This window comes from Rickettsia endosymbiont of Orchestes rusci (assembly GCF_964030945.1).
In the GTDB taxonomy this organism is placed as follows: domain Bacteria; phylum Pseudomonadota; class Alphaproteobacteria; order Rickettsiales; family Rickettsiaceae; genus Rickettsia.
In genome coordinates this window covers 1-57,671 of the sequence record NZ_CAXIQG010000004.1, presented here as the reverse complement: position 1 = coordinate 57,671, position 57,671 = coordinate 1, and the positions used below count along the sequence as shown (strand labels likewise).

The window sequence follows — 57,671 nt, the reverse complement described above, 5'->3', positions numbered from 1 at the left end:
GTATTACTCAATGAGCTATTTTTCCCTAAAGCTGACCCTCATACTGCTGCTATTTATTCAGCTTTTGCTTTTTGCTCAATTTTTGTGGTAAGACCAATTGGTGCCTTAGTATTTGGTTGGATTGGAGATAATATAGGACGAAAATCAACTGTTATTATAACAACATTTATGATGGCTATTTCGTGTTTTGCGATGGCTGTTATTCCAACATATGCAGAAAAAGGACTTATTGCTACTATATTAGTTACATTATGCCGTGTTGCTCAAGGTATGTCTTCTATGGGAGAAATAGTAGGAGCAGAAATTTACCTTACTGAACTTATAAAACCACCTGCTCAATACCCTGCTGTAATGTTAATTGCAATTTTTTCTATTTTAGGAGGGACTGCGGCTTTAGGGATTGCATCTTTAGTAACTATGAATGGAGGAGATAATTGGCGTATTGCTTTTTTTATTGGAGCAGGAGTTGCAGGAATTGGAACAATTGCTAGAACAGCGTTGAAAGAAACAAAGGATTTTGCAGATGCAAAACGTAGATTAAAAAAGACTTTTGAAAAAGTAGACTTAAATGAAAAAATATTTGAGGATAGTCCACTTTGGCAAGAAAAAGTTAGTAAGAAAAAAATGTTGGCCTTATTATTAATACAATGCGGCTGGCCTGTGTGCTTTTATATTACTTATATATATTGTGGGAATTTATTAAAGCAACAATTCGGTTATACTCCTGAAGAGGTAATACATCAAAATTTCATTGTATCAATAATAAATCTATTAGGTTATATTATATTAACCTGTTTAAGTTATAAAATTCATCCTCTAAAAATACTAAAAATAAAAATATGGATATTTTTTCCTTTTGCATTACTTTGCCCTTATATATTTAATAATATTAGTAGTCCTTTACATTTATTTTTAATACAATCATTTTTTATGTTATTCGTGTTAAGTACTAATCCAGCAACTCCAGTTTTTTATACTCATATTTCTATTCTCAAACGTTTTATGGTCGGTAGTTTTATATATGCTATATCACGAGCAATGATACATGTTATTACTTCTTTTGGGCTTGTGTATTTAGTGGGATATTTTAATCAATGGGGATTATTATTTATAATATTACCTATGGTAATAGGTTATGCATTTGGAGTATTTTACTTTATAAAGCTAGAGAAGGGAGTAGGGAATTATCAATAACAATTCTCTTTCGGTTTTGTAGAGCGAAATTATGTTGATTTAGATGGTCAAGACATAGTTCACATAGTTTTTTTTCTAGTGCTGGTATTTCAAGGTATATGCTAAGCGTAACGAACGTACTGATAGTTTCCATTAATATTTTCCAAGCTTTTTCAGGAGATTTAGCTCCTAATGTTTGTATATTATGAATTCTATCAAAAACTTTAATAAGCCCTGTTTCATGTCTTTTTTGCTGAATTAATAAATTTAAACTTTCCTCGGCACTAATCTTTCCATAGGATTTAACTCGCGTTAAACCTTCCACGTGCCTTGCTATATTTCTGTCAAAAATTTTGGCGATATTATCTTCTGTAAGCGGCGTGTCCTCTATAGTATCATGTAATAAAGCAGCATTTATCATACTAGGAATGAAAAGTTTAGGTACGTCAATCGCCGTAAACTCCGCAACCATATAAGCAACTTCTATAGGATGAGAATAATAAGGATCGCCTGATTGCCGCATTTGTGTGCCGTGATATTTCCGCGCGTAGTAAATGCCCTTCTTAATTTCTCTGATGTCTATTGGATATTGTACTAACTTGTTTAAATAGGTGATTTTATCCAATAGCTTTGCGGCATATCCGCACATCTCAAACTTTTCTTCCCAGAAATGGATATCTTCCACAAAAATTAACCCAAATTTATTAGATTAATCTTTATAACATTTTCCATTGATAATTTAAAGTAATAAATTGCAATGAGCAGTATTTTTTTAATCTTACAATTTAATAACAATCTTTAAATAATATAAAATAAAAAACTTAAGCTACGTTAATATACTTTAAAATGAAGCTGCACATTATATGTTTTTCGCAACAAAAAATTTTGTAGTTTAATTTAAAATGTTATTTTAGCTTTTCTGCCGCTTCTTCTGCATCTAACTCGGCTTCTATTTGTTGGTCTTCTAATGCCATTTCTTTAGCATGTCTTTCTATTAAATAACTATTTAGTATCCGCATGAGAATCATCACAACGATTAAAGCCGGTATAATAATCTTAAACATATCTTTGGTGTCTTTCCAGACCCTGGCGTTTCTTTGCCTTTTTTCTTCCCTATATTCTTCCTCTGATTTTTCTTCTACAATAGAAATAGTTGGTTCTTCCTGATCAATCATTTTTTACCTTTTAATATATTACGGTGAAATAAATTTATTTAAGAGAGGCTAAATATCAATAAACTTTAATTATAAATGATAGTGAAATAAGTAAAATTGTCAAATTATTTAAGTTGCAAAAAAAAGGTAAAACATGATTAATAATCATGTTAAATATACTTATCTGTGATCTAGGTAAACAAAGTTTTTGCGTGTGACCTCTAACCATTTAGGGTTTGTTGCATTGCTACCGGAATCGTCATTGAGAGGAGGCATTTATGCCGACGCGGCAATCTAGTCCTTGTCATGCTGACCAAGTTTGCCGCATCTTTTTTTAGTAGATCCTGAAATAAATTCAGGAGGACTATGTTTTTCTGGATTGCCGCAGCCACTTCGTGGTTTCGCAATGACGGGTTTCTTATTAATTTTTGAGCCATGCAACAACGCCAACCATTTAAGGGGAATGATAAACTGTAGGTAATAATTTTCCTTAAATTAGCTGTATGTCGGCTACTTTGTGGTTAGTTATATTCATAGCCGATATTGCACAATTAAGGTTAAAAAATGATTTACTTTATTAATTTATAGTAGTATTTTAATTAAAAAATTAATTGAGGAATCATTATGAAAAACGACAATATAAACAGCTATGAAAAGGCTTGGCAAGCTAAACCGGATAGACGTAGTAGTGAAGAAATTTACGAGTCGATCGTTGACGATATCAGAAAAAGGTATAACGGTAAATTATCCGAACCGGAATTACACGAAGCGGCAAGAAGATTAATTGAGTTTGTAAAAATTCTTATGGAGGTACAAATGCGTGTAGAAAAAGAGAAAGAAAATAATAAAGGTTAATTGACTTTTTCGGGGAGTTAGGGCGTTGTTGCATGGCTCGATAAAAGCAGCAGTATGTCATTCCCGCGTAGGCGGGAATCCAGAAAAAACACTTAAAATAAATAAAATTATATAAAAATTTACTATATAATTCGCTTAAATACTTTCTGGATTCCCGCCTTTAGCCATAACTGTACGAAGTTGAAAAATAAATAGAGAAACTGTTTGAGTTTTTCACTCTATTATATATCAAAATAGTAGTATTTTTAGCATTAACGGCAAAAAAAGTACTATTTAATAATCTTAATTTTTTAACTTCGGACAGTTATGGCCTTTAGCTAGAATGACATCGAAAATTTGAGCCATGCAACAACGCCCGGTTAACCTGATTAAAGTATCGTGCCAATGTTAACGGATGATTTGTTAAGCCGATATTAGTAGTATCTTTCGTTATGGCTAGTGCATTGCTGTAGCGTTTGGTATCTTCGGCAACCCCAACGCCGAAAGAGCCAGTACCTGTTATTTCTTCTATGACCCTAACATATAACTTCCCCGGTTTTGGTGAATCAGGCGGCGAGGTTATATTGATCTCATGTGCTATCGGATTTACCAACACATCAAGCATATTTAAAGCTTCATTATGGGTAATTTCCTTCTGTGCCTGCCCGCTATGAATAAGCGGCAGTTTTAACCGGTTTGTATATGTCATGATTTTTTCCTTGAATAGGTTAATTAAAAGTACTATTATTAGCTTTAATAAGTAAAATTAGGTAATATAATATGAGTCATGTAATTTGTTGCGATATGGTAGCTAGTATTTCCGAGCTAAAATCTAATCCTATGGCTACGGTGGAAAGCGCTCATGGTAAACCACTTGCTATATTAAACCGTAATCACCCTGTATTTTATTGTGTTCCTGCTAATTTATATGAAGCTATGATAGAAATGTTGGATGATATAGAACTTAGCAAAATTGTTGAACAACGTGCTAATGAAAAAGAAATACCGGTAAATATTAATGATCTATGAATTAACCTTTTTAGAAACTGCTAAAAAGGAATGGGCTAAGCTAGCACCGGATATTCAAAAGCAATTTAAAACAAAATTGTTAGAACGGCTTATAAATCCTCGTATTCCTAAAGATAAACTTACTTCTATGCCAGATTGCTATAAAGTTAAATTAAGAACTGTTGGTTATAGATTAGTTTATAAAGTTATAGATTCCAGGTTAGTAGTGCAGGTCATAGCAGTAGGTCGCCGTGATCAAAACACTATTTATAAATTAGCTCATAAAAGACTTCTATAGTCACTTAGTTAAGGATTATAGTGGTGCCGTAACCTCTGCCGATTTGACTAGAAAGCTGATAAATAGTAGCGGTTAGGTTATCGGGGAATGTGGTAAAATCGCTTAATATTTGTTCTTTGGTATAAATGATTTTTGAGGTATTGCTTGGCTTTGTTGCATGGCTCGATAAAAGCAGCAGTATGTCATTCTAGCTAAAAGCGGGAATCCAGAAAAAACACCCAAAATAAACAAAATTATATAAAAATTTACTATATAATTCGCTTAAACATTTTCTAGATTCCCGCCTTTAGGTCATAACTGTCCGAAGTTAAAAAATTAAGATTATTAAATAGTACTTTTTTTGCCGTTAATGCTAAAAATACTACTATTTTGATATATAATAGAGTGAAAAACTCAAACAGTTTCTCTATTTATTTTTCAACTTCGGACAGTTATGGCCTTTAGGTAGGAATGACATCGAAAATTCGAGCCATGCAACAGCGCCGTATTGCTTGTTAAAGTTCTAATAGGGGTCTAGCGGAAGAACACCCATTTTTGCGGCTTTATTTTTTTATCCCTGTTTCCATAAGGTTTTGCGTAATTTTTCTTCCAACGTATCAATCATTTTTTCTAAGTCTATTTTACCGATATTCTTTTTAAAATTATAATGGCCGGTAAAGATAATATAACCCCATGCTATTGGTGAAATTCTAACGAATTGATCAATTACAGCCTGTGAAGCATTTTCTTCAATTATTTTTTGATATAATATATCTAACATAGTGCTGCTGTAAGCAATAATGCAATTGGCTACAAACTTTGCTGCCTGAGCACTTACACGGTTATCAATAATTTTTTTACCTTTAAAAACACCGTTATAAACTTTACGAATTATACCTTGTAGCTGATGATAATTTTCGGTACGGTTGCGTGCAGTTTTTATAGCTTTTCTAAGTTTTATGTCGTTTATCATATTAAGCACATGTATACTTTTGAATATTTTATTGTATTCAAATAGAGCAGAGTTTAATTGGGAGTACCGATCATGCGATGACAGCTTACGAATAATAGTAGTTTGTGTATTTTCCTGCAGGACAAGAGATAGAAGCACCCTAAGAATCCACTTTTCCTTAGATTTAATCAGTGCAACATCAATTTGACCTTTAGGCTTTACTGCTCCTTTACATGTAGAGTGGTACATGTGAGAGTAAAGTTTTTTTGCCTCATCTTTAATATTTTTAATGCTTGGCAAATATCCAATATCTACTGAATCAAGTACTACAAAGTTAACTGGATTAATGGAATGATTATCACCAGTAACATAATTAATTGCAATATTAGATTTATTTCCACAAACAATATCGTATAACCCATGCCCCTCATACTCATTCAGTCCTATACATCTAGCGTTAACTACAACGTGATTGGCTACCAAGGAGTAAATAGATATTCCCTTTCCTTTACCAAAGTACTTTTTAGAATATCTAGATTGAATAGTATTATTGCTTGTTGAGTGTTTCTTGCCATCAGCATCTGCAAGCAATTCTCTATCAAGAAGATTCCATTCCTTAAATATTGATAACCCATTAATATAGTTACTAGTAATATCATTAGCTTCTGACAGGCTTTCCACTCGAATAAAGTCTTGTCTTGTAGAACGTAGAATATTAAGATTAATATCGCATATCTCAGCCATTTGAGGGATATTAAACCCGAAGGCTTCTGACAATAGACAGGCACTTACTGCCGATACTACTGGTTTCTTACGTTTAATATATCTATGTTTGATATGAGTAAATCCATTCCATAAATGCATACGGTCACCAATAAATTTAAGTAAATCAGTGATCTCAATCTTTGGTAAGTTACTAAAAAATGAATCATCTAATTTTTCTTTAGCTTCATAAAGTAATTTCCAAGATATAGTACCTTCTTCATCCTTAGTTATTTCTAAACCTTCATTAGTACCATTATCAATATTTGCATTAGTTTCATTCCATGCTAAATCTAGGTTTTGTAATGTTTTATCAAGGTGCTTATTGCAATAAATAGGTATCTTATGATACCCAAATTTGGTAGCTATTTCTTCAACATTATCAACTAAATTCTCAGGTACGAGATCATAATCTAGATCACTATAGGACAAACTATCATTACAAACTAACCTTCCCTTAGTAATATAACAGTTCATTTTCCAATAGACATAAAATTCGAAGCGGTAAGGATCAAGGTACTCTGAATCATAATCACTCTTAAGGTAAGGAAGTATCCATTTAGCAATTACTAGCCCAATATTATCTGAAGTTTTTACTTTTAGAGCGGCTGGATATCTCCCCTTTGAATAATGAGTTTTCAGGAACTCAATAAGTTTTATCAAATAGCTATTCTGGTTCGCTAATTCAAACCCAACTGCTAGCATTATCGGACGTAAATAACGAGAAAATGACGCAGAAGATTTTGTATAAAATTCCCATTTAGCCAAGGTTTTATCAAAGGTTTTGCCCTCAATAAAAGCTGCAAGTAATTCAAATTGAGCTTTTGGCAAAATAGTATATGCCTCTTGGATCAATTCATCGTAACTGCACCCTGTATCATTTTTTTCTTTAGATGGAAACCATTTAAGAAATTTTGCTAGCTTTGGAAACTCCAATACAATTTCAGCACTATGGTGTATAGAAGCAACGTTAGCATGATTTTTTGCTGCTTCTATAATAGAAGCCATGTGGTGTTGAAATGTAATAATTAGGTTATCCATAAATTGCCGGTAACGGTTATAAAGAAAACATACTAAGTATAGCCATTGTTGTGTTTCTCCCATTTTTCTGAGTCTCGAAGCATAATAATTTTCTGCTAGCTCCCCATAATACTTGATACCATTTTTAGAAATACCTAATTGAGGAATAAAAGATTTACAAAATTGGTACAGTTCCTCAATCTTTTGTACTTTCTTAATTTCCAGTTTTACGGCGGTATACTGAAAATTCTTTTGATCGCATCGCATACTATTGAGCTGTCTAATACTTCCATCATTATTTACAACTTCTGTAAGTTGCTGTTTAATATTATCCGGAATAAAAGATATAATATTGTTTAATCGAGCTTCTTCAGTGCTGAATGCTTTAGAAAATATGTCTTGTAATGTTCGATATTTTGGTATAACAATACGTTCATTTTCAAAATATTTAAATAGCTCTCTTAAGCTGCTTTGGGCTTTGGGGTAATACCGTATTAATTCCAATAAATGGGTCATAATCACAACTGTAAGACTAGGTGTCCAATCAGTATAACGATGTAATTTTAAAATAGTATTTTGCTGAGCTTTAATTTTTTCTCGGTAAGGTTTATCAGTCAAAGTATTTTGAGATTGAGTAAAATATCTATTAATCAAATAGGTTACATCATCTAAAATCTCTTCAAAATTAAAATTATAGAATTGTTGAGTTGCTCTGAAGTAACCTAATTGCAATATAAAATATATTTTTAGCTTCAAAGTTCGATATTCAAGCAATAGTGTATGATCACTATTGGATAAAGCAAAAAAAGTCTCTCTATCCTTTTCGGTAAAGACTGGAAGGCTATATAATTCCTCAATTTCAGCATTTGAGAGTAAAATAATTCTAGTTTTTTTATTCATGGTTCATTTAAACGAGGATTATTATTAACCGGTTTTATATAATGAAAAAGATACAAAAATCAGAGCAAAAGAGTTAATTATTGCTGTCCACTTTATCAAGGTTCAAGTAAGCTATAAACAATAACATATATGTACTAAATTACTATGAAATATGGATATGCACGTGTCTCAACAAAAGATCAGGTTTTAGACTTGCAAATTGACGCACTAAAAAAAGCCGGTTGTGATAAAGTATTTCTAGAAGTAGCCAAGGGGATCAAAGCAGATCGCCCTGAGTGGATAAAACTTCTAAGTGCAATTAAATCAGGTGATACATTAGTAGTATGGAAATTAGACCGTATTGGAAGATCTCTTCAGCATTTAATTAAAACAGTTAATGAACTAATATCTAATAATATTGATATAATTAGCTTAAAAGATCCAATCAATATAATAACAGCTCAAGGTCGGTTAATGTTTAATATTTTTGCTTCACTTGCTGAATTTGAAAAAGATTTAATTCGTGAACGTACCATGGCAGGTCTTAAGTCTGCAAGAGATAGAGGGCGAATGGGAGGACGACCGAAGGGATTATCAGAAAAAGCTAAACGAAATGCAGGTATTGCTGAAGCATTATATAAACAGAATGAACTTACGTCCGATCAAATTGCTTCTCAACTAAATATTTCCAAAACAACATTATATAAATATTTACGAATAAGAAATGTAAGCATAGGTAGTTTTAATAGTGATTAAGGTAAAGAGTGACATTAATTAATCTTTTGAAATACGGGGATATTGTAGAGATAAAAAAATAAAACCGCAAAAATGGGTGTTCTTCCACTAGACCCGTAATAGTCTTATTGTTCTTCTTGATATCGAGTTCGTACTTTTCAATATCTTCGCCGATCGGTATGTCGACATAATCGCGCCAATCGTTATCTATTCTAGAGCGGCGTAGCCAACTGATTTTTATATTGCCGTCTGCGTCTTTTTCGACAGTAGCGTAAACAGAAGCAAAGGGCTTTAAAGCTCTGCCTGTATAGGTAAAAATAACGCTTTCAGTTTCGGCTAGAGTTTTGCCGATTGTTACCGCTTTGTAATTAATAGGCTTGCCGATTAGATTGTTTGGAATAGGAACGCTAATAATTTCATTATTTAACAGAATAAACTTATCACCGATTTTATGGCTAGCAATTGCACATTCCGTGCCTTGTCGACCGCATAATAATCTAGTTAACTTATATTTTTTATCACTAATTAGTTCGGCATTTTGGAACTGGATTAACTCCTCCCCGATAAGCGCCTTATTGGCACCGTTTAATAACGCTAAATCATTGACGTTTTGCAGTTTTCCGTAGAGTAATTGGATAATTATTTCCGTAGACTCGTCGAATAATAGAGGTGAAGCAGTGGGGGTTTTATTTAAGACAAAAACCGTTATAGCTTGCGCATTTATTGCCGATATCGTGAGGTGGTACCCTTTGTCTAGACAAATTTTTTAAATTTTAGAGGTGTAATTCTCCTTTATTAATGTATTGGTTTTTCAAAGTAAAGTTTGCATTTTCTATGTCATATAGCCTCTTGGTAATTTTCTAGTTTTTCTGCAAAATGTATCATTTTAGGTGTCTTATATTCAAGCGATTGATGAGGTCTTTGCTTATTATAAAATTCTATATAATCTCTGATAGCTATCTTTGCTTCACGTACCGTTTCAAGATCAAAACGATAAATCTTCTCTTGTTTCAAAGATCTCCAAAAACGTTCAATAAATACATTATCTAAGGCTCTGCCTTTGCCGTCCATACTAATAGCTATGCCTTGTTGCTCAAGTATTTGAGTAAAATCTTTTGATGTAAACTGTACTCCCTGATCCGTATTAAAAATGTCAGGCTTGCCATGTATAGATATTGCTTCATTTAGAGCTTCAATACAAAAATCATTTTCTAAACTAATCGACACCCGCCAACTCAAAATATAACGACTATACCAATCCATTATAGCAACCAAATATACAAAACCTTGCTTTAATCTTATGTAAGTAATATCTGCACAGTAAACTTGATTGGAGCAAACCACCTCTATATTATTTAATAGATATGGGTATACTTTATGAGCCTGATTCCTACGGCTTAAATTAATTTTTGGGTATACTGCTTCAATACCAAGTATTTTATAATATTTTCTTATCATCTTACGACTAACATTTAACCCTTCCGATTTTAGGACATGAGACATTCTTCTAGTACCATAATAGGGATGCTCTGTAAAAATCTCATCAATTCTGTTCAGTACTCTATACTCCTTATCATCTAAGGTATTCCTAGCTCGGTAATAGTAACTTGAGCGGTTTAAATCTAAAAGTTCGCATTGTCTTGCTATGGTTAATTTTGAAGCATAACTTATCATTTTTTTCCTAACCTCTAAATCCAAAGATACTAGATTTTTTTTTGAGCCAGTCTCTTTCAACTGTTAACTGGCCTATTTGCTCAAATAATGATTTAATTAAATCTTCTTGGCCGGTATCTTGTTGTTTAGATTTCGATTTAAATCCAGAAACCATAAAATCTAAAGCTTCTTTCTTCCATTTATAAATCTGATTAGCGTGAACACCATATTTGCTGGTAATTTGAGCTATAGTCATTTCTCCAGATATTGCTTCAATTGCTATTTTTGCTTTTTCTTCTGCGCTATATTTTTTAACTTGTTTTTTCATTTTTTGCTCCTTTTCCTAGGAGATATTATACCTACTTTTCTCTATTTTCTTGTCTAGTTTTTGGGTACCATTATATCGCTTTATAATCATAACCGTTATTAATGCTTTGATATTCCGTTTTTATACCGCTACTTATATCGTATCTACTAAGTGCTTCCTGCCAATTGATATTACCTTGTTCATGCCCGCTAAAAGTTGTGACGATGTCGGTTGAGAACTGAGGACCGCCCTTAGAGCCGTAAGATATTTCCGGCGGGAACTGCATCTCGACAAAGGAGTTCATAAAAAGCAGATGTTTTTATTTATTAAGAAGCTTAGTGGACAAGGATTTTAAGTTATCGTAAACCTCTTTACGGTTACCTATTTTAAGTACTAAAATTAATAGTACAGTGTCCTCTCGATCGCTTGATACAAGCAAATTTTCGACATTCGCCTGTACTCACGTACTCTAGTACGGTAGCTTAGCTCGTCTTTAAATTTATCTTGTCTGAAGCTTTCTGAATTTAGCTGTATTTTATGCTCGACTTGATAAATCACCCTATAATCTCCAATTCTTAGCCGGTATAAATTATCTATAGCTGACAATTTACGCCTAAAGGCAGGGGATAAGTTTTTAGAGAATCAAGTTTTTGGATTATAGTTTGTTGTAATTGTTTGGGTAATTTTTTTAACTGTCTTTGAGAGGCTGGAGAAAGCTCAATTTTGTATTCAAAAGACATAGCTTAAAATATTTCTTTTTTAAATTCATCTAAAGAAATAGTACCTTTTTGCTTTGTTTCCTTAATAGCTTCTTCTGCATCTTTTAAGTCTAGTTGATCTTCAATTATTTCTATTAACTTTAAATCTTCAAGCGGTACTACGGCAACAAGGTCTTTACCTCTGCGACTTAAAACTATTCTTTCTTTACCATAGCTAGTTCGGTTTATTATTTCTGAAAAATGTTCTCTAGCACTTGCTGTAGTAATACTACTCATATTAACCTATATTGTTCAATATTACTGTATTGTACAATTCGTACTAACCTTGTGTCAAGTTTAATAATATTATAAATTGCGCTTACTTCTGGATATCTGCCTTGCCATATCGACGGCTATTTGACTACGGCTTTGATTGAATGAGGCAATATCGGGCGTTTGAATATTCATATTAATCCATGTATATAACGTATTCTTATTGATTCCTAACTCTCTAGCTATTTGAGCCGGGGATACCTTAGATTCAATAGCTAATTTAACCGCTGATTCCTTAAATTCTGATGTATAGATTTTTTTGTTTGATACAGACATTTTTTTTCACTTCCTTTGAGTTAAGTTTATTTTAACCTAACTGTCCGGTTTAGTGTATCCACATCAGCCGTTAATAGCCCGATCATAGAGTACGGCTTCAGCTCTTTCGGATGCGTATCTAAGCGCAAGACTGACGCATTTAGTTAAATATTTGTCATCATGAATTAGTTTGTGTAAATGTATAGGAGATCCTACTATTACCTTCTTAGCAGCAAGACCGATATTGCCTATTTCGCATAGCTCTTGCAGAAAAATAACAATATTATCCCGGGAGCCGAATTTATCAATCGTGCTAGCCGATATTTTATTTAAATGTTTATCAAATAATTTGTAATTTTTTGAGCTATAATTTTTAATCACAAAAATACCTCCAATCCCTGTATTATAGAGGTTTTTACCATGGATTACAAATGGAAGAGCTAATTATATGCTAACTTATAGTTATTGCCTTAAATTATTCTATTTATTAAACTGCGTTTGTGTTATGATTCATCTGTAAATTGTAATAATGAATGAGAAATGCAAAAACCTTCTAAAGACGAAACAAAAAATATAGATGAATTAAAAAATACTGCAGCAGAAAATGATGAAGAGTATATAGAAGATGATGAATGGTGGATGAGTTATGATAGTGGAGTACCTGCTGAAGATATTACTGAGCAGCTTTTAAAAGCAAAAGAAGAACTAGCTGCAAGTAAAAGGGGTTACAGTAAACTTGGATAAATAATATACTTACTAAATTGAGTTACCACACTTCTAAAGAGGGGTATTTGTATGGCTAGGGACATTAGAACTCTTATAGATGATTATCATACATGGTTAAAAGATAAAACAGATTGGCAGCAATTAACAAATTGCATAGAGATCACTACTCCCTACCTTGATCGACATAATGATTATATCCAAATTTATCTAAAGCAGGAAAAAGACTATTATATCCTGACTGATGATAGTTATACTCTTGAAGATTTAGAGCAATCAGGATATGCATTGGACTATCCCGCTAGACAAAAATTTTTAGAAACGACACTTAACGGCTTTGGAATAGAGAGGAACGACAACGAATTATTTACCGAAATTAACCATCGGAATTTTGCCTTAAATAAACATAACCTTATCCAAGCAATTTTAGCTATCAATGAAATTCAATAAAAATTAATTTGGATAATCTAAAGTACTTGCTTTACAGACAAGCTTAGTTTTTGGGCAACAAGAGCGTTTAGACTTATTTTTGCTTTAGTCGCTTCAAGTGTAAGAGCTCGATGAATACGCTTATCAATCCGAATATTAAACTGTCCACTGTACCCTTTCCTAGCAGGAGCTAAAGGAATAGGATTATTATGGCTTAAATAACTTTCTTTCATAACTTTCCAGGCTTCTTGTAATTCTTGTAAAGCTTTTTCTGGCGAATATCCAAAAGCTGAAACATTTGGAAGTTCCTCAAAACGAGCTAGCCACTCGTCTTCTTCATCTTTAAAAAGCTCTATTGTAAAGCCATCAAATTCATCAGTTGTTTTCATTTTTACCTTCCTCTTTTACAATACTTAAAAATTGTTGAACCTGATACCCTTTAGCCATTCCATTACGCATCTGAATAGAAAGCCGCATACCTTTTGGAGAATACCAAATTTGATGGCTTCCCCTTTGTCTATCTTTGACCCAACCGCATTGTATCATTAAAGTATGAAGCTCAGAAAAATCTAATCCTGAAGGATTTCGTTCAGCTTTGCTAAAAAGTTTTTTGTGTTGGCTCATATTGTAACTATATATAGTTATACTTAGTGTGTCAATAATGTGTTAGTAGTGTTATATTAATAAATAAAATCATTCTTCAGGAAAAAAAACAAGAGTAAGAGGGTGGTAAGCCCTCTTACTCTCACCCTTTATATGAACTATGAGCATGGAAAATTATAGAAGATAACATTAAAGCATAAATAGTAAGAATTGACAAAGCGTACTTAGGCAAACTTGATAAATCAAAATAAAATTATAAAATTTTTGCTATTAACTGATTAATTCCCTCCGCAAAAATTTTTTTAAACTCCCCCCAACCCCTTTCCTAAAGCCAAACTACCCCCTACCGTAGATTTAAGTCTCAGATCCGGCAAAAAAATAAGAAAAAACGGCAAAAAGTGGCTAAAAAACAACAATATTTGCCTTAATTTGTTAAATTATCCTTAGCCCTCTGCTTTTCCATCAGAGGGCTAAACACCTAGAACCCTAATAACTATAAGGATTTGATTAGGCTTTTAGTTTCGTATGCTCCTTATATGTTCCGGACAACGAATAACGGGGAAAATAAATATTATAATTACTATAGTTTCTTCCTGCTCATACAATTAATCTATAAATATATAAATAACTACTTTCTTATTATTAACTATTTATATAAATAATATCTTTATTATATTTAATAATTAAATATTAAATATTTCTTAATAAAGCTCTTCTAATTTTCTTTCAAAAAATAAAAAATTATAAGTTAATAATAATTAGTATTAATATAGCTAGTAATTAATAATTGTTAGCGATGATTGTTTGCTAATAAAAAATAGCAAATTTATTATTTTATAGTTTTTATAATAAAATATCGTCCCAATATTTAAATTCCCTCACTTTGCCGCATTTTACGTAATTTTTTATCACCGTATTTAAAGTAAGCTGAATAAAACCGCCGTCACACAATTCAAGCAAGCACTGCCTAATACGACGCTGACAAACTCCGAGTAGTTGCTCAAAATAATAATAACTTTCCTGCAATTCATTTAATTCATCATTTGCCCCCTCTAGAATCTTATCATTTTGTAATCGTGAAACTATCAATGATAAAACTTGCCGAGCGGTTTTACTTAAAACTTTACCGTCGCTAGAAGTCAAATTACGCCATTCAGGCGGTATAAAATTACCGACTAAATTATAAAAAATAGTATTATTTACAGTTGTGGAAGTAGGAAAAGGTGTAACTATTTTTTGCATACGCCCTCCCTCTGAAACCCAGTTAAGAAGAGGCTTGGCGAGCTATTACACCGCTCGAAAATTAAGCCGAAAGGCGAATAAAAGGAACATACGGAGTTTTTAGAAAATTTAGAAAAGCCCCAGAAAGCCCTGAAAACCCCAGTAGGAACTGGCGGGAGTGACGGGGCTCGAACCCGCGACCTTCTGCGTGACAGGCAGACGCTCTAACCAACTGAGCTACACCCCCTTCTAATATGAATGGGTAACAGGCGTAATATATATCAATTAACTTCCCCCTGCAAGAGTAAATTTTATTATATCAAATAAAGTTTTGATCTCTTACAAAAATTACTTAGTCATCCCCTAAAGTCAAAGGCGTTGTTGTATGGCTCGAAATCCTTATAAAAAAACACCGTCATTGCGAAGCCACGAAGTGGCTGCGGCAATCCGGACTATCACGAATTACATTCGGGATTTAATTAGAATACTAAACAAGTTTATACTTGATTGCCGCGTCGGCATAAATGCCTCCTCACAATGACGATTCCGGTAGCCATGCAACAACGCCAAAGGTACAGCTAAATTCAGAAAGCTTCAGACAAGATGAATTTAAGGAAGATAAGCTACCGTACTTAAAGTACGTAAGTACAGGCGAATGCCGAAAAATTCGCTTGTATCAAGCGATCGAGATGACGCTGTAGCTACAGCCTAATATCTAAAATCTCAAATAGATTAATTATTTTAAAGTCTAGCTCAATTAAACTAATGCAAGATATGAATTTTTTTGGAGAATCATCTAAAACCACGAAAGCTTAATAGGACGTGACGGGACTCGAACCCTTGACCCTCTGCCAGTTACGCAGAAGGTCTAACCAACAAAGATAGTCACACTTTAATATCTAAGTCCTAGAATGGATCAATTATTTTACAGTCTAGCTATTAGTTGCACCTTAAAAAATTATTATACTTTTTAAAATTCATTAAAAAGGAGATTTTATATTTGTTATTTAAAAAAATTTTTCAAATTAATTTGAACTTGGTACTTCGTTGCTCGTCGTCTCGCTTATTACCTCTAGGCTCTACCCTCGCTGCCTATCACCAAATTCACCTGATTCACCCCTAATAAAATTTAATAATATAAGAGGCATGAAGTGACTAAACCAAATGTAATTAGATTGGCTACCCCATTTGAGCGCATAAAAATATATAATGTTTCACCGGAAATTGCGCTTCGCAGAGCGATTATTACACAAGCAATGATTGATGCAACTAATACTTCACCGAAACGAGAGGCAAAAAAAATAGAATATGAGGCAAAAGAATGGATTTTTGGAGGAAGTGAAGAGTTTCTTTCAACTTGTTCTGAAGCAGAAATTACCCCTTCTTTAGTAGTTAAAGTTACTAAAGAGTTAATTAAATTACATAAGAGTAAATTGAGATTTGGAGATAAAAGGGACGCATCTTTAAAATCAAAATCTACTAAAAATACAAATAAAAATACAAAAAAATTTACTTATTAATATAGCTTATTTCGGTATTTTTATGATAAACTTAAAAGTCAAAATTTTATTTAATAATAAGGACTTGAGTTTAATTTAATTATCTATTAATTATATAGAGGGTATTTAAGCTCTAGCTCCCTATATAATAATAATTATTGTATAATTAGGAAATAGATATTAAATTATATTTATCAACTTTTTTATTACTAAATCATAGAGGTATTTATGAGTATATCAGTTTCGGGGCAACATATTTCTATCGGTAGCGCCTTACAGGAACATTCAAAAGAACGTACTACCCAAATAGTAAAAAAATATTTTGCCGATATAATAAATACAAATATACATTTTTCAAAAGATAATTCCCATTTTACTTGCAATATCGTAGTAAAATACGGCACCGGAAAACATAATATAGTAAAAAGCGGTTTTAGCTGTGACGATATATATTCTGCATTTGATATGTCGCTTGTAAAGCTTGAAAAACAACTTAGAAAATATAAGTCAAAATTTAAAAATCATCATACTGACAAGGTAAAAATTTCTGAAATAGCCTCTGAAGGAACAAAATATATTATTAGTAGCAAGAAACATTCGGAAAATGAAGATGAAGAACTAAATTATAACGATAGCGATAATAATCCTATTATTATTGCTGAAAAATCTTTAGAAATATTAACATTATCGGTAAAAGAAGCAGTAATGAAAATGGATTTAGAAGATCTGCCGGCTGTATTATTTAAAAATAGCAAGAATGATCGTATTAATATAGTTTATTATCGCAAAGACGGTAATATTTCTTGGATAGACTATAATAATTAATTAAATGTCTTTTAATATTATTCCTTATCAAGGGGTTACTCCAGAAATTGATAAAGAAGCTTATATAGCACCTAGCTGCGCTTTAATAGGAGCGGTAAAAGTCGGTAGTAAATCCAGTATTTGGTTTAATACCGTTCTTAGAGGTGATGTTAATTCGATCAAAATCGGCAGTAACACTAACATACAGGACGGTACGGTAATTCATACCTCTCGGTTTAACGGTCCCGTAGAGATAGGAAATAACGTAACAGTCGGTCATCTTGCTCTTATACATGCCTGCACAATTCATAATAATGCATTTATCGGTATGCGATCTACTATAATGGATTATTCTATAATTGAAGAATATGCTTTTATTGCCGCAGGGAGTCTTATTCCTCCAAATAAAATAATTAAATCAAAAGAATTATGGATGGGATCGCCGGCAAAATTCGTTAGGCATTTAACCGATCAAGATTTAGAATATATGAAAGATAACGTAAAAAATTATGTCACTCTTGCCGATACTTACTTAAAATTACAGAAATAATTGCTATATTTTGAGTATTTTGGTGTTGTTGTATGGCTACCAGAATCGTCATTGCGAGCATTGTTGCATGGCTCGAATTTTCGATGTCATTCCCGCGCAGGCGGAAATCCAGAAAAATTACAGTCATCCTGAATTTATTTCAGGATATCTTTAATTGATGCTGAAACAAGTTCAGCATGACAAAGAAGAGTCTGGATTCCCGCCTTTAGCTAGGAATGACATACGGCACTTTTTTTGATCCATGCAACAACACCGGTCAAGCCCATAAGTGTTGAAAGTGAGAAGGGGTTATAATTTTAACTCCGAAAGATATAGTATAAAATATGATTTTCACTACAAAAAAACACTATTTTATAACTTTTTATACTATATTTTTCATCTAATTTAATTGACTACTTCTCACTTTCAACACTTATGCGGTCAAGCAACTAGATGACACCGGATTGCTTTGCAAAAATTCTAGCCATGTAACAACGCCGCAAATGATAGCGCTAAGCCACCTTAAGCTATCATTTTTCCTTATTTCTATCAGTATTAGGATAAGATTTTTTAAAAATCTTATCCTAATACTGGCGTTAATAAGCTCTAACTTTCATCAATAACGATGCCTTACCTAAGGCATGAGTTGAAACCGGGTTTAATAGAAAAACTAAAAAAGCTGCTAAAATTAATTTAAAACAACTGCCGATACTAGATTGCAGACAAGCAAGACCGATTAAACAAAGAGGTACGCCTGTACATTCTATAACACTTGCGGCATGAAGTTTTGTATAAAAATCCGGCAACCGAAAAAGTCCGACGATACCGGAAAATATGGCGAATCCTCCCCCCATTATTAATAATGTACCGATGTAATGTAATACCATTAATATTCTCCTAACGTTTGCGTTATGTAATTTATGACATTGTTGCCCAGATAGGTTAGCTTGTTCTATGTCATTCCCGCGCAGGCATTGGTTGCGTGGATGGTAAAAAGTGCCTAAAATTGTCACCCCGCGGCTTGCTAACTAGGTCCAGAAAAAATAAAAAAGCCTAACTGGATGCCGTGGTCAAGCTCACTACTGTACGAACGTTTAAATAAAGAGGTAAAAATTCTGTCATTCCGTGGCTACGACCACGGAATCCAGCTTATAATATCATAAAAAGATTCTAAAATAAGTCTAATATGGCTTTATTTTCCTGGATGCCGTGATCAAGTCACGGCATGACACAGCCTTTTTTCAACGTTCGTACAGTAGTGGGTCAAGCAACTAGATGACACCATACTTGTAATAACCATAATACAGTAAATTATGAGCCATGCAACAAGACCGCGACCGGAAGGACCGCGGCAATCCAGATATGCTAAACTTATGTCATTCCCGCGAAAGCGGGAATCTAGAAAAAACACTTAAAATAAACAAAATTATATAAAAATTTACTATATAATTCGCTTAAATATTTTCTGGATTCCCGCTTTCGCGGGAATGACATCAAAAATTTGATCCATGCCACACCGCTTACAGCGGCTCGCAATGACGATTCCGGTAACCATGTAATAATGCTCCGCCTGCGCGGGAATGACATAGAAAGTGCTATAACAATCCATATAGCAATGACGAACGGAACCCTATTCTCCTTGTGCAAGCGAAAACCCAGGCTTGCCGTCAAACTCAAATAAATTTTCAACTTTGATAAAGTCGATATTCGCGTTACTTAATGTTTCAAGTAACTTCGCTATAGCTAAATGCTCTAAGACTGCGCCGTCTTTTGCCGTAAAACGACAACACCAATGATCGGAAATAGTCTCAAACCTCACATCTCTAGGCCATAATTTCAAACCTTTAGAGGATATAGTTTTTAGCTCCAAATTACCTAATTCAAGCTTTTCGATTTTTTCCGCTATATCATGAGCAGATGAGACATTAATATTAACAAATATATCGGCACCGACCAGCTTTTTAGTTTCATCAATATTTATTGAATAAGTTATATTATTTTTCGTGCTTATTGCCGATAACGGATATTCAGCTTTAGTAAGCATGCTTGGATATTCTCCTAGCCTCTTCACTACTTCATCGGCAAATTCCTTAGTCCCTACTTTCTTACCGGAAGTTTGCTCGTTATAAATATCTGCCGTATGCACACCGTCCTCGATAGTTTTTTTCCAAGCATTTTCTATTAAATTAGCAACATCACCCTGCCCTATATGTACTAGCATCATTATTGCCGCATTTAAAAGACCCGATGGATTAGCGATATTTTTACCGGCGATATCGGGCGCACTGCCGTGTACCGCCTCAAACATTGCATAATCTTCGCCGATATTTGCTGAACCGGCTAGCCCGACCGAGCCGGAAATTTCAGCCGCAACGTCGGAAATAATATCGCCGTAAAGATTTGAAGTTACTATTACGTCAAATAATTCCGGCTTAGTTGCAAGTCGTGCCGTGCCTATATCGATAATATAATGTTCATGATTAATTTGTGGATATTGCTCTGCTATTTCATCAAAAACTTTGTGAAAAATTCCGTCGGAAAATTTCATGATGTTATCTTTGCTTAAAGCAGTCACTTTTTTACGATTATTTTTTACGGCATATTCAAACGCAAATCTAATAATTTTCTCGCACCCAATGCGGCTAATTAGTTTCAGCGACTCATACATATTATGTGTTTGGCGGTATTCAATACCGGCATATAAATCTTCTTCGTTCTCTCGGATGATTGTTAAATTCAAGTCAGGATGAAGGGTTGTAGTAAATGGATGATAGGAAACGGAAGGACGAATATTAGCATAAAGAGACAAAGCTTTCCTAATCGTAACGTTTAAGCTTTTATATCCTCCGCCTTGCGGGGTAGTAATTGGCGCTTTAAGTAATATATGAGTGCGCTGTAGAGCTTCCCAACTTTCTTCACTTATCCCGGAAGTATAATGTTTTTTATATAATTTTTCACCGACCTCTATCGTCTCTAAACGAATACGAGCCTCTGCCTTTTGTAAGATATAAAGCACTGCCTCCATTATTTCAGGACCTATACCGTCCCCATATGCAACCGTAATCGGTGTAAATTCTTTCATATTATGTACTCTTATGGTTTTAATGGTGTCATACCGTGGTTAAGCTCAGTGTCATGCCGTGGCTACGACCACGGCATCCAGAAAAAAACTTAGTAAAAAGACTGGACCTAGTTAGCAAGCCACGGGGTGACAATTACATGCGATAAAATGAAAGACCAATTTTTGAAAAACGAACGTATATTTAATAATTAACCGTAACATCCTTTAAACGCTCATTTAAAATAAAAGTTACTTCGGCAGTTATATTAAGATTATTCTTGGCATATAAAATTTGAGTACTCGGAATTACTAAGTTCAGATTATGTTTTTCCGCAAGCTCACTAATGATAGTAATAGTCATTTCGTGAATCATACCCATAGCTTCCGCGTGTGCCTGTTCAAGTCTTGTTTTTCTAACCTGAATTTCTTTTTTAGCTTCACTAACTTTTGCGTTAAATTCATTTACTCGTTTTTCAAAATCAGCTTCACTTAGCAATTGACGTTCTTTTATTAACTTCTCTTCCAAAGGTTTAAATTCCGCTTCTTTTGTTGCAATATCTTGTTGAATTTTTTGATTAAACTGCTCAACAATTTTTCGTAAATTTTGTATAGCAATAGAGCCTTCTAAAATAGATTGTATATCAACGACCGCCACTCTAACTTTAAAATTATCTTCTTTATTTTGAATGTTTTCCTGCTTAGCAAAAACAGGCAAACTTATTATTAAGAGGCAAATAAATAATATTCGTTTATAGTATTGCACAATATAATCCCGTAATTTATCAAATAAGAATAAGTAATATATAATAATTTGTCTACTACGAAAAAAATTAATGGTGGATATCTCCTAATGGCCTAGCGTCTTCCAGCCAAGGTGTATATTCCCCATCTGATAAATTATCTGATAAATTCCAATTTTTAAAATCAGCACTAATATCCATAGCCTCATCACTTGAATTATCACTACTTACTTTTTCAGTCGAAACATCATCAGGGTTAAGGAAGCTTCTTAATAATTTATAGGCATATTCTAAATATTCTTTTCCATATTGGTTAACTATAACTACTTTCATTTTCGCTTCTTGTGCAACCATAATATTATCATCATTATCATCAATTAAAACCATATTTTGAAATTTATCTATTTTAAAATGTTTCTTTACTTCTTCTATTTGCTTTTGTCTACTGCCACCGGAATCACCTAAAACCACAAATATTTTACTTTTATCTCCAGCGGATAGCTCTAGTTGCTCTACTAAATATTCAATTGCTACATGAAAAATATTATGAGTTACTAAAGCAATTTTATAACCTGCTTCAAATATTTTGCTCATTAGCTCTTCTGTCTCTTTTTTATTTTTCCAGCCCACTATAGGATTAGCAAGAAATTTCTGCATATATCCTCTAATTTCATTTTCTCGCCCTTTCTCTGCAACATTACCGTATTTCCGAAATAACTTATTTCCTACATCGTTGTGGGAATTCCCATTAACTAATGTACCATCAACATCAAAACAAAATACCACATCATCATCTCTAACTATATCTTGTTCAATAACCATTAATTCACTGGTTGCTCTTAATTCTGTTTTTCCTTTTCCCATAAATCTCCCTTAAAGTTGAATTGTAAAACTTGCTATAGTCTTATTTTTTAATTGAATTAATTAGTTTTTCAAGAACTTTATTCCAATTGGCAGCATTTTATGTTATCATGCGTGTAATTATAACTAATTTATGAGAATTTTAAAGATGCCCGCTATTCGTAATATTGCCATTATTGCTCACGTTGATCACGGAAAAACTATGCTTGTTGATAATATGCTTAAACAAAGCGGTACGTTTAGAGCGAATCAAGCAGTAGCCGAGCGAGCAATGGATTCCAATGATTTAGAACGTGAACGCGGTATTACCATCCTTGCCAAATGCACCTCGGTTATGTGGCAAGATATTTGCATCAATATTGTCGATACGCCCGGGCATGCCGATTTTGGCGGCGAAGTAGAGCGCATACTTAGCATGGTAGACGGCGTTGTGTTGCTTGTCGATTCGTCGGAAGGACCTATGCCGCAAACAAAATTTGTATTATCCAAAGCTTTAAAGCTGGGTCTAAAACCGATTGTGGTTATTAATAAGGTTGACCGCCCTGACCGAAGAGTTAAGGAAGTCGTCGATGAAATATTAGAATTATTTATGGCTCTTGAAGCCAATGACGAGCAACTTGATTTTCCGATCGTCTATGCATCGGGTCGTGCCGGTTGGGCATCTCTTAATTTAGAAGAGCAGCCAGATAACCTTTCGGCTCTTTTTGACCTTATCGTTAAACATGTACCGCAGCCGATTGCAGACACGGAAGCGCCGTTTTCTATGCTTATTACTACCAGAGAATATAATCCTTATTTCGGTAGGGTGTTAACGGGCAGAGTATATAGCGGCATCATCAAGGTAAATCAAAACGTTAAGGTATTAAATCGTGAAAATAACACCTTAGAAAACGGTCGTATAAGTAAAATACTCGCATTTCGCGGACTAGAGAGAGTTTCGATAGATTCCGCAGAAGCCGGCGATATCATAGCCATTGCCGGTATTGAAAATGCTACCGTTGCCGATACCGTTTGCGCTCCCGAAATATTAGCGGCTCTACCGTCAATCCCGATCGATCCACCGACTTTATCGATGACTTTCAGCATTAACGACTCCCCGCTAGCGGGCCGGGAAGGCTCAAAAGTTACGTCAAGGTTAATAGGTGATAGGTTAACGCGGGAACTTGAAAGTAACGTAGCACTTCGTGTTACCGAAACTGCTGAGAAAAACGCATTTCAAGTTGCCGGACGCGGAGAGTTACAGCTTGGCATATTAATTGAAACTATGCGCAGGGAAGGATTCGAGCTATCAATTAGTAGACCGGAAGTATTATTTCAAACCGATAAGGACGGTAAAAAACAAGAACCTATGGAAGAAATCCAGGTGGACGTTGATGATGATTTTGTCGGTGTAGTGGTTAAATCCTTAGCATCTAGAAAGGCGGAAATGATTGATATGCGCCCTTCCGGCGGCGGTAAAAGTAGAGTTACCTTCCTTGGTCCCTCTAGGGGCCTAATCGGCTATCATAGTCAGTTTTTAACCGAAACACGCGGCACCGGGATTATGAACCGTATTTTCCACGGTTATGCACCCTACAAAGGTCCTATAGAAGGAAGACGTAACGGCGTATTGATTTCTAACGGCGACGGTCAGTCGGTAGCATATGCTTTATGGAATCTTGAAGAACGCGGAAAAATGTTTATAAATCCCGGGGAATCGGTATATAGAGGGATGATTATCGGCGAACATAATCGCGATAACGATTTAGAAGTAAATCCTCTGAAAGCAAAACAATTAAGCAACGTCCGAGCTTCCGGCAAAGACGAAGCAATGAGATTAACGCCGCCGGTAATTTTAACTTTAGAGCAAGCAATCAGTTATATCGAAAATGATGAAAGGGTAGAAGTAACGCCAAAATCCATCCGCCTACGGAAAGCTTTCCTTGATCCGAATGACCGAAAAAGAGCCGGAAAGTAGGGGGAAGATAATTATCTATAAATATTACCGTTATCCTAAACCGGCGTACTAATATTCCGTTAGCAGGCTAAGAAGGTAATGCAAAGATACTACTTCAACTTGAGGAGTTAAGTAATATCTATCATTACCGGGATATATAATATAAGCTTTATTAGGCTTTATGTCTAGTAAAGCATTATACAACCCCTTGGACATGGAAGGAGTAAGAGATCTTTTAATCTCAATAGCTATCAGGTTATTTGCTGCTGATTCAAGTATTAAATCTACCTCGGCACCGGCAGCAGTTCTATAAAACCAACTACTCATTTTATTATTAACAATGGATAATATATTTTCTATTACAAACCCTTCAAAGCTTCCTCCAAGTACATAATGTCCTAGTAGCTCCTCATATGATTTGATGTTTAATAGCGCATGTGTTACGCCGCTATCTCTAATATATAATTTTGGAGCTTTGACTAATCGTTTTTTTACATTACTTGACCACGGACGAAGTAATCTTACAAGAAATAAATCTTCAAATAAATCTATATACCTTATTATAGTTGTTACTGATATCCCAAGTCCTGCAGATATTTTAGTTGCATTTAGCAAATCGCCTTGACTATGCGCAAATATAGTCAATGCTCTACGTAAAATCTCAGCAGATATATTATAGCCAAGTTGAGGTATTTCACGTTCTAAATAAGTCATAATAAAAGATTGTCGCCAGTTCATACTGACACTATCTGAAGGGCTAAGAAAACTATCAGGAAAGCTACCTCTAAGCCATAGTAAGTTGTCATTATCATAACCGGCTTTCCTAATTTCTTGAACAGTAAAACCACTTAACTGCGTATAAATTATACGTCCTGCTAATGATTCAGAAGAGTGTTTTAGCAGTTCTTTAGAGGCAGAACCAAGAAGCAAAAATTGCTTAACTTTTTGTCCTTTTTGGCGTCTTTCATCAATGATACTACGCAAAAGCTGAAAAAGCTTAGGCATTCTTTGGATTTCGTCAATAATAATCAATTGGTTAGAATGTGTCTGAAAATAAAGCTCCGGATCAGATAATTTAACAAGGTCAGAAGGTCTTTCTAAATCTAAGTATAAAGGCGGTGGCGATATATGCTGCGCTATTTCTCTTGCCATTGTAGTTTTTCCTACTTGTCTTGGTCCTAAAATAGCCACTGCAGGAAATTCATTTAAAAGGGATGCAACATTATTTGTTAAAGAACGTTCTATCATCTTTATCCTAGTAAATTTAATAGTAAATGTTAAATTTACTAGGATAAAGCTAAAATGTCAAGCCTGTTTAGTAGATAAATCTTACTGGATTAAAGAAGTTGGATTTGTATTTGGATAGCGTGCAGGGCGTTGTTGCATGGCTACCAGAATCGTCATGGCGAAGCCACGGCATGACACCGGTTTGCTTTGCAAAAATTCGAGCCATGCAACAATGCCCAATGCCTTCATAAGGACAATCAAAACATCATCACCCTCTATAACACATTTTTTTAACGGCATTTACTATATCGTCACTAGTGGGTAGTGCTAGTTTCTCCAAATTAACGGCGTAAGGAAGCGGTACGTCTTTACCGCTAACAATTTCTACCGGTGCGTCTAAATAATCAAATGCTTCTTGCATAACAATAGCGGCTATGCTTGCACCGATTCCGCCGAAAAACCAACCTTCTTCTACCACCACTAAACGATTAGTTTTTTTAACCGATTCTATTATCGCAATAGTATCTAATGGTTTAATAGTACGCAAATCAATAACCTCGCAATTAATACCGTCGGTTTGCAAAGCATTTGCTGCATCCATAGCCAGCTTCACCTGCAACGAAAATGTAACTATAGTTACGTCATTTCCTTCTAATAGAATTCTTGCTTTACCGAACGGGATTGGCTCGACTATTTCGGGCATCTCGAAATGATGGCCGTATAAAATTTCATTTTCTAAAAAGATAACGGGACTATCATCTCTAATTGCTGTTATTAAAAGACCTTTATGATCTTCGGCACTATAAGGAGCCACGACTTTTAAACCCGGGATATGCGCATAACAAGCGGCATAATTTTGACTATGTTGCGCCGCTACTCTACTTGCTGCACCGTTCGGTCCTCTAAATACTATAGGACATTTTACTTGCCCGCCGGACATATAATGCGTTTTAGCAGCCGAGTTAACTATATGATCCATCGCTTGCATAGCAAAATTAAAAGTCATGAATTCCACTATCGGACGAAGACCGGCAAATGCGGCACCTACCGCAATACCTGTAAAGCCGTATTCCGTTATCGGCGTATCGATAACCCTTTTGGCCCCAAATTGCTCAAGTAATCCTTGAGTTATCTTATATGCTCCTTGATATTCCGCTACTTCCTCACCCATAATAAAAACTTTCTCATCACGGAGCATCTCTTCCTTCATTGCATCGCGCAGTGCTTCACGTACCGTTATTTGCATTTTATTTTTATTCCTATTTATTTATCAGTTGTTACTATGCCAACGTTATTGTGTGGCTACCAGAACCGTCATTGCGAGGAGGCATTTATGCCGACGTGGCAATCCAGAAAATATATAGTCATCCTGAACTTGTTTCAGGATCTTTTACAAGAGATGCTGAAATAAATTCAGCATGACTTAAAAGTATTTTTCTAGATTCCGCCTTTAGCTAGGAATGACATAAAGGATAGTGTGCATAACAATTCACGAGCAGTATATATTAGTATAAAGCTCTTTTTCATCCGGCAACGGTGAGTTTTCGGCAAACTCTACTGTCTCCTTGATGATCTCCTTAACTTCTTGCTCTATTTGCTTTAAAACCTCTTCATTAGCATAAGCATTGCTTAATATTATTTTTTTTATCGATAATAAAGGATCGCGTTCTTTATATTGATCCACTTCCTCTTTACTTCGATATTTTGCCGGATCGGACATTGAATGCCCGCGATAACGATAAGTTTTTACCTCTAATATTAACGGACAACTATTTTTTCGTACAAATTCGGCAGCCTGTTTAGCACCGTTATATATATCTGCAAAATTCATCCCGTCAAGCTGAAAGCCTTTTATGCCGAATGATTCGCCTTTTTTGTACAGCTCTCGCATAAAGGTAGAACGCTCAACGGAAGTTCCCATAGAATATTCATTATTTTCAATAACATAGACTACCGGCAAACCCCACAAGGCTGCCATATTAAAAGCTTCATATACCTGCCCTTGATTAACGGCTCCGTCTCCCAAGAATGTAAAACAAATATTATCAGTATCAAGATATTTTTCGGCAAAGGCTAGCCCTGTACCGATCGGCACTTGTGCGCCGACGATTCCGTGACCGCCGTAAAATTTATTCGGTATGTCAAATAAATGCATTGAGCCGCCCTTACCTTTCGAGCAACCGGTCGCTCGTCCCATCAGCTCGGCAAGTACGTATTTCGGCTCAGTACCGGCTAAAATAATATGAGCATGATCGCGGTAGCTGGTAATAGTGCTGTCACCTTTTTGCTTAATCATATCTATGGCGGTAATTACGGCTTCCTGCCCGATATATAAATGACAAAAGCCGCCTATCTCTCCCATACCGTATAATTGACCGCTTTTTTCTTCAAAACGCCGTAGCAATAGCATTTTTTTGTAAGCTTCTAGATACTGCTCCTTACTCGGCTTATAAATACCAACTTTAATCATTCACTATCCTTATAGTTTTATTTAATTGTCACACAATACGGTACATGATCGGAAGGCTGCAACCAATCACGAGCATTAGCTAATAAATCGATAGAAGATAAATTATCTTCTAGATTTCTACTAACCCAAATATGGTCTAATCTCCGTCCCCTATTAGATTTTTTCCAGTCAATATTTCTATAACTCCACCATGTATAAAATTTTTCACTAAACGGCGTAAAATGTCTAGCACTATCAATAAAATCCAGAGAATTTTGTAGCTCTATTAATAATGAGCGTTCAATGTCGGTGTGACTAATAACGTTACGTAATTGAACGCTTGACCAAACATCATGTTCATGAGGCGCTATATTTAAATCTCCGGTAATGATAATTTTATCGCTTTGACTCCGATTACTGGTTAGCCACCTTTGCATTAATTTTATATATTCCAACTTATGCTTAAATTTTAAATTTATATCTATGTCAGCTATATCGCCGCCGGCGGGAACATAGAAATTATGTAGCTCTATGTCCTTGACTTTAACCGCAATATGTCTTTTATCATTATTATATAATTCTAACGATAAAGAGTCGGTAAAAGGCAATTTCGATAAAATAGCTACTCCATTATAAGATTTTTGTCCAGAATAAATTATATATTCATATCCCATATCTTTAATAAATTGAATAGGAAATAACGCATCCTCAACTTTTGTTTCTTGCAACGATATAATATCGGGCTGATGCTCATCAATCAGTTTTTTTAATAGGTTAATTCTGAACCTGATGGAATTGATATTCCAAGTAACTATTTTCATTGTATACTGTTTGTATATAAGGAATACATGTCATACCGTGGCTTGACCCACTACTGTACGAACGTTTAAATAAAGAGGTAAAAATTCTGTCATTCCGTGGCTACGACCACTTCAGTCCAGCTTATAATATCATAAAAAGATTCTAAAATAAGTCTAATATGGCTTTATTTTCCTGGATGCCGTGATCAAGTCACGGCATGACACAGCCTTTTTTCAACGTTCGTACAGTAGTGGGCTTGACAAACGTTACTCCTTAAGTTTATAACCCGCCACCGCAATACCGCCCCTACTCGTCTTCATCTTCAGCAATAGCGGCATTTATTATTGCATCCCTAAAATAAACTATATCCAATTGATTTGCCGGATTATCCATATTAATTTTATCTTTTTTCTCGTCAGGGATTTTTACTATTACATTACTTAATATAGCAAAATAAAAATTGTTGGGTACAACATACCCTACTTCACTTCTTATTCCTAAGGCATTTCCGGAATGATGAATCACTACATGTTTTTTATCGAGTTCAGTAATAAAGATTCCATAACCGGTATATGTGGTATGCCCATTATCATCTTCTGCTAAAAAATATTTAGTTGTCATAAGTTTATACGATTTTTTAGACAAAACTTTTCCTTGATTTATAGCTTTATACCATTTAATAAGGTCACAAGTACTGGAAACAATACCTATATCTGCATAAGGACGAGCAACAAAATCAAGATTTGCTAAAGAAAATATAGGCTTACCGTTACCGTTAGTAGGTTCAACAAAATATCTAAGAGGGTAATTTGCACTAACATTATTCTTTTGAAATTCAATAGCTTCATGAAATGAAGCAAGTTTTGTAGATTTCATATGTAGAGGATTAAAAAATTCATCTCGAAAGAAATCAGCTAAATTTTGACCGCTTACTTCTTCAATAATCATGCCTAGTAAAATAAAATTAGTATGACTATAATTATATTTTTTACCGATCTGTATTTCTAAAGGTTTTGTAGTAACATATTGTATTATTTTTTTATTAACCTCTTTCTGAGGCATATTAAAATCTAGCTTAACAAGCCCAAAATACTCGGCAAGACCGCTTGTATGAGTTAGTAAATTATGAATTGATATTTTATATGCCCAATCAGGTATAACGCCCTGCCAAATATCGGCATCAAGATATTGATAGATTTTATCGTTAACATTTAACAATCCTTTATCTTGCAGTCTTAAAATCCCTGCAGCCGTGATCGGTTTTATGCCGGAAGAAACAGGCATTACTTCATTAGTCTTTAATTGATCACCGTTTAAAGAAAAAATTCCCTTAGCTCCTGTTATTAAAATCTTTTCATCATCCTCAAACTTAAAAACTGCATTCAGAAATCTGTTGGCTAAGTAATTTTTTTCAGCAGCGATAATCCTTTCCTGCATATCTGCAAAACTATCTACGCTATTAATTAATAAAAAAATAAATAACAAAAAATATTTACGTGTCACGATCACTCCTTATAAAAAATATGCTTTCCTCGTTGCGTGGATACCCCAAACGTCATTCGAGCGACCAAAGCCAATCCAGATTAATAATATATACATATAAAGTAAAATCTTCTAAAAAATATGAAGTTAAAGAAATTATTTTATATTTATAAAATAATTCGGCAATTTTGCCTCTAAAGTAATTTCTTCACCGAATATTTTTTTATGCAAAACTATCTTGCTTGCATGAAGCAACATATGTTTAGAATATGAAGAAGATTGTGCAGAACCATATTTTGTATCGCCTACTATCGGACAATTTAATAATTTTGCATGAAATCTTAGCTGATGCATTCTACCGGTAATTGGTGTAAATTCTATTAACGATAAGTTATTATTAAGAGGTTTTAATAATTTATAATGAGTAATTGCGAGTTTGCCGTTTTCATTATCACTAGTTACAATTTCATACGCTCCATCTCTTTTTTTTCCTATTAGTCCGCGAATCTCTCCCAAGTTTTCAAGAGGTCTACCGAAAACCACGGCAATATAAGTTTTTGAAATGAGCTTTTCTTTAAAAGCATCAGTAAGCTTTACACTAGTTTCATAATTTTTAGCAATTAATAATAAACCGCTTGTTTCCCTATCTAACCTATGCACTAACTTATAATTTAAATATTTTAATGCATCATCAATAGAAAGATTGATTTTAGTTCCGCCTTGCGTTGCAAGTCCGGCAGGCTTGTTAATCGCTATAAAATGCTCATTTTCATAGGTTAAATAATCTTCGGTAATTTTGCTTGCCAATTTAATTACCGAATCAGAAAAGATTATTTTTGAAGTTTCTTCTTGCGGAAAATTTTTAGGTAAATTTAATTTGTCGTTTATAAAAATTTCCTCACTCTCTCCTACCCTTAAGCTTGCTTCGGCTTTATGACCGTTAACAATTATTTGCTTTTGTCGTAAAGCTCGCTCAATAATTCCTTGAGTAAGTTTTGGATATAGACGCCTTAGATATTTGTCTAACCTGCAGGGAATTGTAACATCTACTTTGATAATCATTTTAAATAAAACTCTCCAAGGTCATTCTTAACTTAGCATTGTCTGCGTAGATCAATAAACACATCCCCTTTATGTCATTCCCGCGCAGGCGGGAATCCAGAAAAATTAAAATAAAGATGTAATGATAACTTACAATTATATAGAAAAAGCCTTACAAGCTAAGGCTTTTTAGCCTGGATTCTTGCCTTCGCAGGAATGACATACTGCTCTTTTATCGAACCACGCAACAATGCCGTGCGGGAATGACAGCTCAAGTTTAAGTGTCTTTAACTAGGAAATAGCACCATACTATAGTAGATAACAGAATTATAGCAAAAATTTGATGTATAAGAGCAATTATAAGTGGAACAGCATATAAAATAGTTAGAATGCCGGTTAGCATTTGCATTAACAAAGCAATAATTAAGTAGTAAGCTACTTTATTTAATTTTGGATGCCGAATTTTTAATAAACTCACTATAAGGAACGATACAATAATAAATACGCTATAAGCCCCTAACCTATGTATAAATTGGACAAAAACCGGATCGTACCAATTATTTATATTAGAAAAATTATTTTTTATCTCTAGAGGAATAAAACTATCACCCATCAACGGAAAACTATTATATATAAGACCGCCGTTTAAACCGGCAACTAAGCCGCCCAAGAAAATTTGCCCGTAGACTATAGCAATAGCAACTAAACAAAAGAATAACGGTATTTTTAAATTTATTTGCGGAGAAATTAAGAGAATATCAAAGCTATTTTTTATTAATTGATAAAAAAGTAAATGATAAATAATAACGGCAATAATTAGATGACAAGCTAACCTAAAATGACTAACTGCCGGATGATTAACTAACCCGCTTTTAACCATATACCATCCCATAAAACCTTGCATGAAAAACAATATTAATACAGAGATATACGGTAAAATTGAGTATCTTTTAATTTCTCTTTTTAAATAAAAATATATTAAAGGTAGGAGATATATTAAACCCGTAGCTCTTCCGACTAAACGATGAATAAATTCCAGCCAATAAATAAATTTAAATTCGAGCAAGGTCATACCGTAACGAATATGATATTCAGGAAATGTTTGATATTTGGCAAATTCTATTTGCCATTGCCGAGCATTTAGAGGGGGGATAATACCGGTTATAGGTTGCCATTCAACAATTGATAATCCTGATCCTGTAAGCCTGGTTACCCCGCCGATAAAGATCATGAATATTACCGTAAGACAACATAGGGATAACCATTTTGTAACTAACGTTTTGGACATAATTATCGACTAAGTTATACGGAAGATGTAATTCCCGCCTGGAATAAGATTTGTTGCATGGCTCATAATTTACCGCATTATAGTTATTACAAGTATGGTGTCATACCGAAGCCCCTCCCACGGTATCCGGAAAAAGCCTTAATAAAAAGACTGGATGCCGTGGTCAAGCAACTAGATAACACCGAACGCTTTGCAAAAATATTGAGCCATGCAACAACACCCCTAGCTATTGTTGCGTGGATACCCTAAATTTCATTGCGAGCGACCAAAGGCGTTGTTGCATGGCTCGATAAAAGCAGCAGTATGTCATTCCCGCGAAGGCGGGAATCCAGACTTTTTCTTGTCATGCTGAACAAGTTTTGCGCATCTTTTTTAGTATATCCTGAAATAAATTCGGTATAACTTTTATACTTTTTTCTAGATTCCAGCCTTTAGCTAGAATGACATACGGCACTTTTTTAGAGCCGTGCAATAAAGCTCGTCCCTCCTCGCAATGACGGGGTAAGATCGAGTCATACAACAACGCCGCTAAGTGCTGACCTAAGAATGACATCAACAATATATTTAAGTTATCGGCGGTTGCTCACTATTTTCTTTAGAAGTATCTTTATTAAAATTACCGGCAGGTGAACGCTTATAATTTCTTCTATTGCGATATTTACGTTTCGGCATCGCTTTTGCCTCAACTCCCTCTATTGCTTTATCATCAGGTGCCGTATAATTTCCCTCTCCCTCTGAATCATTTACCGGCGGTACGTTTTCAATATCGTTTGTAACAGGTTCTTTTAGAATTTTTACCGCTTCCGCATCTTTATTTTTTAACTCTTCAGAAGCTACCGATTCATTATTATTAGTTTTCCATTTCTGTTTACCTTTGCGTAGCACCTCTTTCCTTTGTCCGGCTCCCTCATGATTGTTAGCTTCATGATAATTAGCACTATCATTTTGGATCATCGGTTTGCTTATTGCTTCATTGACATTATTTTTTTTAAGCAATTTTATTTTTTCAATAGAATAATTATCCGAGGTAGCATTAGGATCGGAATAAAAATTAAGTTTTATATTATATTTTTCTTCAATAAATTTAATTTCTCGGCGTTTGCTATTAAGCAGATAAATTATTGAAGAAATATTTGCAAAAATATTTACTATATCAACCTTTTCCTCACAAATTTCGTCTTCTACCGTCCGTAAAATTAACATGGCATTGGATTCATCGGCACGTACTATCCCCTTACCGTTACAATGAGAACAAATTGCCGAATTAGCTTCCAAGAAAGAGGAACGCAATCTTTGCCTAGAAAATTCAAGCAAACCGAATTGACTAATATGACCGGTTTGTATGCGAGCGCGATCACGACTTAAAAACTCTTTAAAAGATCGCTCGATGATTTTACGATTTCTAAGCTCACTCATATCGATAAAATCCACGACTAACAAGCCCGATAAATCTCTAAGCTTAACTTGCCTTGCTATTTCTTTTGCCGCTTCTAAATTAGTCTTTAATGCCGTTTCTTCTATATTTTTTTCAGAAGTTGATTTACCGGAATTTACGTCGATAGAAATAAGTGCTTCGGTTGGGTTAATTACGATATACCCACCGGAAGGTAAAGTAACAACCGGTTGATAAAGTTTGGATAATTGCTCTTCAACTTGAAATTTAGTAAAAATCGGTATTTTATTTTTATGCTCTTTAAGCTTTACAAGTTCCGAAGGTAAAATATCTTGCATAAATCGTGTGGCAGCCAGATAAGCATCTTTCCCTTGGATTATGACCTCTTTGACGCTGTGATCACACATATCCCTGATAGTTTTACGAATTATACTATCTTCTGCATGTATAAAACAGGGAGCCGGAAATTTGGTGGTAGTTTTGCGAATTTTATTCCACAATTGCACTAAATAATTATAATCTTTCTTTAAGTCAAGAGTAGTACACCCTTTACCTGCAGTGCGAACAATTACGCTAGAGATATTTTTAGCATTCTCGTTATTTATTATTTTACTAATAATATTCTTAAGTCTCTTCCTCTCGTCAGCATTAGATATTTTTCGTGATACACCGTTTTGAGCGGGTTTATTAGGCATTAAAACACAATATTTTCCGGCAAGCGATATATAAGTGGTAAAAGAGGCGCATTTATTACCTCTTTCTTCTTTGGTGACTTGGACTAATAATATTTGATTTTTTCTTATTACTTCCTGAATTTTATACTGTTTATGCGGCGTATTTTCTTCTTTAATATTAGTAATAATTTCGACATCGTCAGCTGCCTCTAAATTAAATTCCGACTGAAATTTATTGTCGACTAATTCTTCTATAACTTTTAAATCAATTTCTTCACTATCCATTAAAGGATCGTAAGAAGCCGTTAAAGGGATTTCATCGCCTTCTTCTAAAATAATATCGTGCGATATTATTTCCGGAAATTCATTAACGGGAAAATTTTTCTCCGTCTGAGGTAAATTATAATAATTAGGGTGGATTTCACTAAAAGGTAAAAATCCGCTTTTATCCATACCGTACTCTATAAAAGCAGCTTGCAAAGACGGCTCTACCCTTGTTATTTTTGCTAAATAAATATTACCTTTATTTTGTTGTTTTATTGACGTTTCATATTCAATATCTTCTATATTGTCGCTATGTCCTAATAATGCTACTCTTGTTTCATTAGGAAAATTAGCGTCAATTATAATTTTTTTACTCATTAATTTTGCTCACTATGACTTAAACACAAAATAGTAATAATCTATAAGTTTATTATTGTCCTATTTCGGTTTGAATTTTTATATAATTAAAGAACAGCTACCTGCTATATCCTCATATTATTATTTTTATTAGAATTTTTATATTTACCGTAAAATTAAATAACGCGAACTATGGATAAGTTTTAGCTTAAAAACTTATCCATAGTTGGGGTTAAATATATAGTTACATTACATGTATTTTTAAAATCTTTATGAGATTTAGATAAAGTTATATACAAATCAAATATAATACTTTAACATAATATACATGTAAGTATATGAATTTATTAAACAATCATAAAATATAGATAACAATAAAATATAGATTTAGGGGAAATAAATTATATTAAATTTAATTATGAGCTATATAATTTGAAGGCAAGAATAATCATATTCTTGACCATAATTTATATACCATGTATTTGTGTTTAGCAAACAATTATTTATGCCTTTAAAAGTCGATTATAAAACAATTTTTTTCTCTCTGCTGGGAATATTTTTCTTCTCTTGTATTAATAGTACTTACTTTTATATACTTAAACCTTTTTTACTAATTAAAGGTTTAAACGGGGAACAACTAGAACACCTTGCTCAAACGAGACTTCTCGGTTTTATAATAGCCGCCTTTTCTTTGACCCAATTAATTAATAAATTAAGCAATAAGAAAATCATAATTATTAGCTTATTTATAGTTATAATTAATATAATAAATCTTATTATATTCAATAATTATACTATAATTAAAATTAGTCTTGTCGTAATGAACTGTGCGGCATTTGCCTATTTTACCGCTGTAATAATGCATATTATTGAATCCACAAATGATAAAAAATATCTTTTTTTATCTCTTATCATTTTTTTTTGGGCGGGCGGACATATTGCCGTATCTTTTCTAAAACCCTTATTAAAACCTAATTCTTATACGATGGTAATTTGCGCCTTACTTTACTGCATCAATATTTTAACGGAATTATTGCATACTAATAAAACTCCTCACAACTTAGAATCAAATTCCAAATTTTCCTTATTAATAAAAAATATAGAATTACAATTATTAACGGGTTTTATAGTAGCTTATGTTGCTTTTGACATATTATGGTATTATGAAGCTTTTGCTCTTAAACAAGAATTAGTATTAATAAGCTCAAACATTATATTTGCTTACATATTCAAAGCTATATTTTTTTCTATAATACCAATGTCTTATATACTAAATAAAGTTAACAAATATTTTGCTAACCTACTGTTAATATTAATACTTTTAGGATGTTTTATTTTATTACCTCTATACGGGATGAATCAAAACCGGAATATATTACTTATAATACTAATCGGTATTTGCCTATGCTCGATTTTTATCTGCAATCTATTAATATTATTAGATAAGTTTAAAGCATATGATCTCCGAACCGCAATATTTTCATATTTTTCCATGTATGCAGTAGGAATATATGCCGGCGCCTTATCTGCCAGCACACCGTATGGATTAGTTGAAGGAGATGACTTTTTATTTTCTATTTTTGCCGTGGTAGGAACTTTTGTAGTTTATTATTTTTGGTACTTTATTAAACATAGATTATATAGACGCTAATAGTTGTTATGGTTTTTGCACGTGTTCTATGTCATTCCCGCTGCCTCTTATGTCATTCCTGCGAAGGCAGGAATCCAGGCTTTTCTATGCCATGCTGAACTTGATTCAGCATCTCTTTTAATAGATCCTGAAATAAATTCAGGATGACTATTATTTTCTAGATTCCCGTTTTTAGCTAGAATGACATTAGGACGTTAGTATGTAATATTTTGTAACATAATATAGCTTGTACATATCAGCGTTAAATATTAATATTCTATCATATTTTTAATATGATATAAATTAATGCAAGTATCACTACGGAAACCGGTTAGTTGTTATGGAATAGGAGTTCATTCGGGTAAGACTGCTCAATTAACTTTAAAACCCGCTAAAGAAGATACGGGTATTGTATTCGTTAGAACCGATATATCGGTAGAGGAAACCAATTATATCCAAAGTAGCTATTTAAACGTTTCCGACACTTTGCTATCTACAAGTATAAAAAATTCCTACGGCGTATATGTTTCAACGATTGAACATTTAATGGCGGCACTTTGGGGCTGCGGAATCGATAACGCTATAATAGAAATTGACGGTCCGGAAGTACCGATAATGGACGGTAGTAGTAAACCGTTTGTTTTTATGATTGAGTGCGCGGGTAAAAAATTACAAAAAGCTTCTAAGAAATATTTGAAAATTTTAAAAGAAATAAAAGTAAGTAATAAAGATTGTAAGTTATTTTGCTATCCCTCCCCTAATATGACTATAGATTTAACTATAGACTTTACTAGTAAAGTTATCGGCAGACAAAATTTATTTTTTTCCGGAAAAGAATCTTTTGAGAAAAATATTGCCGACGCTCGAACTTTCGGTTTTGTACAAGATGTTGATTATTTAAAAAGTAAAGGTCTTGCGCAAGGAGCTTCTCTTGATAACGCTATAGGTACTACTTTTTATAATAGAGCGGAATGTTGTGATGTTTAGCTCCGCCTTTTGTTGATGGGATCAAGTCACTGTAAAATCATTGTTCAATGCTCCACTCATTTTGATATGACGGATTGTTTTAATGATTGAGGGGGCGACACAGAATAATGTATGGGCGCGGTCAATTAAACAACGACCCTTCAAAATAAGGTAATATCCTCTTTCATCAAAAGACCAATATGGATGAGAAGTAGTTGGGTCAAAGCTCCACCTACTTTGATGAAGGAGGGCGTCACAGAATGTTGTGTGGGCGGGGTGAAACAATCTATTGTAAAGATGGTTTTGAAAATCCAGTTCCATTAAACATGAAACAACTCCATCCATCCCAATTAAGCCAAATGTAAAATACCTGTCGCCTGCAAATTTGCCCTCGAACCAAAAAAGGCTCAATTCCGTAACACGCTCCGAGTGCAATTAGCGTACAATTACACGTAATCAGATTACGTCGTGTGCAGCCAACCTGGAGCAGTCGCGCCAAAATGTCTCTATCGGAATATTTAAAAGAAAAAGAGCGTTTCCGAAACTGGAAAACAAAACAGCGGCTCTCGGAAGCTCATTTGCAATTATTCAAATTGCATTCAAGCTGGTGGAGAGTAATTTATGTCAGCGGATAGAGAATGTCGATGAGACGACACGATCCATTGTTTGCCTTGCAAATTATTCTGGATCGAGATTCAGGATTAAGAAAGAATATGCTATTTTCATTTCTGCTGATCTGTTCACATGTACAGATAACAAATACTTAAGTAGATGTCGCCCCACATTCCACAACAGCACGAACGTTCATATATCATCAAAACACTGCGTTTGACATTCACAAATAGCCCAACTAAAAATAAAGCCGTAAAAAAAACAATTAGCACTCATCAGCAAACAATTTCTGGCCGTAGACAATCGCAATTAAAAACACTTGCTCGGAATTAATCTTGCCGAAAATAACTGAACCCTGGTTTCTAATTGATTGAAAATCACTTCAATTTGATATTAATTAACATGCTACAAATTGGCGTTGTTTGTTAACTGAGACGTGAGAAGTTTCAAGAGTGGGAGACGAAGATTGAGTATTCAATATATTTGGCAGCTGGGTTTATTGACAAGGTTGTTAATGTTGCCAGAATTGACCCCCATTTTCCATGATGCAAAACGCTGATATATTATTGGGCATTCGGCCCGAATGAATATTCACTCCGTCTCCAACACTCGACACTGCTGAATAATTAAAAACTCCAAAGCTCCAAAGGGCACGTATTTTTATCGAAGAATTCGACAAGAGTCAAAATTATTCACGAATGCCTTAAAAGTTGTGTCATTCAAATTTCATCCGACGTGTAAACGATCGGGAGACGGTTTGAAAAATTCATCCCCATCCGTGTGGCGCATATCAATGGAGGGGCGGATAATTAAATGTATTTTTCCGATTTCCACCCCCCAAAACGTGTCCTTGCATTCTATAACATTCAAGGATCTGTATCGCTGAGGCTAATTTTAAATTCAATTAACCCACTTTGCCCCTCACTAATTTTCTGAGCATGAAATTCTCATGTACACGTGATGGTAATACTGATTTGAGGGGCTGGGAGTGTGGTGTAAGTTACGCTCACTTACAGTGTAAGTGAGCGTAATGAAAGGTATATTTTAACAAACCACACCTCCATTTGGACATTAACAAAAACAGTGGGAGGGACGGTGCTCTCATTGGCTTATCATGTGAGTGGGCGTTACTTTCTTTCTGGAGCCAAACGTTACGTTACTTCAAAAGAAGTGGGCGGGCTTGTTAGTTCAGAGTGGGCGTGGCTTTCGTTGAAATGAGCCTCAGAAGAATACAGTTTCATGCTTATTACAGAAGGAGTGGGAGGAGTCGAGGATGTGTCGTTTTACAAATTATTGTTTTGACTTATAGAGTGGGCGTGGTCTATTTATTGAAAAATATAAAGAAATGGAGGGTGTTGGAAAGAGTCGGACCAGGTGAAGGAATCTTCTTCATTAAATGAGTTGGTTTGTTCACTACATGGATTTTGATGATTTTACTCAAACTGTCCCTGTCCCTGAAACAAAAGGAAGTTTTCTCATTGATTAACCCGACAAGTGGGAGGAGTTGGAATGTAGCCAGGATTATTAGAAATGGGCGAGGCAAAATATTTTTCCTAAAAGAGGTGTGTTCTGGTATTGAAACAGTTTGATGGTTCAGAGTGGAACTTGATAATATATTCATTTCAAATATTAGTTCTAGTTTTTATGGGAGGAGTTATGGTTGTGCCTTCAAATAGGTGGTGTCAAATAACCCGTTTTTTGAATCAGATGATATGTTTCTCGTTCTCTTCATTTTTACACCCTTTAGGAATCATTTAGAGAGATCTCTCTTTGATTAACCCAAGAAGTGGGAGGAGTTGGGGTGTGGTCAATTGCCAGGATTTTTAGAAAAGGGTGTGTTTTGGTTTCGAAACAGGAATCAGAGAAGAACTAAGGAGGCGGGTCCAAATATTCCTAGCAAATATGAGTTTTATTTTTTATGTGAGGAGTTAAGGGAGTGCCTTCAAAAAGGTGGAGTCAAATAATTCGTTTCTTTGGATCAGGCATTGTTTTCGTATTCTCAATTTTTACACTCTTTAATGGTTTTACTGATTAGCTAGACAAGTGAGAGGAGTTGCGATGTGGTCAATTTCTAGAAATTTCAGAAGGGAGCAGGACAAAATATTTTTCCTAAACACACCCGTTTTGGTTTTGAAGTTTTGAAACAGCTCAAAGGTTTAAAATGGAACTAAGGAGGCGGAGCTGAAAATATCCGTTACAAACATGGATTTTACTTTTTGTAGAAGTTGGCGGCATGCCTTCAAATGGGTGGTGTCAAATAATCCGTTTCTTTGGATCAGATAATATTGCCTTCGTTCTATTCTCTACATTTTTACACCCTTCAGAAAACATACAAAGGGATCTCTCATGAATTAACCCAACAAGAACAAATGGGTTTGGGGTGTGGTCAATTGCCAGGGCATACAATGAGGAGGAGTCAAGGTGTGGCCAATTTCCAGGATTTTGAGTACGGGACGGAGCAAAATATTTTTTTCCGAAGGGGGTGTGTTTTGATACAGTTTATTGGTTCATAGTAGGTACAACGAGTAGGCTAAATATATCCCTTACAAAAAAAAAGTTCCACTTTTCATGGGAGGAGTTGAGAGTTTGCCTTCAAATGGATGGAGTCAAATATTCCGTTTCTTTTGATGAGATCTGTTTACGTTTTCTACATTTTTACACCCCTTAGAAAACATTTGAGGAAATCTCTTATATTGATTTACCCGAGAAGTGGGAGGAATTAGGGTGTGGTCAGTTTCCAGGATCTTCAGAAAGGGGCGGGGCAGAATATTTCTCCTATAAGGGGTGTGTTTTTGTTCTGAAATAAATTGATGGTATTTTTAGCGCAACTAAGGATGTGCAGCCAAATTTATCCGTTACAAACGTGTTTGACTTTATATAAAAGAAGTTGAGGGCGTGTCTTCAAATGGGTGATGTCAAATAGTCCGTTTCTATGGATCAGATGATTATTGTTTCCGTTCCATATATTTTTACACTCTTTAGGAAACATTTGAAGGAATATCTTATTAATGAGCCTGATAAGTGGGAAGAGTTGGGGTGTGCTCAATTGCCAGGATTTTGATAAAAGATGGGGGCAAAATATATTTTTTAAGGGTGTGTTTGGATAAAGTTTAATAGTTCAAAGTGCTACTGAGAAGGCGGAGCTAAATATATTCCTCACGAGTATATGAGTTCTATATTTTATGGGATGAGATCGTGGGTGTGCCTCGAAGCGGAGCCAAATATATCCCGTACAAATATAAGTTCTATTTTTTATGGAAGGAGTTGAGGGTGTGCTCTCTAATAGATATATTCAAATAATCCGTTTCTTTGGATCAGATATTGTTTTCGTTTTCTACATTTTCAGACCCTTTAGGAAACATTTTAAAGAATCTCTTTTTGACTAGCCCGAAAAGTGAGCGTAGTTGGGGTGGGGTCAATTGTCAGGATTTTGATAAAAGGGCGGGGCTAAATATTTTTTCTAAAGGGGTGTGTTTTGATACAGTTCAATGGTTCAGAGAGCAACTGAGGAGGCGGAGCTAAATACATATATCCCTTACAAATATGAGTTCTACTTTTTTATGGGACGAGTTGTGGGTGTGTCTTCAAATGGGTGGAGTCAAATAATTCGTTTCATATTGTTTCCATTCTTTACATTTTTACACCCTTTAGAAAAAATTCTATGGAATCTGAATTTTCAATATTTTAAAGCAGGTTTTTTCAAGTTTTATATTAATTAGAGGGGCGTTCTTGTCACTAGAACACGCCTCTCTAATAAAAAAAAGGCCTAATCCACTCTAGAGTGGTCAAGAAAGCATCACGAACTTTTGGAAAAGCAACTGGAAAGTTAATCGTAACTCTTGAAATAATTAGTCTCAAAACTTGAAAATTAGTTCAGTACTTCTCGACTCAATCCGCAGCAGGGGCGTGAGCAAAAGTTTAATTAAAAAATTGTCTCCATGTCAGAGATTTTCAATAAAATCTAATTCCGCTTTCGGTTGAATAAATGCCGAAAAAATGTTTGCCAGGAACATGAATGAATGCATTCGGTGTAAATAACAAACAATTAGAAAAGACGCGCGCCTTTATCCGAAACGGGTCTTTTTGTGCATTCTTGCACCTCGGAGATTTCTGATTAAAAGTCGCCTTTTAATGAATTTTCCGCCGAATATGGCACTAGAGGTTTTTAATTAATTATGTGTGTCCCTTCATCTCGTGTAATCAAAAGCACTGAAAATGATATACGAATAGCGCGCGGTGGCGATGCTCAAAAGAGGGACAAATCTTTTGATGATTTTATTTTGTTGTCTGGAATGAATTCAATAATAATATACAACCCAACTAATTTACTCAGCTATCAAATGAAACCGAATCTATTTGAATAATTTATTACATATAATATATAATATATAATATAATCATGACACGAATACCTATATTATGTCATATTTCTTAGCGATGGTCACGATGCAGCGATGTGTTGCGATCTAGTCAATAATTCAGCGATAAAGAACAAATAATGATAATGACAGCGTGATTATTTAATTGTGCAACTAAGTGATCTAGTGATAAAACGATCCGTTTTAGTGATCGAATTGATCAGTGATTTCATTTCGATTGAGAAAATCGCTGATATGGATATTACGTTGATAAAGTAATAAAATTCTGTGATAAAAGTTAATCAATGGACATTCATTTGTCGATAATAAGAAACAAATCAAAAAAAAGTTCAATGATCAACTAAACAAAGATTGTCTGAATCATCAAATCTGTGATTGATTTAGTGATAGTGATAAAATTCAGTGATTCATAATCAGATCAGATTATATGGGTCCTTATTCTTCTTCTCTAACATTAATACCCTGATTAAGATCATCGCTGATCAAACGGTATGGTCATTTATTGTTTCGGTTGTTCAATCATTAAATCTGGAATTCAAAAAATCGCTGATTAAACGATTCAGAATTCACTTATAAATTGATTCGGTGATGAGTGATAAAACTCAATGATCAAGTTAATCAATGATTGGCCAATTGAATCAGTGATAAATGAAAAATTGATAAAACTTATTCTGCGAATAAAAACAATGTTGAACGCTTGAACGTAATAAATTCAGTGATGATTTTTGAGGTGTTAAAATCCAGAGACCTATCAGTGGCTGCGATATAAAAACAAATGATTGGGAAATTGTGATTTAATGATAAGTTCGTCCTAAACAGTTGTTATCTGAGTCGTTTAGTGTGGGATTGAGTGATCTAGTCGATTGAGTGTATACATTGATTAAGTGATAATCTAAGTGACTTGTTTTGTGATTAAGAACATCGCTGATTGAACGATTCAGAAGTTCAATCATGAATCGATGTCTAAACAAAATGATGAAGTTAATCAGTGGTGGAGCGATTAAGCGATTCATTTATAAATTTATTCAGTGATAAATAGTTGCTTTTTATTTGCATATTGGATCAGTTCACTTTTAAATGAACTGACCTAGAAATGAATAATTCAAGGTTAATCAATTTGATCTACTGGATTGATGAATAATTCAGTTATGGCATCTAAAATATCTCGTGGTTCAATAACCAACCCCAAAAAAGGCTATAATTTGATCAATTAAAATCCACCCCACATTCATTAAAACCCTTATGATAATTTCCAACAATATCCGGAAAAACTTCGAAGGGTTTAAACTTTTAACGGGGCAATTTGGAGAGTTTTATCGGTTGTTTTTCGGTTCACTTTTCACCGGCTATCTTCAAAAAACATCCCTCACATTAAAAATGCCGACAATGAAGGGTTGAATGTCGATTGAGAAATTTATCAAGCAAACAACAGAACATGCAAAGCAATAATTATGTTTTTAGGTTCCAATTTTGGCTCAACTCAAATATGTCAATGCGGTGAAGTTGGAGGCTCAAAACGGCTTAAATGGAGTTGCAAGATATATCGTAGGCCTGCGAGAGTACATAAATTATTTGAGATACCGGATATAGATAGTTGGGGAAGAGATATCGAGACACTTAAGCGGAGCGACAATCTGTTATTTGTCTTGTTTGGTGTGCTTTCTTAATTGAGATTGTTTTGAGGGGTAAATGGGGATGGAGTTTCCACCGAAGCGCCTCCTTATTGTGGAATTTATTGAGTATAAAAGGGAACTTTTTGATGTTCCTCATTTTTTTTTAAAGTGATATAACTTTTGAACGGATTTATCGAGTTTAATGAGTTTTTTGTCATTTTGAATAATATTTGTTATACTTTCTTCATAGAGTTTTGTGTTTTTCTTCATCTTCACGGGAACAGGAGTATTATAAGTGAATGAACAAATGCTTGGAGTGAGCGATGGAGTGAATAAGTGAAGAAATGGATCAACCCTCACTTTCTATGAAAAAGTTAATTTTTGAGTGAGTGACGGAATAAGTAAGTTGGTTAATAATTAGTGAGTGATTTAATAGTGTGAATAAATTACTCATTCAGTGAACGAGTGAGTCCATTGAACTGTTACTAAGTGAGTGATTGGGTTGATGAATGTGCAAAGCAACTGGTAAGTTAGTGCGTGAATCAATTATTAATAATAAGTAATCAAGTAGATATACAATATTAATGGAGTGAGTGAGTTAATGAGTAAGTTGATGAATCATTATTAATTGAGAGAGTTAATGAGTAAGTGAACTGTTGCATGAGATTGAGAAGACATTTGATGTAATGATAGAGTGACGGAATAAGTGAGCTGGTTGACTAGAAGGTGAGTGATATGATAGATCAACGTATAGATTACTCATTTAGTGAACGTGTGAGTGAATTAAACGAATCATTAAGTGAGTGATTATTTTAATTAATGGTGCGAACCAACTAGTAAGAGTAAGTAGGTTAATTGATTATAAGTAAGCAAGTAGATATAATGTTGCATGAAAGTGAGAAAAGATTTGTTAATGAGTGAGTGAATTGAACGAATAATTAGGTGAGTGATTAAGTTCATGAAAGTGCGAACCAACTCAATAGTATAAGTTAATTTATTATGAGTTAGCAAGTAGATACGTATAACAATAATCGACTGAGTGAGTTGAGTAAGTTTATTTACCAATAAATAAGAGAGCGAATGAGTAAATAAATAAAGGTGTATTCTATTGAGTGAACATTTGCATGAGCAATGAATAAGCTGGTTAACTAGTTGGTTAGTGAGTGATTTGATAAATCAACGTATCGGTTACTCATTTAGTGAAAGAGTGAGTGAATTAAGCGGTTATTAGTGAGTGATTTTGTTAATGAATCTGTGAACCAACTAGTAGTGAGTGCATGCATTAATTAATTATATGTGAGCAAGAAGATATACAATATTAATTGAGTGAGTGAGTTATTGACTAGGTTAATGAATCAATAAATAAGATCAAATAAGATAAAGGTGTGATTTGGTGAGTGAACAGTTGCGTAAGGATGAGAAAACATTTTCAAGTTGATGAGTGAGTGAGTGACGGAATAAGTACAGTTAATTAGTTAGTAAGCGAGTGATAGTAGGTGTTCTCGAGTGAGTGAGTAACTAAGTAAGTGTGTGATTTGATGAGTGAATGAGTTATTTATTGAATGAATATGATAAAAATATGGTATGAGTAGAAAATTTAGTGAGTGTTTAAAGTTTAGATAAATCATCAAGTACTTAGATGTGACTTAGAAATTTCAAGGAGTGAATGAGTAAGTAATAAGTAAGTAAGTGAGTGAGTCTGAGTGGATTATTTAGTGAACAAGTATTCAAGTGAATAAGTGAATAATTCAATGAATAAAAGTTAATAGATGAGTTCAAGTAAATAGACAAGTTCGTCAAAGTAAAAATGATTGAATAATTCAATGAATAAGTGGGTGAATCCAAATCAAGGTTATTTCTTTAATCTACCAAACCCTCGCCCATTGCCTATAAAATTTCACAACCAACATGTGTTGATGTTTTTGGCCGAAATATAAGGTGTATCCCCCATTAAACAGGATGGAATCTGACATGGGAGCACACCAAAGGGGCCTCTATTGGAAAATGGAAATTTTGATGAAATCCCTGGAAAAGTTCGCCATTGCAGTTGAAAAGTGTCCATAAATGGAAATTAGCCAAATGGTTGTCGTTGCAGATCATTTGTTACGTAACGCAAAAGAAAGATAGCGGCAATTTCGAAATTAACTACATTTCGTTATGTACAATATGCGGCTCTATGGTTATGCCATGCAAATTCGTTGAGTTTTCTTTTGCCAGAGGCGGAGCTGATATTCATCCATTTTTCCTTTTTAATCAATTTTCAAACATCAATTAGTGCAGTTAGCTGTGAAATTACTTACATTTTCATTTAATCAATTTAAGAGAAAAGTCTTTTCTTAAAAAAAACAGAGCATAGTTATAGTCAATATTTGAGAGTCATCAGCACATTTTTTTTTCAAATACCCAGAAATATACGAAATAAACATAAAAAAAAGCAGACTTCACTAAATACTCGATAAAGAGGTGTGGTGTAACTACTATACCTATGACGTCATCATCTTAAGATTCAAGTCGAAACGCTTTATTCTTTTTTCCGCTTGTTGATAGTGTGATTATTGTGAATGTAGACGTGTGAAGTTTGGGGGATGACTATTCAAGAGTGGAACCGAGTATTCATTTTATTTGAATTATTTTGGCTTTATTACGCCATAATCTTAATATTTTCCCCAATTCCAAAAAATATTGCAAATTGGCCATTCAATTATTTTTGCATTTTTCTCATCCTCAACTTACCCCCGTCCCTGTTCAAGTTGTTTCGTGTCCAATTTCTATAAAGACGGAAAGTTGCCGTAACGAGCTCGAATTTTAAGCATTGTTTTTGCTGAATTTACTGCACACAATCTGCAGTTACATTACTAATATTGAATAACGACTATATAAACGGGTGCAGCAGCAAACGCTAGTCCATTGGATTTTCTGCTTTATCACAGGAGTCCAATTCTGTAGAAAAACATGGTTTGATTCTTAGCGGACATTAGGTATCAACGTAGAAGAAAAATGGAATGAATAACTTTTTTGTAGAAAAAACACTAACCCACCCAAGTGAGAAGAACAAATTTCAAAATTTTTATTTACAATCGATTGCGGTTATTTTTGGTTAGTTCTGATTGGCTTGACTTTGATTTGGGTTAGTTTTGGTTGGATTGGGTTAGTTTGATCTAGTTTTGGTTGAATTGGGTTATTTTTTGGGATAGTTTGGCTTGATTTTGATAAGTTTTGGTTAGTTCTGATTGGTTTGAGTCGGATTTGGGTGAGTTCCATCCTGTTAAGTAGTTTGATCAATTTTAGTTTGATCTGTGTTAGTTTTGGTTATGTCAATTTTGAGTTTGATTTGGGTTGGTTTTGGTTGGATTGAGTTGGATGAGGTTATTTTTGGTTAGTTTGTGTCAATTTTGATCAGTTCGGGTCAATTTTGGTTCGTTTTGGTTTGATATGTGTTGGTTTGTGTAAGTTTTTGTAAGTTCTTATTCGTTTGAGTTTGATTTGGGTGTTTTATTCTGTTAGTTTGGGTTAGTATTGATTGATTTGTGTTAGTTGTAGTAAGATTTAGTGTGATTTGAGTTGGTTCAGGTAATTTTGAGTTAGTTTTGGTTGGATTAGGTGAGATTATGTCAATTTTGATTAGTTCGGGTTGATTTTGGGTAGTTTTGGTTGAATCTGGGTTGGTTTGGGTGAGTTTTGGTTAGATTGGGTTTGTTTGGCTCAAGTTTGGTTAGTTTTGGATAATTCCGATTAGTTTGAGTTTGATTTGGGTTTGTTTTATTTGGTTTGTTTGGATTAGTCTTGATTAATTTGAGTTGGTTTAGGTTAGTTTGAGTTTGTTTTGTTTGGATTAGGTGAAATTAAACTATTTTGGTTAGTTTGTGTCGATTTTGATTAGTTCGGGTGAGTTTAGGTTTGATTTGTGTTAGTTTTGTTTAGATTGGGTTAGTTTGTCTAAGTTTTGTTAAGTTTGGGTTATTCCTGATTAGCTTCAGTTTGATGCGATTGATTCAGTGGTAAAGTCATTTAATTCAGTGATTTTAATCAAAAACATAACCGATTGAGGAAAGCATCATGGTCATATTATGTTCATGTTCCTAATCTCAATCATTCATTATGTGATTAGGATTATCGCTGATCAAACGATTCAGTCATAAATTGATTCAGTGATTTTTAGATTTTTAATCCATCTTCCGATAAATTGTCCGATGATTGTCTAAATGATCAATTATGCGATTGATTCAGTGACGAAGTGATAAATTCAGTGATTGTGATCAAAAACATCACTGATTGATAGAATAAGACTGATTATGATCAAATTATGACAATATTATATTAATCTCAATAATCTATTTTGTAATCAAGATTATCGCTGATCAAACGATCCTGCGGTTTAGTGATTAATAGATTCAGTGATATAAACTCCATGCAATGATAAAATGATACGATTCAGTGATCGAATCAATCAGTGATTTTGGTTAGTTTTGGTTGGTTTGAGTAAGCTTAGGTCCGAATGGGTTAGTTTGTGTCAATTTTGATCAGTTCGGGTTGATTTTGGGTAGTTTTTGATCTGTGTTAGTTTTGGTAAGTTTTGGTTAGTTTTCGTTAGATTGGGTTAGTTTGGATTAGTTTTGAATAGACTGGGTCGGATTTAGCCAAAATTACAATGCAATTTTTGAAACTGCGATCCAGAAATTTTCTATCACGAAGTTATATCTTATTGTGTTTTAATTTTTTGTTATAGATTGTCAAATTATGAACACAGAAATCATTGCAGTCATGGTTCTCGAGAAGTTTGGATAAGTTTGGCAACGTTGCATTTTAGTTTCATATTATTGTGACAATGTGACAAAGCTGTCATCTAAGGGAGTTTCTTCACTGAATTCTGACAAAAATTTATTTGGTTCATTTTCATGTTTAAATTGAAAATTAAATTAAATTGTTCTTTAACCCCGAAACACTGCTTTATAATTGAAAAAATGCAATGTGTGGATATCTAATCTTCCATAAAATTTTCCCCTGCATGGTTCTCGAGATGAGAATTGATAAGTGATTGAAATAATGAGTCGGTTATGGAGTGGATTATTGTTGACTGTATGAATATTAATTAAAACACGCTAAAATCCATCAAAAACATGAAAAATGAACCAAATCACTGGACTCCACCAAAATTCCATTATTCAACCACATTAATCAAACCTGTCAGTTTATTTAACTAAAACAAGTAATAACCGTGTCCAGTCCCCGTCATCCCTGGATTAGACAGTCAGCTAACAATAAAATTGCATTAGAGCCTCCGTCATCTATTCCTTGAACACTCGAAACACTATATCTATGCTAAAACAGCTCAAAAATTCTAATTATCCATCCAAAACTCCCCCAGGGCCGGAATCCTGGATGAGCCTGTCCAGATTTGGCGTGGATAATAATTTGATGCATACAGGTGCGGCGTTACGGCGACTTTGATTGAATTTTTGAGGGCCACACATAAACATTAATCAAGTTAAGTGGTGTTTTTGAGTTGGCTGTTTATCCCCGTCTGTCCTGAGGGACACAAGGGAAGAGGCCAGTTGAGATTTTATGGCGAGATTTTGTGTTATGCTAATTTTCTGGCAGAAATGCTGGGTAGAGGGGTTTGAAAGTATTTGGGTGGATGGAGATGAATATGGATGAGCTAGATGTGAAGATTTTCTGAACCATCACATTTATGATGAAATTATAGAGCTTGTCAAGAGCTGTCTTTTACATAATATATGATATGAGTATTTTTCATAAAATTGGTCGTTTTCAAAAAAAAAACACTTATTGTGTTTTGATATATAGGGTGATTTGAGATAGAACACTCTGACTGTAAATGCGTCGTTTCCTGAATACAGGGTGTTTTGTTTTTCGGGAAGAAAAAATCACACGCCAATGTTTTTTGAACATATATATTTTTTTAAATACTTATTCAATTTCCAATGAAAAAGGTCTCATGAGTTTTTTTCTTCCCCGAAAAGTCGAACAGTAGGATTTCTTTTCCATAACTGAGAATTTCCGGTCATCAAGGGAAGAATACTAATATGGTTTTTATTTTTTTTGATAGAAAACGATTTGTCAGGAAGAAAAAAGTGGAGAGAGCTTTTTTGTTGGAAATTGAACGAAACATTATTTTTCGGAAAAACTATGCTATACCATTTTTTTTCTAATACTGCATACATGTTCTCCAACTTTGGCCCTGGACGGGTACTACCACCTAGTTATTAGTATTAGATCATGAACATTTTATCAAAATCGGTTGAATGATTTTCAAAATAAAATCAGAAATTCTTTTTATAACTTTAACATCCTGTGTTGGTAATAAGGCAGTTCCTTCTATGGCTCCTCTGCTGTGTAAGTATTGATCAAATGATCTGGTGGTAATGAGTATAGAATCTCTTAAAGTACGACTCTGTGTTTGCCCGTACGTATTGTGTGTTGCCTATCTACAGCAGAATGTCCCTTGAACGCCTTTATCTGAAGCATTAGCCTAGTTTACACCGATAACTCGTTTAGTTCGGTCCGATAGGACCAAGTGGGTGGGGATAGTACGGTGGGACCCATGCTTGCTTCTCACCCGTTTACACCGACTGGCAACGCGTGAACTAAATGAGTACCCACAAATGTCAAAAACAAGTCGAAATTATTCATCAACACAATTCGTAACCAAAAAAAACATGAGTAAGTACGCTCAGATTGCCTTAGAAACTCAGAACCAACACAATTCACAATAATAACAATCGACATAACCTCATAATTTTGATCCAGATCGAACCAAATTTAGTTCGGTACACTTGCTGGCGAGTACCGAACCAAGAGCGGAACAGCTTAGTCCGCAACTGTTTACACCATTCGAACCAAATATTCGGTTCGGATATAGTCCGAATTTGGTACTTGGTCCGCGGACCAAGCTGTCGGTATAAACTAGGCTATTGAGATGCATCCTATCCAGTGGCGGCTCGTGATGTGTAAGTATGGGTGTGCGCTACCAGTAGGAACGCTCAGGAAAAATACGGCGCATTCAACACTTTTGAATAATGGATACTTGGTTTCAGCTCTGTACCTCAACTAAAATGAGATCCCAACAAGATCGAAATAAACCAATTTAGAAAAAACAAAAGAATAATTGATCAATTAAGAAAACGAAATGTGCAATAAACGATGCTGTAAGTTTATTAATAGGAGCAGGTATTTTATGTTGTTGGGTTTAAAAGAACCTGCAGAAAGAAAGTGCAGAGAAGAGTTGGAGATTCAGGTATTGAATACATTCATGAAGAGCACCGTTATAAATAAATAAAATAGATATTATGAATTGTGCCTGCCATGGATTGAGGGTTATCTGGCTATAACAACAAACTATAAACTAGCGGAAAACCGATTATTTTCGAGTACAAGAAGGTTGATCAGATTAAATAAATTTTTGGATTATAAGCAAATATTTGATGATTGGGAACAAATGGGAATCATCGATGAAACGAATCAAGATGAGGCCGATGGAAACGGCCTTTATTTGGCGCATCCCGCTGTGATCAAGGAGTCAAGTTATACCACAAAAATCAGGCCGGTGTTTGATGTCTCAGAGAATGATAAAAATAGTAATTTCTCTAATGATTCACCAGGAAAAGATCCCAATATGATTGAGTTGATCATTCCTCATTCCTCTAATTTTGAAATTCGAAAGATGATTTAAATGGATTACAAAAGCTCAACATTTTTGAAGATCCAAACGGAGTTCTAAGAATAAAGACAAGACTTCAATTTGGTGAGTTTTCTGGAGATTTTGAATACCCTGTAATCCTTCCTAGCAAAAACGATTTAATTAAAAAATTATTAAGAAAAGAACATGAAAAAAGCTGTCACTCAGGCCCAAAAATAATTTTGGGGGTTATTTGCGAAAAATTTCGTTTACCAAAAGCAAGAAAGACATTGAACTCTATTATTTATTCTTGCGAGGTATGTAAAAAGCAGATCAGCAAACCAATTAAAATGCCTTTTGAGCCTTTACCAAAAAATATGTAGAATAAACTACGCGGAAGTTTTTGAAATAACCGGTGTAGATCTAGCAGGACCCTTATTTTTAAAAGAAGGATGTGAAGCTTGGTCTACAGAGCGTTTCATCTTGAGCTTGTAAAAACTCTTGCCACTGATGCATTTTTATATGCTTTTCGACGTTTTATTAGTAGAAGGGGAAGGCCTAGATTAATAATTTATTCAGACAATGAAACAAATTTCCATGGCAGTAAAAATTATTTCAGCCAATTGAATTGGGAGGAGATAGAAAATTTTTCTGGAGTTAAAAGGATTTAATGGATATTTAATCCACAATCCACCTGTTGCTTTGTGGTGGGGTGGATGGTGGGAGAGGTTAGTAAGGATTATAGAAGAATTGTTGCGTCGTACTTTGGGAAAAGCATTGTTATACTATGTCGAACTTTATACAGTTTTGTGTGATATTGAGGCAGTAGTTAATGAAGGACTAATAACATAATGTTTCCGATGGCGATAAATGGGAGATGCTATGTCCTGCAAAATTCTTAAAGTCATTGCACTGAGCTTCAACACTAGGTAATTGATTTTGATCTAGTTGATTCACGATGCTTAAGGAGTAGGATTGAACATATCCAAAAGACGAAGACTTTAACCAGGGATTAATTCAAAAAGGGATATCTTGCGGAACTGGTCAATAAAGGTAAAAATCAAAGGCAAATAGGATGTGTGCAGGTTGGTGATGACAACAAAAAGAGGATAAATTGACCTATGGGAAAAGTCTGCGAAGTAATCACAGAAAAAGATGAGTTGATTAGAGTTGTGAAGTTGAGAACGAAAGGGGAACCGGTTAGACCGGTGCAAAGTGTTTATTCATCGGAACTACGCACACAACTGCAAATGATCAGATGCAGCTTTCTCAAAGTTTACTAATATACAATAAGTTAAGTCACTTGTCGTCGGCTCATTCGAAAAACCCGTAACACAAGCGGCCGCGCGTCAACGCATGCCGTTCAAAGAAGCCTGCCCAGCGAAAATTGTTCAAAGCGGCCGACAAACGTTCCGAACTAATGGGTCCTGGGCTACCGAGAGAAACGAAATGGAAGAGTGGAGCCGGTTTCGCGCGTTTTCGAAAGTGGTCCAATTGTTTATTATTAGTTAACTTTGGTATAGTTCAATAGAGATGCGAATAACGAATTGCGAACATCATTCCTCTTGGCCGCTATCAAAAAAAGTGACATTCTTGATAGTCAACTGATTAATAAGAATGGCGGAATTCACAATAAACACATCTATATGAACTAAGCTTGGGAAGGAGGGGGAGTTCTGAAACGAGTTATTATTGAATTGGAAGGACAGCGTATCGCCAGCGACACAACGACGCTCTGTAGACACGACCTAAGTCACTGTTGCCAGAACAATAAAAGACTAATGCTTGCAAGTGTTTATTTCGTGTGTAGAATGACAAACACTACTCCTCCATCAAGCTTACCACACTGAGCAGCCCAACTATTTTATTGGTAAACTGCAAAGCAACAAACAAATAAAAAACCTCAAAACAGGAAAACCTACCCAAACAAACATTTCAAAGTTCAAAGCTATAATACCAGCGCCGACTATCTTGTACGACCGCTTCAAATTCAACAGAAAAATCAACAGAGTCTTGCGATTTGGCTTGTCGAAGTGGCGCCAATCGCAAGCTATTGCTGCGTTTGTCAGAATGTCCGTCTGCAAAGTCAAAAATAAACGTTTTATCTGAATCTCAATTCAGCTTATCACTTGTTCCTGGAACAGCTGACCGTAAGCTGTGTAGAGAAAAGCGGCAAAGTATCCTCCGACTAGGTTGGTTCCCACAGAGTATGGATTACCCGAAGCATCGTGCTGGAATAATCGACATTTTTTGCCTAATATCACACATTTACTTACAAAAATAAAAATGTAAATCATACCAGTGAACAGACCAATTCCACTAACGATTTGCCATAGAATCGTGTAGAAAAAGTGATTGATGATGAGAACAGCAAATCTGCAAATTTGAACATGCGCAAAAGCTTGTTTATAAGAAATGTAAACTGTACGATTTAATAAAAACATGATGCTCAACGCATTTTTTCAAGCGCCTTTTGATCATCAGTTGACTGTCTTTATTGTCAATAATATCATCATCATCATCTTCTGGTAAGTTCTTTGTGCAGTTTATCAATTCCCACTTGACCATTATTATCTAAAAGAAATAAATACGAGCCGTTTTGGCAAAAGCGTTTTATAGGGTAGCCATTTTGGAGGATATCGACGTTTACGTGTATTGCTTCTAGGCGCTGTACAGATGATTGCATTTGAGAGACGTTTTAACGAAAACCTCGTTAGTTTCACAAATAGATGTCTAAATAAACTTCATTGAACCCATTCAGATTTTTTCTACAAGAATAATCTACAAGGCACTTGACAAAAATATAGAAGCGGCACCGTTGCACTTGTTACGACAGCAGCAGAAGCGAAGACATTTTGGAGAATATCGACCCTTATGTGTAGTGCTACTACGCGCAGCTCCTGATTAGGAAGGTTTCATAAATAAATCAAGGTTGTCAATTTTTTTTTTCGTTACAATAAAAGTCCTGGAAAAAACTTCATCAAAGCAAGTTTTATTGTCACTATTTGTTGACATTATTTTTCGTGAATTTGATTAACCCCCTTTTCTTACAGAATCGGACACATTCTGAAGCATTTGAGAATTGTCAAGTGAGCAAAAATACAGCGACAACACCACTTGTTAAGTTCTGAAAAAACTAATTTTGCTTTATAAAAGGCACAGAAACTCAAATACACAAAACTTTTCAAAAAGTCGACAAAAATACAAAAGTAGGGTTAGAAAGTGGATTCTATGGCTTTCATGAAATAATGTTTGCGATGTAAGCCACGACATACGTTTTTTGAAACAATTGCAATCCATAAGTGAGCTGACAGTTTTTTTTTATTAAGCACTCGTTATTACGTTTTTACAAATCACTACACCTAAAAGAGGCGATGTTGCAGTCGTGATTGTGAGAGATTTTTTATCGAAAACAAAAACATAAAAGCGGCAACGTTGAACGCGGTTACAACAGCCACAACGTAGCCATTTTTGAGAATATCGACGTTCATGTGCAGCGCCCCCACGCTTTATTGCAAATGAGTGTATTCAACTTAAGGCGCTGTTGCCAAACTCATACTTACCTGATATCGATAATGATTAATAAAATAGCACAAAGAAAACAAATACGTCAACATCATATAACCTTGTGGAACCAGTCTGAAATAATTAATAAAAGCTATCACATAGTTCACAGCATCGGGCCAATTAAACTTTTGGATAGTATGAACCGCCAAAAACAGCGTATTATTATCATGGTGTATCCCACTATATGGCAAATAAGCTATGGGTGTACAAAGCACCATGACCAGGGATATCACCATAATGTACTTGACCAATAACATATCTTGTCGTATTTCTTCTTGGGCCTCAACCTGGGCCTTTTCCAAAGGCCAACATTTTTCTTTGATCAATTTTGAGGTCTTTTTAACGCTGGAGTATTTGAGATAGCTTTGAGTTATGATCACCAAGGCCTAAAACAAGTATTTTTGAAAAAGTTTAAAAATACTATTGGGACACTTACATGAACATCGTTGAAGGTGAGCACTCCAAACCTCATTATAAAGTCAATATCGTAGTGATAGTAGACGTTGTAAAAAAAGAATAGAGCTTCCAGGGCACAAAATAGGCTGATTAAGGAGTTAAAGAGGAGTTTGGACTTGTTTTCCACCGAGGAGAGGAGAAGGTTTTCGGACATTTGCAGTATGTTGCCTGAAAGTTTCCTTTAACGGTCACTGACTATAATATATTTCATACCTTCAAATGGCTCATCAAAGACAAACCTGCATAACAGATCAAATATCATTCTGCTGTTTAATGGTCAAGCATTGAATGAGCAAGAATTGTTTTTCCTGAGTTAATTTAAATGGAGCATTATTTTAACGGTCTCTAATCAGGAATTGTAGACTTTAATTTCGAATGATATAAGAATGAAAAACAAGGTAATGATGTCCACTTGACCTCTTGTTAATGCCTAATGGGATGAGCATATTATACAGGGTGTGGCATATTCGATGTTCATTATTGGTCAATGGAAATGAATCCATCGGAAGTGACCTTCTAGTGAAGACATAGGTCTACCATGAAAAAAAAATATAACGTCTGTTCTTTTTTCGTAAGGTGGAGATCAATATACAGGGACTCAATGATAAAAGAATGGGAGAGTTGAGAAAACTAGCAAAGGAAAAAAATCCCCAAATTATCTGCCTCAATGAAACTCATATTATGTAACGGAGCTATACGGAGATAATGAACTGTATATTTCTCGATACAAACATTTCGTTTGTCACTCAAGCAATCGTCATAAAGGGGCGTCATATTGTACTTAAAAAATAATATTTCGGCAAAAATTGTGAAAAATGTTTCTCTACAATATGAATATTGGTCAATATTTGCTAAAATCACAATAGTTTCTGAAGCAGTTATTATTGGTTCGCAGTATAGGTTACCAAATGGAAATGAAGATTCAGTCATGACTTTCCTGGAGGATTTATTTGATTGAAGATTTCCTGTGTCACAATAAGATAGTGATCATGGGTGATTTCGATATCAGATTGGTCTGTGAAGACTTAAATGAAGATAAGCTATGGAAAATTGCATGCCAGTGACTCGAGTTTAACTCAGATAGTTCGCGAGTGAACAATTTGTCCGCGTCCTTAATCGACTTGATATGTACGAATGATTATAAAATGTTTGAAGCTCCGCGCGACTTTCTCCAGATTTCTGACCACATGATTCTTGGATGCTCACCAAAACTAAACAATTTCAAAGATGAGGTATCAAGTATGATTGTTCAAATAAAGATTCTTTTTTGTAGCCTGTGGCCAGGAATGAGTGAGATTTTTGACGTATTGCTTGAAGGAAATATAGCTTATTGTATACCTAGGTGGTAATGTAGCATTTTTCCAGGCTGAAAGAAGAATTGTATGGGCGA

Annotated in this window: 55 protein-coding genes, 1 tRNA gene and 2 pseudogenes (1 of these 58 running past the window's edge); 21 read left to right on the top strand and 37 right to left on the bottom strand. The window is 34.5% G+C overall.

All coding sequences use genetic code 11. The features are described 5' to 3' along the window. Positions 1-1,194, top strand: the 3' portion of a protein-coding gene (locus tag AAHM91_RS03840; protein WP_253307658.1) for an MFS transporter. It extends 120 nt beyond the left edge of the window; the window shows 1,194 of its 1,314 coding nt (coding positions 121-1,314); its start codon lies off the left edge, out of view; its stop codon occupies positions 1,192-1,194. Here the strand turns inward: AAHM91_RS03840 and AAHM91_RS03835 are convergent. The 3 genes from AAHM91_RS03835 to AAHM91_RS03825 all read right to left on the bottom strand — a co-directional run bounded on the left by AAHM91_RS03835 (position 1,157) and on the right by AAHM91_RS03825 (position 2,764). Next, the gene (locus tag AAHM91_RS03835; protein ID WP_342269937.1) at positions 1,157-1,858 is read right to left on the bottom strand and encodes an HD domain-containing protein; all 702 of its coding nucleotides are present in this window, start codon (positions 1,856-1,858) and stop codon (positions 1,157-1,159) included. The genes AAHM91_RS03840 and AAHM91_RS03835 overlap by 38 nt on opposite strands. Before the next feature lie 220 nt (positions 1,859-2,078). After that, positions 2,079-2,348 carry a hypothetical protein gene (locus tag AAHM91_RS03830; RefSeq protein WP_342269936.1) on the bottom strand — a complete coding sequence of 90 codons (270 nt, stop codon included), beginning with the start codon at positions 2,346-2,348 and terminating at the stop codon, positions 2,079-2,081. Positions 2,349-2,548: 200 nt separating this feature from the next. After that, positions 2,549-2,764 (bottom strand): hypothetical protein, encoded by a 216-nt coding sequence (locus tag AAHM91_RS03825; RefSeq protein WP_342269935.1) that lies wholly within the window; start codon positions 2,762-2,764, stop codon positions 2,549-2,551. A gap of 187 nt (positions 2,765-2,951) precedes the next feature. Between AAHM91_RS03825 and AAHM91_RS03820 the strand changes: the two genes are divergently transcribed. Further along, entirely contained in the window at positions 2,952-3,182 is a 231-nt protein-coding gene (locus AAHM91_RS03820) for a hypothetical protein (RefSeq protein WP_342269934.1), read from the top strand. A 313-nt stretch (positions 3,183-3,495) separates the two neighbouring features. Here the strand turns inward: AAHM91_RS03820 and AAHM91_RS03815 are convergent, their stop codons facing one another. Then, positions 3,496-3,870, bottom strand: coding sequence for a DUF2793 domain-containing protein (locus AAHM91_RS03815; protein ID WP_342269933.1), 375 nt, complete (start codon positions 3,868-3,870; stop codon positions 3,496-3,498). 71 nt (positions 3,871-3,941) lie between these two features. Here AAHM91_RS03815 and AAHM91_RS03810 point away from each other — a divergent pair, with 71 nt between their 5' ends. Next, positions 3,942-4,190, top strand: a complete 249-nt coding sequence (locus AAHM91_RS03810) for a type II toxin-antitoxin system Phd/YefM family antitoxin (protein ID WP_342269932.1) — start codon at positions 3,942-3,944, stop codon at positions 4,188-4,190. Further along, positions 4,180-4,467, top strand: a complete 288-nt coding sequence (locus AAHM91_RS03805) for a type II toxin-antitoxin system RelE family toxin (RefSeq protein WP_342269931.1) — start codon at positions 4,180-4,182, stop codon at positions 4,465-4,467. Before AAHM91_RS03810 ends, AAHM91_RS03805 begins: the two co-directional genes overlap by 11 nt. 102 nt (positions 4,468-4,569) lie before the next feature. On the opposite strand, the gene AAHM91_RS03800 is transcribed toward AAHM91_RS03805, so the two are convergent. Next, complete coding sequence (locus AAHM91_RS03800) at positions 4,570-4,698, bottom strand: hypothetical protein (protein WP_342269930.1); 129 nt, start codon at positions 4,696-4,698, stop codon at positions 4,570-4,572. A 319-nt stretch (positions 4,699-5,017) separates the two neighbouring features. Further along, a complete protein-coding gene (locus AAHM91_RS03795; RefSeq protein ID WP_342269929.1) occupies positions 5,018-8,080 on the bottom strand; it encodes a Tn3 family transposase in 3,063 nt (1,020 codons plus the stop codon). A gap of 144 nt (positions 8,081-8,224) precedes the next feature. Between AAHM91_RS03795 and AAHM91_RS03790 the strand changes: the two genes are divergently transcribed. Next, positions 8,225-8,815 carry a recombinase family protein gene (locus AAHM91_RS03790; RefSeq protein ID WP_342269928.1) on the top strand — a complete coding sequence of 197 codons (591 nt, stop codon included), beginning with the start codon at positions 8,225-8,227 and terminating at the stop codon, positions 8,813-8,815. Here AAHM91_RS03790 and AAHM91_RS11005 read toward each other — a convergent pair. From AAHM91_RS11005 to AAHM91_RS03755, 8 genes are all read right to left on the bottom strand, one after another. Continuing rightward, entirely contained in the window at positions 8,802-9,503 is a 702-nt protein-coding gene (locus AAHM91_RS11005; protein ID WP_458693709.1) for a GTA baseplate fiber-binding domain-containing protein, read from the bottom strand. The genes AAHM91_RS03790 and AAHM91_RS11005 overlap by 14 nt on opposite strands. 128 nt (positions 9,504-9,631) lie before the next feature. Continuing rightward, entirely contained in the window at positions 9,632-10,468 is an 837-nt protein-coding gene (locus tag AAHM91_RS03785; RefSeq protein ID WP_342269489.1) for an IS3 family transposase, read from the bottom strand. Positions 10,469-10,475: 7 nt separating this feature from the next. Continuing rightward, positions 10,476-10,775 (bottom strand): transposase, encoded by a 300-nt coding sequence (locus AAHM91_RS03780; RefSeq protein ID WP_045812944.1) that lies wholly within the window; start codon positions 10,773-10,775, stop codon positions 10,476-10,478. Positions 10,776-10,845: 70 nt separating this feature from the next. Next, entirely contained in the window at positions 10,846-11,040 is a 195-nt protein-coding gene (locus tag AAHM91_RS03775; RefSeq protein ID WP_342269927.1) for a DUF2460 domain-containing protein, read from the bottom strand. Positions 11,041-11,153: 113 nt separating this feature from the next. Then, positions 11,154-11,360, bottom strand: a complete 207-nt coding sequence (locus tag AAHM91_RS03770; protein ID WP_342269926.1) for a palindromic element RPE3 domain-containing protein — start codon at positions 11,358-11,360, stop codon at positions 11,154-11,156. Positions 11,361-11,497: 137 nt separating this feature from the next. After that, positions 11,498-11,749 (bottom strand): type II toxin-antitoxin system Phd/YefM family antitoxin, encoded by a 252-nt coding sequence (locus AAHM91_RS03765; protein WP_342269925.1) that lies wholly within the window; start codon positions 11,747-11,749, stop codon positions 11,498-11,500. 69 nt (positions 11,750-11,818) lie between these two features. After that, positions 11,819-12,061 carry a transposase gene (locus AAHM91_RS03760; RefSeq protein WP_342269924.1) on the bottom strand — a complete coding sequence of 81 codons (243 nt, stop codon included), beginning with the start codon at positions 12,059-12,061 and terminating at the stop codon, positions 11,819-11,821. Positions 12,062-12,124: 63 nt separating this feature from the next. Next, entirely contained in the window at positions 12,125-12,421 is a 297-nt protein-coding gene (locus tag AAHM91_RS03755; protein WP_342269923.1) for a hypothetical protein, read from the bottom strand. A 159-nt stretch (positions 12,422-12,580) separates the two neighbouring features. Here AAHM91_RS03755 and AAHM91_RS03750 point away from each other — a divergent pair, with 159 nt between their 5' ends. Further along, positions 12,581-12,784, top strand: a complete 204-nt coding sequence (locus AAHM91_RS03750) for a hypothetical protein (RefSeq protein ID WP_253307670.1) — start codon at positions 12,581-12,583, stop codon at positions 12,782-12,784. A 51-nt stretch (positions 12,785-12,835) separates the two neighbouring features. Further along, a complete protein-coding gene (locus tag AAHM91_RS03745; protein ID WP_253307671.1) occupies positions 12,836-13,213 on the top strand; it encodes a DUF1828 domain-containing protein in 378 nt (125 codons plus the stop codon). A gap of 17 nt (positions 13,214-13,230) precedes the next feature. Here the strand turns inward: AAHM91_RS03745 and AAHM91_RS03740 are convergent, their stop codons facing one another. The 4 genes from AAHM91_RS03740 to AAHM91_RS03725 all read right to left on the bottom strand — a co-directional run bounded on the left by AAHM91_RS03740 (position 13,231) and on the right by AAHM91_RS03725 (position 15,263). Then, entirely contained in the window at positions 13,231-13,581 is a 351-nt protein-coding gene (locus AAHM91_RS03740) for a toxin-antitoxin system HicB family antitoxin (RefSeq protein ID WP_253307672.1), read from the bottom strand. Further along, on the bottom strand, positions 13,568-13,816 hold the full coding sequence (locus AAHM91_RS03735) for a type II toxin-antitoxin system HicA family toxin (protein WP_253307673.1): 249 nt from the start codon (positions 13,814-13,816) through the stop codon (positions 13,568-13,570). The genes AAHM91_RS03740 and AAHM91_RS03735 overlap by 14 nt, the downstream gene beginning before the upstream one ends. A gap of 822 nt (positions 13,817-14,638) precedes the next feature. Then, positions 14,639-15,037 carry a hypothetical protein gene (locus AAHM91_RS03730; RefSeq protein ID WP_342269922.1) on the bottom strand — a complete coding sequence of 133 codons (399 nt, stop codon included), beginning with the start codon at positions 15,035-15,037 and terminating at the stop codon, positions 14,639-14,641. Positions 15,038-15,186: 149 nt separating this feature from the next. Then, positions 15,187-15,263 (bottom strand) — tRNA-Asp (locus tag AAHM91_RS03725). Positions 15,264-15,401: 138 nt separating this feature from the next. Here AAHM91_RS03725 and AAHM91_RS03720 point away from each other — a divergent pair. The 6 genes and pseudogenes from AAHM91_RS03720 (at position 15,402) to AAHM91_RS03695 (ending at position 18,023) form a co-directional block, all read left to right on the top strand. After that, positions 15,402-15,557 (top strand): hypothetical protein, encoded by a 156-nt coding sequence (locus AAHM91_RS03720; RefSeq protein ID WP_342269921.1) that lies wholly within the window; start codon positions 15,402-15,404, stop codon positions 15,555-15,557. Between the two features lie 31 nt (positions 15,558-15,588). Further along, positions 15,589-15,719, top strand: a pseudogene (locus AAHM91_RS03715) (palindromic element RPE3 domain-containing protein); the annotation flags it as partial. A gap of 448 nt (positions 15,720-16,167) precedes the next feature. After that, a complete protein-coding gene (locus tag AAHM91_RS03710) occupies positions 16,168-16,536 on the top strand; it encodes a hypothetical protein (RefSeq protein ID WP_342269920.1) in 369 nt (122 codons plus the stop codon). Positions 16,537-16,743: 207 nt separating this feature from the next. After that, positions 16,744-17,340 (top strand): ribosome hibernation-promoting factor, HPF/YfiA family, encoded by a 597-nt coding sequence (hpf, locus tag AAHM91_RS03705; RefSeq protein ID WP_253307680.1) that lies wholly within the window; start codon positions 16,744-16,746, stop codon positions 17,338-17,340. Positions 17,341-17,344: 4 nt separating this feature from the next. Then, on the top strand, positions 17,345-17,869 hold the full coding sequence (locus AAHM91_RS03700; RefSeq protein ID WP_342269919.1) for a gamma carbonic anhydrase family protein: 525 nt from the start codon (positions 17,345-17,347) through the stop codon (positions 17,867-17,869). A 28-nt stretch (positions 17,870-17,897) separates the two neighbouring features. Then, positions 17,898-18,023: a hypothetical protein gene (locus tag AAHM91_RS03695; RefSeq protein ID WP_342269918.1), complete on the top strand. Its 126-nt coding sequence runs from the start codon at positions 17,898-17,900 to the stop codon at positions 18,021-18,023. A gap of 421 nt (positions 18,024-18,444) precedes the next feature. On the opposite strand, the gene AAHM91_RS03690 is transcribed toward AAHM91_RS03695, so the two are convergent. The 6 genes from AAHM91_RS03690 to AAHM91_RS03665 all read right to left on the bottom strand — a co-directional run bounded on the left by AAHM91_RS03690 (position 18,445) and on the right by AAHM91_RS03665 (position 22,513). Then, positions 18,445-18,735: a Na+/H+ antiporter subunit G gene (locus tag AAHM91_RS03690; protein ID WP_342270724.1), complete on the bottom strand. Its 291-nt coding sequence runs from the start codon at positions 18,733-18,735 to the stop codon at positions 18,445-18,447. A gap of 326 nt (positions 18,736-19,061) precedes the next feature. After that, positions 19,062-19,259: a hypothetical protein gene (locus tag AAHM91_RS03685; protein ID WP_342269917.1), complete on the bottom strand. Its 198-nt coding sequence runs from the start codon at positions 19,257-19,259 to the stop codon at positions 19,062-19,064. Between the two features lie 30 nt (positions 19,260-19,289). Next, a complete protein-coding gene (locus AAHM91_RS03680) occupies positions 19,290-19,457 on the bottom strand; it encodes a hypothetical protein (protein WP_342269916.1) in 168 nt (55 codons plus the stop codon). Positions 19,458-19,478: 21 nt separating this feature from the next. Next, positions 19,479-20,930 carry an NADP-dependent isocitrate dehydrogenase gene (locus AAHM91_RS03675; RefSeq protein WP_342269915.1) on the bottom strand — a complete coding sequence of 484 codons (1,452 nt, stop codon included), beginning with the start codon at positions 20,928-20,930 and terminating at the stop codon, positions 19,479-19,481. A gap of 181 nt (positions 20,931-21,111) precedes the next feature. Next, on the bottom strand, positions 21,112-21,645 hold the full coding sequence (locus tag AAHM91_RS03670) for an OmpH family outer membrane protein (protein ID WP_410525894.1): 534 nt from the start codon (positions 21,643-21,645) through the stop codon (positions 21,112-21,114). Between the two features lie 94 nt (positions 21,646-21,739). Next, positions 21,740-22,513: an HAD family hydrolase gene (locus AAHM91_RS03665; protein WP_342269914.1), complete on the bottom strand. Its 774-nt coding sequence runs from the start codon at positions 22,511-22,513 to the stop codon at positions 21,740-21,742. A 145-nt stretch (positions 22,514-22,658) separates the two neighbouring features. On the opposite strand from AAHM91_RS03665, the gene typA reads away from it, so the two are divergent. Beyond that, on the top strand, positions 22,659-24,467 hold the full coding sequence (typA, locus tag AAHM91_RS03660; RefSeq protein WP_342270723.1) for a translational GTPase TypA: 1,809 nt from the start codon (positions 22,659-22,661) through the stop codon (positions 24,465-24,467). Positions 24,468-24,515: 48 nt separating this feature from the next. Here the strand turns inward: typA and AAHM91_RS03655 are convergent, their stop codons facing one another. From AAHM91_RS03655 to AAHM91_RS03645, 3 genes are all read right to left on the bottom strand, one after another. Next, entirely contained in the window at positions 24,516-25,694 is a 1,179-nt protein-coding gene (locus AAHM91_RS03655; RefSeq protein WP_342269913.1) for an ATP-binding protein, read from the bottom strand. A 67-nt stretch (positions 25,695-25,761) separates the two neighbouring features. Further along, a complete protein-coding gene (locus AAHM91_RS03650; protein ID WP_342269912.1) occupies positions 25,762-25,899 on the bottom strand; it encodes a hypothetical protein in 138 nt (45 codons plus the stop codon). A 42-nt stretch (positions 25,900-25,941) separates the two neighbouring features. After that, positions 25,942-26,919, bottom strand: a complete 978-nt coding sequence (locus tag AAHM91_RS03645) for a pyruvate dehydrogenase complex E1 component subunit beta (RefSeq protein WP_342269911.1) — start codon at positions 26,917-26,919, stop codon at positions 25,942-25,944. A gap of 50 nt (positions 26,920-26,969) precedes the next feature. Here AAHM91_RS03645 and AAHM91_RS03640 point away from each other — a divergent pair, with 50 nt between their 5' ends. Next, complete coding sequence (locus AAHM91_RS03640; protein WP_342269910.1) at positions 26,970-27,095, top strand: hypothetical protein; 126 nt, start codon at positions 26,970-26,972, stop codon at positions 27,093-27,095. Positions 27,096-27,162: 67 nt separating this feature from the next. On the opposite strand, the gene pdhA is transcribed toward AAHM91_RS03640, so the two are convergent. The 3 genes from pdhA to AAHM91_RS03625 all read right to left on the bottom strand — a co-directional run bounded on the left by pdhA (position 27,163) and on the right by AAHM91_RS03625 (position 30,426). After that, a complete protein-coding gene (pdhA, locus tag AAHM91_RS03635) occupies positions 27,163-28,143 on the bottom strand; it encodes a pyruvate dehydrogenase (acetyl-transferring) E1 component subunit alpha (RefSeq protein WP_342269909.1) in 981 nt (326 codons plus the stop codon). Between the two features lie 17 nt (positions 28,144-28,160). Next, complete coding sequence (gene xth, locus AAHM91_RS03630) at positions 28,161-28,943, bottom strand: exodeoxyribonuclease III (protein ID WP_253307690.1); 783 nt, start codon at positions 28,941-28,943, stop codon at positions 28,161-28,163. 286 nt (positions 28,944-29,229) lie between these two features. Next, positions 29,230-30,426: a serine hydrolase domain-containing protein gene (locus AAHM91_RS03625; RefSeq protein WP_342269908.1), complete on the bottom strand. Its 1,197-nt coding sequence runs from the start codon at positions 30,424-30,426 to the stop codon at positions 29,230-29,232. Between AAHM91_RS03625 and AAHM91_RS03620 the strand changes: the two genes are divergently transcribed. After that, a complete protein-coding gene (locus AAHM91_RS03620) occupies positions 30,420-30,578 on the top strand; it encodes a hypothetical protein (protein ID WP_342269907.1) in 159 nt (52 codons plus the stop codon). The two genes, AAHM91_RS03625 and AAHM91_RS03620, sit on opposite strands and share 7 nt — an antisense overlap. On the opposite strand, the gene AAHM91_RS03615 is transcribed toward AAHM91_RS03620, so the two are convergent. Both AAHM91_RS03615 and AAHM91_RS03610 read right to left on the bottom strand, forming a co-directional pair. Then, the gene (locus AAHM91_RS03615; RefSeq protein ID WP_342269906.1) at positions 30,562-31,467 is read right to left on the bottom strand and encodes an RluA family pseudouridine synthase; all 906 of its coding nucleotides are present in this window, start codon (positions 31,465-31,467) and stop codon (positions 30,562-30,564) included. The two genes, AAHM91_RS03620 and AAHM91_RS03615, sit on opposite strands and share 17 nt — an antisense overlap. Before the next feature lie 256 nt (positions 31,468-31,723). Then, entirely contained in the window at positions 31,724-32,734 is a 1,011-nt protein-coding gene (locus tag AAHM91_RS03610; RefSeq protein ID WP_253307693.1) for a COX15/CtaA family protein, read from the bottom strand. 57 nt (positions 32,735-32,791) lie between these two features. On the opposite strand from AAHM91_RS03610, the gene AAHM91_RS03605 reads away from it, so the two are divergent. After that, positions 32,792-32,983, top strand: coding sequence for a hypothetical protein (locus tag AAHM91_RS03605; protein ID WP_342269905.1), 192 nt, complete (start codon positions 32,792-32,794; stop codon positions 32,981-32,983). Between the two features lie 94 nt (positions 32,984-33,077). Here the strand turns inward: AAHM91_RS03605 and AAHM91_RS03600 are convergent, their stop codons facing one another. Continuing rightward, the gene (locus AAHM91_RS03600; protein ID WP_342269904.1) at positions 33,078-33,287 is read right to left on the bottom strand and encodes a hypothetical protein; all 210 of its coding nucleotides are present in this window, start codon (positions 33,285-33,287) and stop codon (positions 33,078-33,080) included. Positions 33,288-33,298: 11 nt separating this feature from the next. Beyond that, the gene (locus AAHM91_RS03595; RefSeq protein ID WP_341794089.1) at positions 33,299-35,443 is read right to left on the bottom strand and encodes an Rne/Rng family ribonuclease; all 2,145 of its coding nucleotides are present in this window, start codon (positions 35,441-35,443) and stop codon (positions 33,299-33,301) included. A gap of 484 nt (positions 35,444-35,927) precedes the next feature. Here AAHM91_RS03595 and AAHM91_RS03590 point away from each other — a divergent pair, with 484 nt between their 5' ends. The 3 genes and pseudogenes from AAHM91_RS03590 to lpxC all read left to right on the top strand — a co-directional run. Then, positions 35,928-37,073, top strand: coding sequence for an MFS transporter (locus AAHM91_RS03590; protein WP_341794088.1), 1,146 nt, complete (start codon positions 35,928-35,930; stop codon positions 37,071-37,073). Positions 37,074-37,076: 3 nt separating this feature from the next. Then, a complete protein-coding gene (locus AAHM91_RS03585; RefSeq protein WP_342269903.1) occupies positions 37,077-37,220 on the top strand; it encodes a hypothetical protein in 144 nt (47 codons plus the stop codon). Between the two features lie 138 nt (positions 37,221-37,358). Then, a pseudogene (gene lpxC / locus AAHM91_RS03580) lies at positions 37,359-38,000 on the top strand (UDP-3-O-acyl-N-acetylglucosamine deacetylase); the annotation flags it as partial. Between the two features lie 60 nt (positions 38,001-38,060). Here the strand turns inward: lpxC and AAHM91_RS03575 are convergent. Next, positions 38,061-38,363, bottom strand: coding sequence for a hypothetical protein (locus AAHM91_RS03575; RefSeq protein ID WP_342269902.1), 303 nt, complete (start codon positions 38,361-38,363; stop codon positions 38,061-38,063). Between the two features lie 13,679 nt (positions 38,364-52,042). Between AAHM91_RS03575 and AAHM91_RS03570 the strand changes: the two genes are divergently transcribed. Continuing rightward, entirely contained in the window at positions 52,043-52,312 is a 270-nt protein-coding gene (locus AAHM91_RS03570) for a hypothetical protein (RefSeq protein WP_342269901.1), read from the top strand. A 2,063-nt stretch (positions 52,313-54,375) separates the two neighbouring features. Here the strand turns inward: AAHM91_RS03570 and AAHM91_RS03565 are convergent. Continuing rightward, positions 54,376-54,702: a hypothetical protein gene (locus AAHM91_RS03565; RefSeq protein ID WP_342269900.1), complete on the bottom strand. Its 327-nt coding sequence runs from the start codon at positions 54,700-54,702 to the stop codon at positions 54,376-54,378. A gap of 1,089 nt (positions 54,703-55,791) precedes the next feature. Beyond that, on the bottom strand, positions 55,792-56,151 hold the full coding sequence (locus AAHM91_RS03560; protein ID WP_342269899.1) for a hypothetical protein: 360 nt from the start codon (positions 56,149-56,151) through the stop codon (positions 55,792-55,794). Positions 56,152-57,671 lie beyond the last annotated feature (1,520 nt).

Bases quoted from the DNA above. Each gene is read 5' to 3' on its own strand.
- AAHM91_RS03605 (WP_342269905.1), top strand. From the start codon at position 32,792: ATGGCTCATAATTTACCGCATTATAGTTATTACAAGTATGGTGTCATA.
- AAHM91_RS03815 (WP_342269933.1), bottom strand. From the start codon at position 3,870: ATGACATATACAAACCGGTTAAAACTGCCGCTTATTCATAGCGGGCAG.
- AAHM91_RS03575 (WP_342269902.1), bottom strand. From the start codon at position 38,363: ATGGATGGAGTTGTTTCATGTTTAATGGAACTGGATTTTCAAAACCAT.
- AAHM91_RS03680 (WP_342269916.1), bottom strand. From the start codon at position 19,457: ATGGATTGTTATAGCACTTTCTATGTCATTCCCGCGCAGGCGGAGCAT.
- AAHM91_RS03765 (WP_342269925.1), bottom strand. From the start codon at position 11,749: ATGAGTAGTATTACTACAGCAAGTGCTAGAGAACATTTTTCAGAAATA.
- AAHM91_RS03590 (WP_341794088.1), top strand. From the start codon at position 35,928: ATGCCTTTAAAAGTCGATTATAAAACAATTTTTTTCTCTCTGCTGGGA.
- AAHM91_RS03775 (WP_342269927.1), bottom strand. From the start codon at position 11,040: ATGCAGTTCCCGCCGGAAATATCTTACGGCTCTAAGGGCGGTCCTCAG.
- AAHM91_RS03820 (WP_342269934.1), top strand. From the start codon at position 2,952: ATGAAAAACGACAATATAAACAGCTATGAAAAGGCTTGGCAAGCTAAA.
- AAHM91_RS03610 (WP_253307693.1), bottom strand. From the start codon at position 32,734: ATGTCCAAAACGTTAGTTACAAAATGGTTATCCCTATGTTGTCTTACG.
- AAHM91_RS03735 (WP_253307673.1), bottom strand. From the start codon at position 13,816: ATGAGCCAACACAAAAAACTTTTTAGCAAAGCTGAACGAAATCCTTCA.
- xth (WP_253307690.1), bottom strand. From the start codon at position 28,943: ATGAAAATAGTTACTTGGAATATCAATTCCATCAGGTTCAGAATTAAC.
- AAHM91_RS03805 (WP_342269931.1), top strand. From the start codon at position 4,180: ATGATCTATGAATTAACCTTTTTAGAAACTGCTAAAAAGGAATGGGCT.
- AAHM91_RS03645 (WP_342269911.1), bottom strand. From the start codon at position 26,919: ATGCAAATAACGGTACGTGAAGCACTGCGCGATGCAATGAAGGAAGAG.
- AAHM91_RS03700 (WP_342269919.1), top strand. From the start codon at position 17,345: ATGTCTTTTAATATTATTCCTTATCAAGGGGTTACTCCAGAAATTGAT.
- AAHM91_RS03720 (WP_342269921.1), top strand. From the start codon at position 15,402: ATGGCTCGAAATCCTTATAAAAAAACACCGTCATTGCGAAGCCACGAA.
- pdhA (WP_342269909.1), bottom strand. From the start codon at position 28,143: ATGATTAAAGTTGGTATTTATAAGCCGAGTAAGGAGCAGTATCTAGAA.
- AAHM91_RS03830 (WP_342269936.1), bottom strand. From the start codon at position 2,348: ATGATTGATCAGGAAGAACCAACTATTTCTATTGTAGAAGAAAAATCA.
- AAHM91_RS03565 (WP_342269900.1), bottom strand. From the start codon at position 54,702: ATGTTTTTATTAAATCGTACAGTTTACATTTCTTATAAACAAGCTTTT.
- AAHM91_RS03750 (WP_253307670.1), top strand. From the start codon at position 12,581: ATGCAAAAACCTTCTAAAGACGAAACAAAAAATATAGATGAATTAAAA.
- AAHM91_RS03785 (WP_342269489.1), bottom strand. From the start codon at position 10,468: ATGATAAGTTATGCTTCAAAATTAACCATAGCAAGACAATGCGAACTT.
- AAHM91_RS03790 (WP_342269928.1), top strand. From the start codon at position 8,225: ATGAAATATGGATATGCACGTGTCTCAACAAAAGATCAGGTTTTAGAC.
- AAHM91_RS03730 (WP_342269922.1), bottom strand. From the start codon at position 15,037: ATGCAAAAAATAGTTACACCTTTTCCTACTTCCACAACTGTAAATAAT.
- typA (WP_342270723.1), top strand. From the start codon at position 22,659: ATGCCCGCTATTCGTAATATTGCCATTATTGCTCACGTTGATCACGGA.
- AAHM91_RS03665 (WP_342269914.1), bottom strand. From the start codon at position 22,513: ATGGGAAAAGGAAAAACAGAATTAAGAGCAACCAGTGAATTAATGGTT.
- AAHM91_RS03615 (WP_342269906.1), bottom strand. From the start codon at position 31,467: ATGATTATCAAAGTAGATGTTACAATTCCCTGCAGGTTAGACAAATAT.
- AAHM91_RS03675 (WP_342269915.1), bottom strand. From the start codon at position 20,930: ATGAAAGAATTTACACCGATTACGGTTGCATATGGGGACGGTATAGGT.
- AAHM91_RS03795 (WP_342269929.1), bottom strand. From the start codon at position 8,080: ATGAATAAAAAAACTAGAATTATTTTACTCTCAAATGCTGAAATTGAG.
- AAHM91_RS03690 (WP_342270724.1), bottom strand. From the start codon at position 18,735: ATGGTATTACATTACATCGGTACATTATTAATAATGGGGGGAGGATTC.
- AAHM91_RS03595 (WP_341794089.1), bottom strand. From the start codon at position 35,443: ATGAGTAAAAAAATTATAATTGACGCTAATTTTCCTAATGAAACAAGA.
- AAHM91_RS03810 (WP_342269932.1), top strand. From the start codon at position 3,942: ATGAGTCATGTAATTTGTTGCGATATGGTAGCTAGTATTTCCGAGCTA.
- AAHM91_RS03650 (WP_342269912.1), bottom strand. From the start codon at position 25,899: ATGGCTCGAATTTTTGCAAAGCAAACCGGTGTCATGCCGTGGCTTCGC.
- AAHM91_RS03760 (WP_342269924.1), bottom strand. From the start codon at position 12,061: ATGTCTGTATCAAACAAAAAAATCTATACATCAGAATTTAAGGAATCA.
- AAHM91_RS03780 (WP_045812944.1), bottom strand. From the start codon at position 10,775: ATGAAAAAACAAGTTAAAAAATATAGCGCAGAAGAAAAAGCAAAAATA.
- AAHM91_RS03655 (WP_342269913.1), bottom strand. From the start codon at position 25,694: ATGATAGAACGTTCTTTAACAAATAATGTTGCATCCCTTTTAAATGAA.
- AAHM91_RS03745 (WP_253307671.1), top strand. From the start codon at position 12,836: ATGGCTAGGGACATTAGAACTCTTATAGATGATTATCATACATGGTTA.
- AAHM91_RS03825 (WP_342269935.1), bottom strand. From the start codon at position 2,764: ATGGCTCAAAAATTAATAAGAAACCCGTCATTGCGAAACCACGAAGTG.
- AAHM91_RS03740 (WP_253307672.1), bottom strand. From the start codon at position 13,581: ATGAAAACAACTGATGAATTTGATGGCTTTACAATAGAGCTTTTTAAA.
- hpf (WP_253307680.1), top strand. From the start codon at position 16,744: ATGAGTATATCAGTTTCGGGGCAACATATTTCTATCGGTAGCGCCTTA.
- AAHM91_RS03600 (WP_342269904.1), bottom strand. From the start codon at position 33,287: ATGTCATTCTTAGGTCAGCACTTAGCGGCGTTGTTGTATGACTCGATC.